The organism is Geopsychrobacter electrodiphilus DSM 16401 (assembly GCF_000384395.1).
In the GTDB taxonomy this organism is placed as follows: domain Bacteria; phylum Desulfobacterota; class Desulfuromonadia; order Desulfuromonadales; family Geopsychrobacteraceae; genus Geopsychrobacter; species Geopsychrobacter electrodiphilus.
Map to the genome: position 1 here is coordinate 4120541 of NZ_ARWE01000001.1, position 57671 is coordinate 4178211.

Genomic DNA, 57671 nt, shown 5'->3' on the forward strand with positions numbered 1-57671 from the left:
CAGCGGGGCGCTTTTCGGTCCGCCGGTCTGCAACATCTGGCTGGCACGCAAGAGCGTACTCTCTAGCGCGAAGGTGTCGATCGCCAGGTCCCCGAGGGCCAGCAGGATCTCCTGCTCTTCGCGTTTGGTTTCAACGGCGCCGAGCAGGAGCAGGAAGAGTCTCTTCAGCTTGGCCAGCAACTCGGCCTCGACGGCAAAAGCCGCGGGGTGGTTACGGTCAACACGCGCCGGGGTCGCATGCCCTTGCTGCGCAACCCGCACCTGGGACCAAAGGTCGAGCTGACCCGAGTCGGCGCGGCGCAACAGCAGGGTCGGGATCAACATCCGGTTGATCTCGTTGGTCCCCTCGAAAATTCGGTTGATCCGCGCGTCGCGATAGAAACGTTCGACCGGGTAGTCCTGTATATAGCCGTAGCCGCCGTGAATCTGCAGCGCCTCGTCGGCCACCATTGCCAGAGTATTGGTGCAGAAGACCTTGGCCATGGCGCACTCGCCGGCGTATTCTTCAATCGCCTTCTGGTAGCGCGCGTAATAATCGTCGCCGCTGCGTTCGAGGGTCGCGATCCGCTCATCCAGCAGCCCGGCGGTTCGGTAGAGGAGTGACTCGGCAGTAAACAGGGCGCAGCTCATATCAGCCAGTTTTTCCTGAATGGCACCGAACTGCTGGAGCTGCTGGCCGAACTGTTTGCGCTCACCGGCATAGGTAGCTGCTTCGCTGAAGGCGGCCTTCGCGGCGCCGACGACGGTTGCGGCCAGTTTCAGACGGCCGATATTAAGTACATTGAAAGCGATTTTGTGCCCCTTCCCCGCTTCTCCCAGCAGGTTCGCGAGCGGCACCCGCACATTCTCCAGGACCACCTGGGCGGTTGAACTCCCCTTGAGCCCCATCTTCTGCTCTTCTTTGCCGATGGAGAGCCCTGCCGTTTCACGCTCTACCAGAAAAGCCGAGAACTGTCGGCCGTCGATCTTGGCGAAGACCGTGAACAGGTCGGCAAAGGCCGCGTTGGTGATGAATTGTTTGACGCCGTTGAGCAAATAGCAGGACCCATCGGTGGAGAGGGTCGCGGTGGTGCGGGCGCTCAGGGGATCACTGCCGCAATCGGGTTCGGTCAGACAGTAGGCCCCGATCCATTCGGCGCTGGTGAGTTTTTCGAGGTAAGCCTGTTTTTGGGAGGGGGTGCCAAAATAGACCAGCGGCAGGGTCGCGATGCCACTCTGGCCGCTGGAGGTGATGGCGAATGAGCCGCTGGGGCCGAGCTTTTCAGCGACCAGCATACTGGTCACCTTATCGAGTTCCAGACCGCCGTATTCCTCGGGGATATCGACCAGGAACAGCCCGAGTTCGGCTGCGCGGCGCAGTTTTGCGACCACCAGCGCGAAGTCCTGTTTTTCCATCACCGCCAGCTCCGGCAGGATCTCGTCGCGCATGAAGCTCTCGGTCGTCGCCGCGATCTGACGCTGCTCCGAACTGAAATCCTCCGGCGTGAAGCTTTTTCTGTCGTGGTTATGTGCCAGCAGAAACTCGCCGCCTTGCAGGGGCCGGGTCAGGTCCATGGATCAGATCCTTTTTAAAAAGAGCGGCAGCAACCGTTGCGGCTCAGATAATCAACACCGGGCATTTTGTCTGATGGACAACGAAATTGGAGACCTGACCAAACAACAGGTCGCGTAATCCGCTGACAGGATTGCGGCCGATGACCAGCAGATCGTACTCGCCACTGTCGGCCAGCGCACAGATGGTTTCGCGTGCGTGACCTTCTTTGACCAAGGTCTCCACGGTGATCCCCGCAGCGCTGAACAGGTCTTTTTGGGCGGCGATAAATTGCGCCGCTTCCTGTCGGACACGCAGTTCGAATTCATCGCGGGTCTTTTCGGGGAATCCGAGAATCGCGAGCATGCTTAGATCCAGAACATGAAGCAGGGTCAAGGGCGGGCTGAGGCGCTTCTTGAAAGCGATCAGACCTTTAACTGTCCGGGCCGAGATCGCTGAGCTATCAAGGGGAACCAGTACTTTTTGAGCTTTCATGTGATCTCCTTATCGAGTGCATAGCAGGGGGTTATTCGTCCATTAATGGATATTACCGTCCCTCTAGCTCTTTGGTTCAAAGAATATCAGGTGGAAGGTCTTGTCGCATTGAGCGGGATTCAACTTATGTTTAAAATATAGCAAAGACGTACCTCAATACCAAATTCTGAGTCAACTAAAATTGTGCAAATTCTGGGGATACATGCAAAGGCGTTTCGCGTGAACTGTCAAATTACCGGATGAAGGGACTTTTTTTAAGAGTAACGCGGGACGTTCTTGACAAAACGACCAACTGGCGGGTCGTTACAGCACTGGCGTTGTCAATGAGTTAATCCTTTTGTCAGGAACGTCCCCGATCTGCACGATCAGGAACAATCTAGGAGATCTTACATTGATCGGTTTTTGCTGAAACCCTGGTCAGACCTGAGTCCGTCCCGCATCCTCCAAAAGGACTCATGGTTCAAGCCTGCGACTGTCAATAGATTAGACATCACTATTATTTTTGGTATCATAAGACAGGCCATGGCGGGGCCTTGATCGAGATTTTTTCTAAGTGAGGAATGGAGAAAATTTATGCCAACCTTTGTTCTCGGGTGGCAGACTTTAAACCTGGCTTTGATAAAGTAACTGAGCTTACACAGTGCATAGTGGCGTACTTTAGTGGTCTGAGAACATTTTAGGGAATAAGAGAATGCCTGGCAGCAAAGGGTGAGGGAAAGGTTGTGAGGGTCATAAGATAAGACCGACTTTTGTTTGATCAGATATCCAGAGTCATTGACAAGGCGAGTAACTATCATCCTCTGCCGGTGAATTCAATAGCAGAAGTCGAGGATGAATCAGCACTGATTGAGCATACTGAAAACAGGATTCCCTCTCCCTGAAAAATCCTCAAATTCAGTCCTCGTTTCAGAAAGTGGGCCACCCTGACTCAATGCGAGTTCACTTTGTGGGGATCAAATCAAAATCTCAAATATATGGGGATCATCAATCCGCAGCGCACCCCTCGGGGAAGTGCAAGTTAATACACTGATTTAGCAGGGCCATACGTTCTGAGAAAAAATCTGCAATTCCAATTTCCTGGAGGCTTCGAAGATGGAGAAAAACGAGCACCTTCCCCACCCGTCAGAGAAACAGACTCTCGAGGATAAGAACAGATTCGAACGAATGGTCAATACCATTCCGGTCATGCTTTACGATTCCGTCCTCGATCCAGCCGGTACCAGCCGTTTTCTCTATGTGGCACCTGGCCCTTGTCGTGAAATTCTTGAATTAGACCCAGGAGAGCTTCTGAATGATATGGGGTTGGTGTGGAATCTGATCCATCCAGAGGATCTTGAGCGCCTTTACCAGGAGGATCTGGCCGCCAACCTTGAGGGAAAAGTATTTAACTCCGAAGTTCGCATCATTACGCCCTCGGGGCGCTTAAAATGGCTTCGGATCAATTCTAAGCCTAACCCGGCGTCACCTGGGGAGCCTGTGATTTGGAGTGGATTCCTTCAGGACATCACAGAGAGTCGGAAGGCCGAAGAGGAAAGAAACCGCCTGGCCAATCTGGTTGATGTTGCTCCTGCGGCCATTACCATCCATGACCCCGATGGGAATTTCCTGTATGCAAACCAGAAATGCCTGGATATGCACGGATATACCCGTGAGGAATTCTTGGCACTCAACCTTCATGAGCTTGATGTTCCTGAGACTGTAGTTTTATTTGAAGAGAGGAAACGTCAAATTGAGCAGCATGGGTCAGCCTCTTTTGAGGTTAGTCATTTCCGGAAGGACGGCTCAATATTTTCTTTACATGTATCGATCAGAGCGACGCAATGGGAAAACAAACCAGCCGTTGAAAGTATCGCTGTAGATATCTCCGAGCAGAAACGGGTAGAGGATGCCCTTCACGAGTCACGAAATTTACTCCACAGTGTTGTGGAGAACATTCCCATCCGCATTTTTTGGAAGGACTCTGAATTAAACTATCTCGGTTGTAATACGGCGTTTGCTGAGGCGGCCGGTTTTTCCTGCCCTGAAGATTTGCTAGGCAAAGATGACTTCCAGATGGGCTGGCAAGAGCAGGCGGAGATGTACCGGGCAGATGACCAGCTGGTTATAGAGTCAGGCGTTCCCAAACTGGGGATCATTGAACCCCAAACGACACCCGCGGGAGAGAGAATCACGGTCTGTACCTCCAAGGTTCCGCTGTTTGATGACGACAATAAGGTTATCGGGTTGCTGGGGATTTATGAAGACATTACCGAACGCCTGAAGGCGGAAGAAGAGTTGAAAGAGAGTGAGTATTTTTTTAAGGAGTCACAACGTTCCGCTTCCATTGGCTCCTATAAGGCAGATTTGGTGGGAGGCTATTGGGAATCCTCTGAGGTTTTGGATTCTATTTTTGGTATTGATGAAAGCTACAACCGAAGTATTCAAGGCTGGATGGACCTGGTTCACCTGGATGATCGAGAGAGGCTAGAGACATATTTGAGCGAAGAGATTATCGGCCAGAAAAAAGCGTTTGCCAAAGAATACCGGATCATTCGTCACAACGATGGCGAAACACGCTGGGTCTATGGATTGGGTGCCCTGACCTTCAATCGCGATGGGCACAAGCTGTCTTTGCTTGGAACAATTCAGGATATTACTGACCAGAAAAATAAAGAAGAGGAGCGCAAGACCCTCGAAAATCAGCTTCAACAAACCCAGAGAATTGAAGCGCTGGGTCGACTCGCCGGCGGGGTGGCCCATGATTTTAATAATATGCTGAGCATCATTCTCGGGCATGTAGAAATCGCGAAAAGAAAAGAGGCAGTATCACCTGCACTACATCAGCACCTGGATCAGATTCACAATGCGGCCAAACGTTCTGCCGATATCGTGCGCCAGCTTCTGGCTTTTGCGCGGAGACAAACAGTTACCCCTAAGATCCTTGACCTGAACGATACGATTCGGGGCATGTTTACCATGCTCAAGCGCCTGATCGGCGAAGAAGTTGAACTGGCCTGGTCATGCGAAAACATGCTGTGGCCGGTTAAGGTGGATCCTGGCCAGATTGACCAAATTCTGGCCAACCTTTGCGTCAACGCGCGGGATGCCATCGAAGGGTTCGGTGAGATCAATATCGAGGTAATAAATAAACATTGTGATGGCATTTTTTGCGCCGAACACAAGGGACTCTCCCGGGGGGATTATGTTCTCCTGTCCGTGACTGATAATGGTAGCGGAATAGAGGAGAAAAACCTCGAAAAGATTTTCGAGCCTTTTTTTACGACCAAAGGAGTAGGTCAAGGAACTGGCCTTGGACTTGCGACGGTTTATGGAATCGTAAAGCAGAATGACGGCTACATCGATGTTCAAAGCAAGCCAGGTGAAGGCACCACATTCCTGATATATTTCCCTCGATTTACGGGGGAAAATGTAGGTTCTCAGGTAGAGCCTGGAGCAAGCCTGGTTGAACGAGGAAAGGAAACGGTTTTGCTGGTGGAGGATGAGCCGGCGATACTTGATATTGGCAGACAACTTCTGGAACTACAGGGGTACCGAGTGTTGACGGCCGAAACACCAGGGGAAGCGATTCGCCTGGCCGAAGAATACACGGGGGATATTCATCTTTTGATGACTGATGTCGTCATGCCAGAAATGAACGGTAGACAACTGGCCAAAAAAATCCTGACCCTTTATCCAGATATCAAGCGTCTTTTTATGTCAGGGTATACAGCTGACGTCATTGCTCATCATGGTGTGCTTGACGACGGAATACATTTCATCCATAAGCCATTTTCTCTTGATGACCTTACGACAAAGTTAAGGGAGGTATTGGATTCGTCTGGGTATTGAATTTACCGGGAAAGGTAGTTGTTTTTATTGGCCATCATTATATGCATTGATTAACGGTGTTCATATTGGACGAAAGGCAAGTTCCCTTAAATCCACGGCAATACGGAGAAATACCACCCAGATCGCCAGAAGAATATTTGCTGACTGAATAGCCGTGGAGAACGGGGGCCTCACGGCTATTCAGGCGTCTGCATAACACCATCAACGCTATTCAGGTAACACCTCACCCGAACCACCGGCTTCGGCCGGAAGATCCTTGAATTTTGGCAAGCCGTCCTTCATGGGATGCACGGTCTCCTGATAGTGCACATGCAAACCGGGAGCGAAGGTGAAGCTCTTAATAATAACGGCAGGGACATCAACGAGATTCAATGTTGGGTGCTCGATGACGACATGGCTGCCACAGGTCTTGCACCACATACGTTGACTTGGACCCTGTTCATTCTTAGTCGCCGCGGTTTTATCAAAACCGGCCAGGTTTCCTGAGCCCTTGGTGATCTTGAAACTCTCCGGATTCCACAGGGTAAAAGCATTGATCTGCCCTGCGGACCAATGCCGACATGAGTCGCAATGGCAATACCCCATGAGTTCCGGTTGACCATTCAAACTGAACTCAACTGCGCCACAAAAACAGCTACCTGTGTACTTTTGCGTGTTGTCCATCATTGGTACTCCTTATCTCTGACGAAAGGTTCATCTCTCATCGGTCCTGATTTTTGAATTCCACGGACGTCTGAGCTCGGGTATCCACCTGCAGTGTGAAAATATCTGGCCGTGAGTAATGTCCAGCCACGTCGAACACCCTGCGTGCAGCGGCTACTTTTCCCAAGTCGATGTCAGCATACAGAATACCAGATTCCTTGCGCATCGGGCCGGCGACAATTTCACCACCGGGGGCAATGACCACGGAGTCACCTGGGTTCACCCACTCCTCGGGATCAGGGTACAATCGCGATTTGTCGGGGAAATCATCCGGAAAATCACTGCCCCGCATCAGGTTGCCAGAGCCCACAACCCAGCAGCGGCCTTCGCGGGCGATGTGTTGCAGACTGCCGAGCCAGCCTTCGCCACTGTCGTAGGTCGGCGCGATATAGATCTCCACCCCCTGTGCATAGAGGGCATACCTTGCCAGCGGCATATAGTTTTCCCAGCAGACCAGGGCACCGATGCGACCTGCCGGGGTATCAACGACCCTCAGCCCGGAAGCATCTCCGAAGCCCCAGACCATCCGTTCTGGGTTGGTCGGCATCAATTTGCGATGTCTGTTCAACAGGCTCCCGTCCGGGCCGATGATGATCAGAGTATTGTAGAGGGTCGTGCGGCTGAGTCGGCTGTCGCACTCTTCAATACCACATACGATGGTGACCTCATGTTCCCGGGCCGCAGCGTAGAGCGGGAGCAGGTCATCCGATTCCATGCAGACGCTGTTGTCGAACAGGCGCTGGTACAGCTGTTCAGACAGATTCCAGTCGCCTCCCGGTCTAAGGCGCCAGACCCAGGTCGGATAGCCCGGGATAAAGGCCTCGGTGAAGATTACGACTGTGGCTTTTTGTGCGGCGGCCTCTTTCACCGAAGTCACCGCCAACTCAATCGATTTTTCCTTATCCAGAAAGACCGAAGCTTTTTGTACGATCGCTAATTTCGGCATCTTCTCCCTCCTATTTTGTACCCACGGCGACCAGCAGCTCGCAGGGCCCTTCAAACTGACCATTGGTCTCAAATGCTGTTAAGGCCTCTTCAACCTCACTCCAGGCATCATCCTGTTCCATATCGGATAGGCCCGATAACATTTGATGCAGGGCGCCAAAAGATTCCTGCTCAAACTGTAAACATTCCGCCGCTGATGAGACACGCACTGGGGCGCTTATGGTTTTAAGCTCTATGTTTTTAAATCCTGCTCGAGCAAAAATATCAACCAGTTTGCCTTCGCCCCCCAGACTGAAAGGACCTGGCTGGCCAGGTAATGGTGGCGGGAGTTTGGCTCGACGTCGGATGATGGAAACCGGAATCGAGAAAAATTGATTTGTCTCAGCGGTGGAATAAACCATGGCCGCGACCTTGCAGCCTGTTTTTACCTGCTGCTTCATCCCCGCCAGGGCCTTTTGCTGATCCGGAAAATAAATTAAAGCCACACGAGAAATGACGGCATCGAATGGTTCTGCATTGAGATCCGCCAGGTTTTCACCATCAATGGACAGGGTTTGCACATTTTTCAGGCCCGCCAACTTTGCGGATGCGGCGGCATATTGCAGAATCTTCGCGGAGAGGTCCGTGGCCAGAACCTGCCCCTGGGGACCAATCCGTTTGGCCACTCTCAGGGTTTGCTCCCCGGCGCCGGCAGCCACATCCAGCACTCGGCAGCCATTTTTAATCCCACACATATCCAGCATGGTTTCGGTGGCCGGGCCTAACCATCTGGACAATAAGGGTCCCCAGCGGTGCCAGGCTTCTGCGGCAGAATCCCATTGTTGCAGGGTCGTTTGCTTGTACTTTACAGCATCAAATTTGGGTGGGTTTTCAGTCATGGCGCTCTCCTTTCTGTTAGGTGTCAGACTATGACTCAATCATAGGACCTGTTTATTGCGGCTTACAATTCGCAAAAAGATGAAACATAATGTGCAAAAATGCACAGACTTGGAGGATGCGATGAACTGGGACGATATGCGGTTTTTTCTGGCAGTTGCGCGCACCGGCTCCATCAGTGGGGGGGCCAAACAGTTGGAAGTGCAGCATTCGACGGTTTCCCGGCGCTTGCGGGCGCTGGAGGAAACCCTGGGGACGCGTCTGATTGAGCGTAAAAAGACCGGCTATGAACTGACCCCGGCCGGCGAACATATCAAGCAGTCGGCCATCCGGGTTGAAAGGGAGATGCTCGGTGTCGATGAAGCACTCCTGGGCAAAGATGCCGCTCTCGCCGGCCCCCTGCATGTGAGTGCTCTAAACAACATGGCCTCATCGATACTTATGCCGATGTTCGCCCGTTTTAGTGAAAAACACCCGCAAGTGGAAGTGCACATCAACGTCTCCAATGTGGATGCCAGCCTGGCACAACGCGAGGCGGATGTTGCGATTCGCCTCACCAATGCACCGATAGATACCCTGATCGGAAAACGGATGCTGACGGTTGCCTCCACCATTTACGGCAACCGTGACTATCTGAATAACATCAAACAACAGGCAGGTGAACCCAAGTGGATCGGGGTCAACTGCTGTCTGTTTCACAAAACCTGGACCAAGCAAACGTGCAGTCATCAGTCGCATAACTTTTATAGCAATGACACCTTGCTGACCCTGGGGGCGATCAGAGAGGGTTTGGGGGTTTCCTATTTACCCTGTTTTATGGGAGACAGCGACCCCTTGTTGCAACGTTACTCTGAGCCAGACCCGCAACATGATCTGGGATTATGGATATTGCTGCATTCGGATTTGAAGCGAACTGCCCGCGTCCTGTCATTTCGCGACCATATGATCAGGAGTATTCAGGAAAAACGGGATTTGTTTGAAGGGAAATTAGCGGATGAAGAGTCCGGCCGCGTCCTAGAGGCCTAGCTGTTTCTTCACCCGGCCGAAGGCCTCAATCGCGAATTCTAGATCCTCTGCCGTTAAGGCGGCCGACATCTGGGTGCGGATGCGGGCCTTACCCTTTGGTACTACCGGGTAGGAAAACGCCACCACGAAGATCCCCTGGGCCAGCATCGCTTCGGCAAATTTCCCCGCGATTGCGGCATCGTGCAGCATCACTGGCACGATCGGGTGTTCACCTGGCAGAAGGTCAAATCCGTGCCGGGTCAGGCCTGCGCGAAAGATTGCTGTATTTTCGCGCAGTTGATCGCGCAGTGCACTCGATTCGCAGATCAGATCGATCGCCTTCAGGGCGCCGGCCACTGCGGGCGGGGCCACTGAATTGGAGAAGAGATAGGGGCGCGAGCGCTGGCGCAGCAGATCGACAACCGCCTGGCGTGCACTGGTAAAGCCACCGCTGGCGCCGCCCAGGGCCTTGCCTAGGGTGCCGGTGATAATATCCACCCGCTCCAGGCAGTTACGATACTCGGCGGAGCCGCGGCCGCCGGCGCCGATAAAACCGGTGGCATGGGAATCATCGACATGCACCAGGGCCTGGTATTTTTCGGCGAGGGCACAGATCTCATCAATCCGCGCGATATAGCCGTCCATGGAGAAAACTCCGTCGGTGGTAATCAGCTTGAAGCGCGCGCCGTTATTGTCGGCGGCCTGCAGCTGAGCCTCCAGATCGGACATGTCGCTGTTGCGGTAGCGATAGCGCGCGGCCTTGCACAGCCGTACCCCGTCGATAATGCTGGCGTGGTTGAGCTCGTCGGAGATGACCGCGTCTTCTTCGCCAATCAGGGATTCGAACAGCCCGCCGTTGGCGTCAAAACAGGAGGGGTAAAGGATCGTATCTTCCGTGCCTAAAAACTGGCTGAGCCGCTCTTCGAGATGTTTATGCAGGGTCTGGGTGCCGCAGATAAAGCGGACCGAGGCCATGCCGAAGCCCCAGTCTTTGAGGGCGGCTTTGGCGGCGGCGTTCACCTGTGGGTGCTGGGCCAGGCCAAGGTAGTTGTTGGCGCACAGATTCAACATCTGACCGCCGGTGCTGACCCCGACACGGGCACTTTGCGGGGTTGTGATCAAACGTTCACGTTTATAGAGACCGGCCGACTCAATCGCAGCCAGTTCGGCACTGATATGCTGCAGAAAATGATGATTCATCGTTTTATACTCCCGGCTAGAAGACCTTTGGGTAAGAGGTTTGGTTACAGCCTCAACAGTCCCAATTCAGAATGACTTTGCAGGCCTCACCGGCATTCATGGCGGCAAAGCCTTCCTCGAATTCCGGATAATCGAAGCGGTGGGTGATAACCGCCGAGATGTCCAGCCCCGACTCGATCATCACCGACATCTTGTACCAGGTTTCGTACATTTCGCGACCGTAAATCCCCTTGAGGGTGAGCATATTGAAGATCACCGTGTTCCAGTCGATCGCCACATCGCCCCCCGGAATCCCGAGGATGGCGACCTTGCCGCCGTGGCACATGTTGGCCAGCAGATCCTTGAACGCTGAAGCGTTGCCGGACATCTCCAGCCCCACATCAAACCCTTCGTTCATTCCCAGTTTTTTCTGCACTTCGGCGATGCTCTCGCGGCCGACATCGACGGTACAGGTTGCACCCAGGGCTCTGGCTAACTCAAGGCGTCCGGGATTGATGTCGGTGATCACGACATGGCGGGCCCCGGCGTGACGACAGACGGCCGCTGCCATGGCGCCGATGGGTCCGGCACCGGTAATCAGCACATCTTCCCCGAGCAGATCGTATTGCAGGGCGGTGTGCACCGCGTTGCCCAACGGATCGAAGAGCGCCGCCACATCCAGATCGATATTCGGGCGATGCTCCCAGACATTGGACATGGGGAGGGCCAGATATTCAGCGAAGGCTCCGGGGCGGTTGACTCCGACGCCGCTGGTGCGGGCACAGAGATGGCGACGTCCGGCCATGCAGTTGCGGCAGCGGCCGCACACCACATGCCCTTCACCCGAGACGATCTGGCCCGCCCTGAAATCGATGACGTTGGAACCGACCGCGACGATCTCGCCGACAAACTCGTGTCCGACGATCATAGGGACGGGGATGGTTTTTTGGGCCCAGGCATCCCAGTTATAGATATGCATATCGGTGCCGCAGATGGCGGTGCGCTTGACCTTGATCAGAACATCGTTGATGCCGATTTTTGGTTCGGGTTGCTCTTCCAGCCACAGGCCGGGGGCAGCTTCTTTTTTTACCAGTGCTTTCATGATGCAATCCTTCGCCGAAAAGTTTAAGATAGTGGAATATTTCCAACATCATGGAATAATATTTTCCATTACGCAAGATTTATTTCCACTATAGTGGATTTACCGAAGGAGAAAGTCGTGAGCTCTATCCCAGACCCTGATAATAACTTGACCGGCACATTGCTCTGCAATCGGGTCACCGCGTTGCGCAAAAAGAAAAAACTGACCCTCGACCAGCTTGCGGCGGCATCGGGTGTCAGCCGCTCGATGCTGAGTCAAATCGAAAGGGGACAGGCGAACCCGACTCTGGCTGTGACCTTTCGTATCGCCCAGGCCTTCGGCGTGACGATCGGCGAACTGGTCGACCAGCCGGGGGTCTTCAACAGTATTGAGGTCGTGTCCGGAGATGATCCCGCCAACCTGTTCCGCAGCGACGACAGATGCCATATCCGCACCCTCTCTCCGCTGCATATGGAGAGAAACATCGAGTTTTACGAGATCCGGATTGCCGTCGCCGCCTGTCTGTCCAGCGCTCCTCACTTTGAAGGCACCAAGGAATTACTGACGATCACCAGAGGGAGTGCCCGGGTTATCTCCGGCGACAATTGTTGTGACCTGGCGCAAGGTGATTCGGCGTCTTATCGCGGCGACCTGGAGCACGCCATCGAAAACTGTGGCCACCAGGAGCTGGTGTGCTATCTGGTCGTGACCAACTCGCAGGCCTGAAAGCAAGGGTGTTGGTCCCGCTTGTTTAGAGCCTTGAATATAACATGGAGGGGAATTAACTGTGTGGCGAGGCCTCGGCCGGGGCAGAAATCAGCTTCAGGTAGGCATTGCGGCTCAGCGTTTCGATCGCCGCGAGATGGGCAAAGGCATCGCGGAAATCCTGGTTGCCGAGGGTGAAGACGCCGTGGCCGTAGACGATGGCGCCGCGGCGGCCGCGCACGGCGGGTGGCAGGGTGTTGCTGAGGCCTCTGGGCCCTGTGCCGACCTCGCCGGGAATCACCGGGATATCGCCGATAAAGCGCGGCTTGTCACAGCGGATATGACATTTGCCGCGATTTTGACAGTCGGGTTCAAAGCAGAGCATCGACATGATGACGCTGAATTTGGGGTGGCCGTGGAGGATCGCGCGGTTGTCGCCACCCAGGTAGATATCGCGGTGCGCCAGCAGCTCGCTGGAGGCGGTGATCCCGGTACAGGCCGAATCATCCAGCGGGCAGGCGTCGATACAGCCTTCAAGCTCGTCGAGTGAAGACCCGGTCTGGCTGATATAGATGCTGTCGTTGGCGAAGTAGGAGATGTTGCCGAAGAATGAATCGACCATCCGTGCGTTAACCGTCGCATGCCCGGCCTGGATCATGGCCCGCACAATTTCATCCTCAGTTGAAAAATCCCCCGCTTCAAGTTCTGCTGTTGGAACCTCAGGTAAAAATCGCTCATAGGCGGCCAGCACCACGGGCAGCATTTTTGCCGTTTCTTCATCCGGGGTTCCTTTGTTGAGCGCATAGGCGTAATCGACAAAGAACTTCACGAAGGCGGAGAAGATGATCGAGCTGAAGACGACAAAGGCCTGCTCCGGGCTGACCGTGCCGAAGCTGATAATCCCCTGTCCCTCGACGACGCAGCCCTTGCGCTTTTGCAGCAGCGGGACGATCTCAGCGGCGGTCAGGGAGCGCGCCACCGGGATCGCATGCAGAAAGGTGCGGGTCTCGGTGTCTTCTGGAATGAACTCGCTGGCGCTGTGGCGACAGTGATAGTTGAGAATGCTGAAGAACGGCTCCGCTGGCCGGGCAAAGATCAGGCTGTTGATGTTGAGGCCGGCGATGACGTTTTCCAGTTCGGGGGTCAGCGGGTCGGCGCGGTTCCAGACCACGGCGTCATTTACCCCGCCGATCAGGGGCGAACCGGCGGAGCATAAGCCATGGGTCACCATTTTCTGAGCATATTTGTTCAGCAGCTTCAGCATGACAGCCCCAGTTCGGCGGCTTTATGGGGTGTCGGCAGACCGTTTTCATCCAGCCCGCGGATGCGGTAATAGGCCGCCCGCTCCTGCAAAAATTCGTCACGGTCGACTGGCAAGACCCGGATCGATTCGCTGCTGCTGCCGCTCTCGGCAAAAAAGCGCGCCGGAATATCATCGTCAGCGGCACTAAAGCCGTTGCGCGCGTTGATGATCCGTTCGCGGTAGTAGATCCGTTCGCCGACCTTGAGCAGTTGCTGGGCGGAGGTCTGCATCCCGGTCACCGCATTTAAGGCGCGGGCGTATTCTTCCAAGGAGGCGGCAAAGAACAGAAACTTGCAGGCGGTCAGGGAATCGACCACCGCATTCAGATCTTCACTGATTTTGATGATGCGCGCCTTGCCGCTCAACGAAAAGCGGTCGGTGGCGACCGGCTTGCGCAAAATTTCATGGGAGATCGGGTAGGCGCGCAAATGACAGCCGCCACGCGTCGAGGTGGCATAGGCCAGCGCCATCCCTAAAGCGCCGCGGGGATCGTAGGCGGGGAACTCCAGCCCTTTTGAGACCATCGCGATCTCCGGTCGGCCCGCCGCTGTGGCGAAGCGCAGGGCGCCCTGACCAAGCGTGGCACCCGCGCCAGTGCCTGCGGCGATTTCTCGAAGCAGCTTCAGAAATGATTCCGGGGTCAGAACCTGTCCGCTGAGCTCTGCAGAGGTCGCCAGGCTGACTGCGGCGGAGATCGTATCCATCCCCGCTTCGTTGCAGATCTGGTTGGCTTCCACCACCGCCTCCAGATCCTGGTTACCGAGCAGGGCGCTGAAGTGCGACATGGTCTCGAATTCGGGGATGATCTCCCCTTTGGCGCCGATCTTTTTACACAGGATATGGCAGCCTGCACAGCCGAATTTTTTCGTGTCGTACTGCTGTTTATAGGCATGGGCGTTCATTGTCGGCGCATGCTCAAACCAGGTCTGGCGAAAATTATGGGTCGGCATCATGCGTCGGCTGCCGATCAGATCGTAGAGCGCCCCGGTGCCGTAGTGGGTGATCCCCAGATCGCCCGTCAAAACCGGTGAGGCGGCAACCAGGCGGTAGATCTCTTCCTGCGCCCCTTTGAGCTCAGCGCGTTCAAAGACCTCGGTCTTGAGGCTGCCGCAGACCGAGATATGTTTCAGTTTTTTTGCGGCCATCACCAGCCCCAGCCCGCCCCGCCCGGCAAAATAATGGCCATCGAAGACAATCGCGGCGTAGCGCACGCCGTTTTCAGCGGCCGGACCGACCATGGCGTGCGCGCCATTCTGCATTGCGGGAACGTCTGATAGACGGGCATGGATCGTCGAAACCGGCAGACCGGTCAGGTGGGTCGCGTTGCTGAATGTAACCCCGGTATCACTGATGTTCAGTCCACACCAGCCTTCGCTCTGTCCCGTAACGACAATCCCGTCGTAGCCGGCGCGCTTGAGAATCGTCCCCATCTTCCCGCCGACCGAAGCGTCACAGATCGCTCCCGTTAAGGGTGAGCGCGACATCACGGTCATGCGGCCCGAGGTCGGCGAAGAGGTGTTGTTGAGCGGTCCGGTCATGAAGGCTAGCGACATCTGCGGGTCGTCCCAGCGGTGGCCGAGATGTTCGAACAGCAGTTCACCGGCCAGCCCCTTGCCGCCGATGTTGTTCAGGTAGGTCTCCGGCGGCAGACGCAGCTCCTCCGTGGTTTTATCGGTCAGGTTGACTTGCAGGATTTTTCCGGTCCAGCCGTGCACATCTCACCTCATGGAAAAGGGGTCTGTCGCTTGCGCAAAGAGACGCCATCTTAGCTGAACCTGACGCAATGTGGAAGGGACCTCGGGATTACCCGGTCTCCAGGCGTCAGCCGGTCTTGAGATCCGCGCCTCAACGCAAACCGTCTGAGACATGCAGCTCCGAGGATAGACATTCATCCCCGAAGCGAGATAATATAACCATATCTGTCCCATATACAGGGAGGGCTCGCTTTAAGGAGTGATAGCGAGGGAAGGTCGGGGCGAACCGATCTTCCCCTGCTCAGATCCATTGATTATCTCAGGAACCGATGAAGGAGTGTCCCATGAAGCTTTTGACCCGTACTATTCAACAATTTTTTCCAGCTGCAAAAACAGTCAGTGCCCACTGTGATGGCCCCTGCGGGGTTTATGATCCTGCCTCGGCCCGTATCGCCGCCGAAGCTGTGCTCTCTATGACTAAAAAAATTCTGGCCATCGATACCAAAGACCACAGCCACGCCACCGCCAACAGCCTGTCGCGGTTTATCAGCATCAAGGAAGAGCAGGCCCATCTGGCCAAGACCGATCTGCTCGTGCTCTGGACCGACTATTTCAAACCGCCGCACCTGGAAAAGTACCCCGATCTGCATGACACCTTCTGGAAGGCGGCCAAGCTCTGCTCGGCGGTTAAGGTCGAGGTCAGTCTGGAAAAAGCCGAGGCATTGATGAAGGCCGTCCACAAGATCCACGACATCTTCTGGGCAACCAAGGGGCGCGAGGTCCCTTATTACACTGCCGGCTGACGGCGCAGCGGATGCTGTGGAATGCAGACAAGCAATGGCAAAGAGATCTTTTTGTGGCTGATCAGGCGGCGGCAGCGCTACCGGGTGACGGGAGCCTCCATGCAGCCCCTGCTCGTATCCGAGGATGAGGTTCTGGTCGATCCGCGTGCCTATCGGCGTCAAGCGCCACGCATCGGAGATATCGTCATTGCCCGGCACCCCAGCCAGGCCGGCCTGAAGATCATCAAGCGGGTTGACGCTGTGCGTGAGCAGGGAGCTTATCTGCTGAAGGGGGACAATCCCGACCCGGCGCAGAACAGCCCCAGCCTGGTCCCCGTCCAATTGATTCTGGGGCGCGTTACCAGCCGTTTTGCTTCTGCATCATAACCAGGAACCCCGGAATCAACGCTTGATTTCGGGGTTTCTCATCTCACACCTTCAACCCTGTTTCAGGCTCAAGCCGCCCTCTTTTGTAACCCCTAATGGACCAGCCCTCGGTACGATAATACAAAAAGCGCGGGATTCAAACGGTAGCGACATTCTTATTGGCGGCTAGTTTAAAATCCCGGCAAAGGAGCGAGGATACAGTCACGTCCCGCAGGTCTTTTCCTTCTGAAGCCACCATCAATCGGAACTCCCCTTAGGTCAACTTTTGCCTGGAGAAGAGTCTGAGAAAAAAGGCTGTTCCGACTCCCCAGGCACCGTTTATCAGAAACGCTGTAGCCAGTAGCGGAAACCCCCATCCTCCACCCATGGGCCGTCCCTTGAGAGGCAGCACTATCACTAACGCCACCAGCGAGGGGAGCAGTGCGCCGAACAGAAACGCCGTGATCCAATACCCGCTTCGGGACGGAAACTTGCGCTCGGCAAAAGCAAACAGAATCCCCCAGATTCCACCCCAAAAAGACAGAGAAAAGACCGCCGGCACCCCGAACGGAGGTACCGCTTTGAGGGGAAAGGGGGCGAAGGGTGCCAGACCTGCATGCCACAAGATCCAGAGTGTTAACTGGTGAAAGATCAGGGTGGCCAGAAAACCTGCGAAGAAAGCGGAAACTATCCTTGGCATAAGCGCGACGTTATTTTTGTTATCAGTCATGATGACACCTCTCCGTAAGACTTTGGACTCCATGTGATGCGACCCTATGTGTGGACTATACATGACCATGGTGGTCATGATTTATGATATCACAGGAATTAATCGTGTTCATCAAATCCTTCAACGATAAATCTCTCGATCCGTCGGTGTCTTCAATCTGGAACCCAAAGGCTGGCCTCGTTGGAGATTCCTTTCAATCAAAACAGACCCATGCCGCCAGGCGCTCGGGGGCTCTTTCGTTTGTCCTGAGAGGCATGATTTTTACGGGTAAATAGCAGGCAGGGCGCAACGCATATGGTGTATATTCATTTGATGGCGACAAAGAAATCGGTGGGGGAACAGGGATGCTTATTATCACCCAGGCTCGCCACCAATTTTTAAGCAAAAATAACCAGGGATTATCGATCAAACCCATCCATCTGTTATTAGATGGAACCCAGTCACCTATAATTGTTCAGGAATTTTCGGCGGTTGTGGTTGATCGGTTGTGGATGATACGGTCTAGTTGATGTAAGACCCTATTGCGGAAATTTTTTTAAGACCGTCCAGCTCTGTTGGCTTCAGGTTGGGCTGCTGAATATCCTAAATCTCGTGACTTGTTGGAAGCGAAGATCCAGTCAAATTGACGGTACAGAACGCCCAGCCTCAGCCAATACTCTTTTGACCACAGTGAAGAGTTGTTCAGCCTCCAAAGGTTTCATACAGAATTCACGCACACCCATGCCCTTAGCGACTTCTTCGGTAGTCGTGGCACTGTATCCGCTACAGAGAATAACGGGGATATCGGGCCTGATTTTTAGCAGTTCTCGGGTTAGTTCTAGTCCTGTCATTTCCGGCATCGCTTGGTCGGTGATGACCAGATCGAACTGGTCAGGGTTGTCCTTAAAAATTTCAAGAGCTTTAATGCTGCTGCTTGTGGTCATAGTTTGATATCCCTGACTTTCCAACAGTTCTTTGCTCAACGATGCAATTTGCGCTTCATCATCAACAAATAGAATCCTCCCTGTACCGTGCGGTAAAGGTTCTGTTGTCTCTGCGTCCGCCACTGAGACGGCCTCCTTGACTGTGCGAAAATAGAGGTGAAAGGTTGTTCCTTGCCCGAGGGTACTGTCGACAATGATAAAACCTCCAAACTGCTCAACGATACCGTGGACCACCGACAGGCCCATACCGGTCCCTTTACCCACCCCCTTGGTCGTAAAGAATGGGTCAAAGATCTTAGCTAAAGTCGCGGCGTCCATTCCGCTACCGCAATCATTGATCGAGAGCCTGGCATAGTGGCCTGCCTGCTGGGCGGGGGTATCAGGTATCTCATGGTCGTCAAGCTCTACTTCTTCTAGGCCGGCTCTTAATCGCCCGTTCCCCCCCATGGCATGCACAGCATTACTACACAGGTTGATAACAACCTGCTGCAATTGCGTCATATTGGCGTTGATGAAAATTGCGGGACAAGCAACAGGGCTTATGATCTCAATCGTGGAAGGAATCGTCGAGCGTAATAAGCCGATCGATTCGGTAACCGCAACTGTGAGGTTGGTCGGTACGATGATGTTATCTTCCTGACGACTGAAGGTCAGAATTTGTTTCACGAGTTCTGCTGCCCGTGTTGTGGCAATTTCTATATGCTCAAGGTTCTTCTCTGATGACTTTCCGGTTTTTTTCTTAAGTTGAATAATATCCAGATTCCCACGGATAATCGCCAATAGATTGTTGAAGTCGTGAGCAATACCACCTGCCAGTGTGCCGATGACTTCCATCTTATGTGTCTGGCGCAGTTGTTTTGCATGCACTTCCCTCTCTTCCTCGGCTTGTTTGATCTTGGTTATATCTCGGAATGAAACCAGCACACGACATAAGCTCTCATCACAGTCGGGCTGTATGACCACGGATAAGTCCAATATCAGTTTCTCACCTTGAGCATTTAAATAGGGGGCCTCGGCCTGGAAACGCTTCTGGCCAGCGATCAAAGCCAACAGTTCCTCCTTGAACACTTGCATGGAGGCCGGCGTGAAATAGCTGGGGAAGTTCTGGGTGATTTGCTCGACACTCTCGACGCCGAACAGTTCCAAACTGCGCTGATTAATTGCCAATATCTGGACCTGTCCCGCCAGCGCGGCGACCTCTTCCGGTTTTTGCTCAAAGTAGGCCCGCAAGTCACTGATCCCTGAACTGCGCAACGCATTAATCCGGGATTTGACAATAGAAAGATCCTCCTCCCAGATAGCCACCGGCGATTCATCAAACAAGGACTTATAGCGCGCTTCGCTCTGTCTTAAAGAGGAGTCGACATCTGCAAGAGAATCGAGCATAAGATTGAAATCCCGCCCCAGTTGTGCGGCTTCATCGGAGCCCGTGACGTCGCAGCGGGCGGTCCGGTTGCCTGACTGCACCGCAGAGGTTGTCGCCTGGACGACGTAAAGACGCCGGGTAAGGCGTAAGCCCATGCGCCAGGCGATAAAGGCCCCGACCAGAATTGCGACGAACGCATAGAAGGTTCCGTTCAGGATAATTGCGGCCAGTTGCTTCAGGCTTGTTTTATTGCCCAGGCCGACGCGCACCCAGCCCACATGTTGACCAGCCAGCATGGCGGGGGCGGCGATATCGACAAGGTCGGGTGTGTCGCTGATAATCTTTTGCCGCGGTGATTGAGGCAGATCGAGCAAAAACTCGCCCTTCCTGGCTTTGTCCGTATGCGCAAAAATCTGACCGTCCCTGCCGGTCAGAATCGCAAATTTGAGATCAGGATTGCGGCGTTGGGTTTCAACCAACTCTTGCAGCCCTGCGGTGTCGTATGCCTCCAGCCACGAAGCCGCCGAGGTGGACAGGGTCAGTGCGATCCCCTTGGCCTCCCGTTGCCGCTGTTCGTGCAGCAGGGTGCGTTGCCGCAGCGACAGATCAAGAATAAACAGGGTCATCATGACTGCGTGAACCAGAGCCACACTCAGGATCAGCTGCCCTCGCAGGGTGCCGAAAAAAAAGTTGCGTAACTTGCTGAGATTCACGGCGTCTCCACCTTGCGTACGTTCCGCTCAAAGCGCGCAATGAAAGGGCGCACTACGTCATAATCCTGATCCACCGCTGGCGTAAACAGAGCGGTCTCCATGCCAGAGAGGATCGCTCGACCCTCTTCTGTCTCATTGAGTCTGATCAGCATTGTTTGTACCTGCGCTTGAATGGCAGCGGGGATATCGTCACGGACCATAACGGAATTGTTGATCAACGGTCCGGTTTCCCACGCAACTTTTAAGGCGGCGGCTTCTACGGGGTGAGACTTCTGATAAGCTCGCCATGGTGGTGGCCAAGTCACGCCAGCGACCGACTTTTTTAGGTAAACATTATCGATGGCGGATTCCTGGGAACCAACATAGGTGTTAGTGATCTCCCGGTTGATATCGATGCCATGCTCGTAAAGAAAATATTGCGGCATGATGCAGGCGGCCAGAGCCGTGGGTGAGGGATAGCTGACGGTCTGACCCTTTAGATCGGCCGGCCGGGTGATCCCGCTGTCCTTGCGGATGATGAAAACCCCCTTGAAGTCCAGGGGGTCTCCGGCCATCGCGATAACGCGGTAGCCAGATTGAATGGCCTGCAGGGACTGCCAGGGGTTCGGCAGCAGAAACGCCGGCTCGCGCGCCTGATACTTTTTTTCGAAATCAGCGTAGTTTCGCGAAGCCTCAAGTTTCAGCTGCCCTCCCTTTAAATTCGCATTTAGATAATCGATAAGAGGTTGGTAGGACTCTATGAGTTTGGCAGGATTATGTAGGGGATGAACGGCGAAACGATAAACGGAAATCTCTGTGGACACGGGATTTGAGCCATATTGGGGACCAGTATTTTGCGGGTCAGATTCGCAGCCAAGTAGTGACAAGAAAAGAAGCAGTGCCGCGACCAGAACCACATGTCTTTGCATGCTGATCTCCCTGGAGAGTAAAATGGTGCCGGCGCTCTTGGTTGATTATTCCAACTTTAAAAAATAAAGCTCCCACATAACTTAAGGTTAACAGTTAATCACAATTTATCGTTAAGACATTGTAGATTGGAGAAGAAAATTTTCTAAGTCAAATATGAAGACACGACATTCTCTGATGAACATGAGAGCCGAGATTTTGAACGGAGCGGATATGTCGAATATGTTGTGCTACTCAAAATGCGGGCATCGCGTCGGGCAATATCTGTAAAATTCCAAAGACCCTGCAAACCGAAACTCTCATCAGCAATCTGATATTGGGTGGATGGGCTTCGGCAAGAAAACCTGGTTGGTTTTGACTGACAACAGGTGGACGGGTTTGCTCAAGAACCCCTGGATGGTATTCATCAGAATAAGCAACAGGTACCCATGAGAGTCCCCCCTTTCAGGAGGGTTCTACATGCAAAGATCAGCACCTGCCGGCTGGAACCTTGAAGGTCGAGAGGGAACAGATCAAGTCATCCGCTTGGCTCAAAATTAAGCCGGCGGTCCCAAATCAGACAGCTGAAATTTATCGTAGCAATGGCAGGCCAGGTCGCGGGGTTAAGCGTCTCAGCAGATTAAATCGGTTTTTGCCGCCATGATAAAGTCATTGTCATGCAGCCCGGCTATTTTGTGCGTCCACCAGGAGACTTTAACTTTTCCCCATTCTGTCAGGATGGCCGGATGATGCTTTTCCTGTTCGGCGATGGCTCCGACCTTGTTGGTAAATTCGAGAGCTTGCTTGAAGTTTTTGAATTTATAGGTTTTTTCCAAATGATTGATGCCTTCAACGCCGAATATTTGCCAGCCTGGAAGCTGGGACATGTAGGTCGCGATATCTTCCCGAGTCGCCAACGGGGCACCCTCTCTGCACGCCTGGCAGATCTTGTCAGCTAACAATGTCATGGGAATCTCCTTCTTCAGGATGAAAAACTCTAGGTCTCAGGTATCAGATAAGGATTCTCGCTCTTTAAGCAGGCGTATCTCTTCATCAATGAGAACTTCAAGGTGTGAAATCAATTCTTTAATTTCTTGTTTATTCGCTGAATCTGAAAAACCCATGCCGATCAAAATTTCGCAAAGATCTCTTAAGCGTACGATATTGTTAATCATATTGCACACCCCCATATGAAAGAGCGATCAACGTTTCACCTGACCTGAAAAAATTTATTTCTTTTTACATATCAGTATTTTAGCGGAAGACTTCCAGCGGTCAACTTTCTCATGCCCTCTGCCACGCTGACTAATTCAACTGCTGAGGATGGCTGAAGATTTCGAAAGTATTGCCGCGCAGGTAGCCGACCAGGGTGATGCCGGCCTGTTCGCAGAGGTCGATGGCTTTGTCGGTGGGGGAGGTGCGTGAGGCGATCAGGCCGATTCCGAGGCGCGCGGCCTTGGCGACCATTTCAGTCGAGACCCGTCCGGAGGTGACCAGCATTCTGCCGTGAAGTTCAATTTTTTTGAACAGAGCTTCGCCGGCCAGGCGGTCAAAGGTGTTATGGCGACCGATATCTTCGGCATAGAGCAACAGGTGGTCACCGTCACCGATGGCGGCAGAATGGATACCGCCGTGGCTGCGATACTGTTCGGCCTGCTCCTGCAACTCTTTCATCAGACGGAACAGCCCCGCGCTCTTGTAGGTGTGCGGCTGTTGCCGGGAAAGATCGAGCAGATTCTGGGGAAGATTGTAGGAGATCCCGGTGCCGCAGCCGGATGTCAGGGTCGGTTGCAACTGTTGCGGCAAGTCGTTGCGGATGCGGAGTTCGGCCAGACCAAACTCGGAGCAGATCCCCATGCTGAGGATATCGTCAAGGCTGTTGATGAACCCCTGCAGCAACAGAAATCCGGCGACCAGAAAATTGAGCTGCTGCGGGGAACAAACCAGGGTCGCCAGATCACGATCATTGATTCTGAGGCGCAGGGGAAATTCCTCGACCACTCCGCGTTCCGCCTCTTCCCTTTGTCCCTTTGCAACCCGGATAATTTTGCGCGCGGCTCGTCCTACCATGCTTCTCACTTCTCTGGCTCTCTGATTAGCGCTCATATTCTGTTGACCCTTCTCCCAGAGGGAGAAGGTGGCCGAAGGCCGGATGAGGGGATGGCTTTTTGAGCGATCCCCCTCACCCCGAACCTCTCCTCCTGGGAGAGGGGAATCGATATTTGGAGGGAAATTGATCCTAGCCCATTCTGTTTTTGATTTTAAGACTTGCCCGAACAGCCTCCTCCGCACGACGGGACAGTTGCATCAGGAGGCGTCAGCAACGATTCAGTTAAAACGTACGCGGCCTGCAGCGCCGAGGTGGGGCAGAGCGGAAAACATTCTTTGCAGTCCCAGCATTCCTGCATGGCGATCTCCGGTAAAAATGCGATCTCGCGTTTGGCGCCGCGGTCGAAAAAGCTGATGGCGTGCTTCTGCTTGACCTCGGCGCAGTATCTCACACATAGACCGCAGAGAATACAGAACGAAGCTTCCTGCTCAAACCGGTTGCGGTCTGCGCCATACTGTCTGGCCAATTCCTGCAGGGGTTCGGAGTCGGGAGCGTGCGAGAGCATCTGCTCCAGCAGCAGCTTGCGGATCTTGTCGAGCTTTTCAGTTTTGGTCCTGATGACCATCCCGTTTTCGACCGGATACTGACAGGCGGCGACCAGATTGGAGCGACCGTTCGCATCCGCCTCAACGGTGCAGACTCGGCAGGCCCCGTAGGGTGCCAGTTGTGCATGATCGCAAACGGTGGGAATCGTGATCCCCAGGCTGCGCGCCGCCACCAGAACGGTCGTCCCTTCTTCGGCAGTTATCTGTTTTCCATCGATCTGCAGGCTGATTTTATTCATTATATGGCCCTTGCTTCTTCAGGAATGGCATCTGGGACGGGGACCCCGGAAATCTTGCTCACTGCGCCGAAGACCGCCGGGCAGGCTTCAAGGCAGCCGCCGCACTTGGTGCACTTCTCTTGCAGGATGACGTGAATCCGCTTTTTACCCCCTTCGATCGCTTCGGCCGGGCATTTCCGGAAACAGGCTCCGCAGCCCTTGCACTTCTCCGGTGCGATATGAAAGGCAATCAACGCCTTGCACGAGAGGGATGGATAGCGCTTCTCGTTAATATGCGCCTCATACTCTTCGCGGAAATGGTTCAGGGTACTCAAGACCGGGTTGGGTGCGGTCTTCCCTAAGGCGCACATGGAAGAACCCTTTGTCGTCTCGGCCAACTCCAGCAATAGTTCGAGATCTCCTGGGCGGCCCAACCCTTTGGTCATATTGGTCAGGATCTTCAGCATCTGCCGGATCCCTTCGCGGCAGGGTGTACATTTGCCGCAGGACTCGTCACTCAAAAAGGCCAGGAAGTAGCGGGCGATATCGACCAGGCAGGTATCCTCATCCATGACGATCATCCCGCCGGAACCCATCATCGCGCCCGCCTTGCTCAGTTCGTCAAAGTCGACCTTGATATCCAGCAGTTTTTCCGGCAGACAACCGCCTGAGGGTCCGCCGGTCTGCACCGCCTTGAACTTTTTGCCGTCGGGCACCCCGCCGCCGATCTTGAAGATGATGTCGCGCATCGAGGCCCCCATCGGCACCTCGACCAGGCCGGTGTTATTGACCTTGCCGACCAGCGAGAAGATCTTGGTCCCCTTGCTGCTCTCCGTACCGATGGCGCTGAAGAAAGCGGCGCCCTTATTGATGATCATCGGGATATTGGCCCAGGTTTCGACATTATTGATATTGGTTGGTTTTCCCCACAAGCCTTTGATCGCCGGGAAGGGTGGTCGTGCATTCGGTTCGCCCGCCTTCCCCTCCAGTGAGTTGAGCAATGAAGTCTCTTCACCACAGATAAAGGCACCGGCGCCGCGATGGACCTTGACCGTGAAATCGAAGCCCGAACCGAGAATATTCTGACCGAGCAGGCCGGCTTCCTCTGCCTTTTTGATCGCGACCGTCAGGTTGGCGACCGCCAGCGGATACTCCTGCCGCACGTAGACGTAGCCTTCATGCGCGCCGATGGCGTAGGCGCCGATCATCAAGCCCTCAAGCACAGCAAAGGGGTTGCCTTCCATCACCGAGCGGTCCATGTAGGCGCCCGGATCCCCTTCATCGCAGTTGACCACCACATACTTCTGTTCGCCGGGGGCATTGCGCGCAAAATCCCATTTGATTCCAGAGGGAAAGCCGGCACCGCCACGGCCGCGCAACTTGGCATCCTTGACTTCACCAACGACCTGTTCGGGCGTCATCTGAAAGAGGACCTTGGCGAGGGCCTGATAACCTTCGACGGCGAGATAATCCTCCAGACTCCTGGGGTCGATCTTGCGGTTGGAGCCGAGCACCAGGCGCTGCTGATTCTTGTAGAATGGGATATCGTCTTCGCGGGTCGCTTTTTCACCGTTGTTGGGATCGACATAGAGCAGCCGTTCGACAATCCGCTTGCCGATGATCGTCTCGCTGATGATTTCGGCGATATCCTCCGGCTGAACCCTGAGGTAGCAGATCCCCTGCGGGTAAATAACCACAATCGGGCCCTGCTCACAAAAGCCGTGGCAACCGGTGCGTCTGGAGACCACTTCGCTTGAAACCCCCTGTTTTTCGATTTCACGCTCAAGGGCGGCGGCAACCTTGCCACTCCCGGTGGCCATACAGGCGCTGCCGGAACAGAGCGTAATACAGGGTTTATCGGGATCTCGCTGGGAGAGGATCTCCTGGCGAAACTCTTCCAATGCGGTAACTGATGCTATCCTCGACATAATTTTCCCTTACTCACAGGCACATTTTTTCAGATCTTCGGCGGCCTCAGGCTCGGCCAATTTCTGCAAAACCTCGGCCGTTTCGTCCTGCTTGACGTTGCCATGGATTTCGCCATCGACGACCATCACCGGGCCTAAGGCACAGCAGCCGAGGCAGCTGACGGTCTCGATGCTGAAGTTCAGGTCGGGGTCGGTTTCGCCGGGGGCGACGCCCGTCACTTCCCTGACCGTGTCGAGAATCCGCTCCGCACCGCGCACATGGCAGGCCGTGCCGACACAGACGTGGACCTCATGCTTCCCCTTGGGACTCAGGCTGAAGTGTTTGTAGAAGGTGGTGATATGCTGGATGCGGCTCATGGGCACCGCCAGCTTCTCGCCGACCCTGGTCAGCGCTTCCTTGGGCAGCCAATGGTTTTCGCTCTGGATGTCGAGCAATATCTGGATCAGCGCGCTGGCTTCGCCCTGATGCTGGTCTATAATCTGATCAATTTTGCCGATATCCATGTCGTAGTCCTTTGTTTAATCCTGGCGGTTTCAACCCGAGGTCAACCCTTCTCCTTTGAAGGGAAGAGTTGACCTCAAGAAGCAGCCAGGGCGTAGCGTTTTAATTCTGCGTCGAAACGGACCAGGCCGAGGCGTGAAGACATGCCGAGATGACGTGATACCTCGGCCGCTTCCAGGCCAAGCTCCCTGGCGATATCCCGTGCAGAAATGGCCTTCTCCTGCAGCAGCAGCATGATCTGGCTGACGATCAGTTTATCCAGCAGCAGCTCATCAAACAGGCGCTTGAACTTGCTGCTGGCGAAATACTCGTCGTACTTCTCCTGAGCGTCGAAGCGCATCCGCAACTTCTCCCGCTCCACCATCTTGATGTAGGGGATCAGCTTGTTTAAGGCCTTCAGTTTGAGCTTGAGGATGTCGGGCTCAAGACCTTCCCCTTTGCCAAGGGGGCCGAACTCTTTGAGCTGCTTGCCGAAACTGTTCATTATTTCGGCATAACGGGTGCCTTCAGAGGTGGCGATCCATTCAAGCCTCAGCCGTTCGGGGGTGATCCCGATTGCCTCGAGCAGTTTACGACAGAGGTGCATATTGAACAGCGCGTCGTAATTGCCCTCGGTGACGTAATGGCATTCACCCAGCCAGCAACCACCGATAAACACGCCATCCGCGCCATTGGAAAATGCGCGCAGGATAAAAGAGATGTCAACCCGGCCGGTGCACATGACCCGGATAATCTTTGTTTCAGTTGTGTATTGTTGTCTGGAAACTCCAGACAGGTCCGCAGCCCCGTATGCTCACCAGGTGCACAAAAATCCGATGACGCTGGGCTTGTATTCAAAACCGGCCATGGTTACCTCCTTTCCAGATCAATCATTTCAGTGAGAGTGAGTTTCTTCATAGTCCGGGATCGCCCCGTCAATCTGGGCGAAAATTTCATCATCAGTGTAGTGCTTCAGATAGATCGCCCCGGTCGGGCACTTGGCGTTGCACAGACCGTCACCCTTGCACAGCACCGGCTCAACCCGCGCCTTTTTGCCTTTTGGGGTGTCGATAAATGTGATCGCGTTATAGCTGCAGCAGCTGATACAGGCTCCGCATGAGATACAGGCCTCTTCATTGACGTCGCAGACCGCGCCCGAGGCGGTGACCGAATCACCGGCGAGGATACCGACTGCGCGGCCTGCCGCACCCAGAGCCTGGCTGATGGTTTCGTCGAGATGTTTCGGATAGTGCGCGGTTCCGCACATGAAAACCCCGTCGGAGGCGAAATCGACCGGCCGCAGCTTGACGTGGGCTTCCTGAAAGAAGCCGTCGGGGTTCATTGAGACCTTGAAGAGTTTGGCCAGCTCGCGGGTACTCTCCGCCGGCACCACCGCCGCCGCCAGGGCGACCAGATCGGCCTCCAGCTCCAGCTTCTGTCCCAGCACCAGATCCGGCACGGTGATCTTCAGCTTGTCGCCGGCCGCTTCGACCACCGGCTTGTTCTCCGGCTCGAAACGGATGAACTTGACGTCGAGCTCGGCCGCTTCGCGGTAGAAATCTTCCTTGAAGCCGTAGGTGCGCATATCACGGAACAGGATGTGGATATCCATGGCCGGGTTCTGCTTTTTGAGTTTCAGGGCGTTCTTGATCGATTGGCCGCAACAGACCCGACTGCAGTAGTTGCGACCTTCTTCACGACAGCCGACGCACTGGATCATCACCAGACTCTCTGCGGCTGCGATCCTGGGGTTCTGCGCGACAATCTCTCCTTCGAGCTCCAACTGGGTCAGCACCCGCTCATCGCTGCCGTAAAGGTATTCGGTGGGGCGGTACTCTTCGGCGCCGGTCGCAATGATGGCGATGCCGTGGGCGATCTGCCTTGCGCGGCCGGCCGTAGTGACTGTGGTCTCGAAATTGCCGATATATCCGGCGACTTCGTTGATGCTCGAATCGGTCAGGACGTGGATCGACTGATGCCGATAAACCTTGCGCACCAAGGCATGCAACTGGGCCTGAACACTCATACCATCGAGGGTGTAATGGATTTTTCTGGCCATCCCGCCCAGATCAGAAGCCTGTTCAATCAGATAAATCTCGAAGCCCTGTTCGGCCATGTTCAAGGCGCTGGTCATGCCCGCCAGGCCGCCGCCGACGACCAGGGCGACCTTGTTGACCGGCAGTTCAAACTCTTGCAAGGGCTGCAGATGCGCGGCACGCGCCACCGACATGCGGATAATATCCTTGGCCTTCTGGGTGGCATTCTCCTTGTCTTTGGAGTGGACCCAGGCACAGTGCTCGCGGATATTGGCGAACTCGAAGAAATATTGATTGATCCCCGCTTCACGGCAGGTATCGCGGAACAGCGGCTCATGGGTGCGCGGTGTACAGGCCGCCAGCACCACGCGGTTGAGACCTTTGGCCACAATCGCATCCGTGATCTGCTGCGCGTTTTCGGTCGAGCAGGCGAACAGATTCTCCCCCGCCCAGGAGACATTCTTCAGGGTCGAGGCGTATTCAATCACCTCTGGAATATTCACTACCCGACCGATGTTGGCACCGCAGTGGCACACCACCACCCCGATCTTGAGCTCCTCCTGTGATACGTCCCGCTCCGGCGGATAGAGGCGTTCACGGCTCAGTTTATCGCGCCGATAGTTCAGCAGCTGACCACAGAGGGCGTCGGCACCGCTGGCGGTGACCACTGACTCGGGGATATCCATCGGCCCCTGAAAGGCGCCGCTGACGAAGATCCCCTTGCGGGTCGTAGCTATGGGATTGGCCGGGTCGATCTTGCAGAACCCCTGGTCATTAAGTTCAATATCGAAGATTTTCGCGAGCTTTAGCGCATCGGCGGGCGGATTCAGTCCGACCGACAACACCACCAGATCAAACTCCTCCTCCTTGACCCCCTCATCAAAGGTCGAGTAGCGGATGGTTACGTTGTTGTTTTCGGGGATCTCGCGGCCGATGGTGACATAGCTGCGGATGAAGCGCACGTCATCAAGCTTTTCGGCGCGTTGGTAGAAGCGCTCGAAATCCTTGCCATAGGCGCGGATATCGTTATGAAAGATGGTGGCATCGAGATCCGGATAATGATCCTTGGAGAGGATCACCTGCTTCTGGGTGTAGGTGCAGCAGACCGCCGAACAGTAAGAGTTGCCGCCGGGAATCACCTGGCGTGAGCCGACGCACTGGATCCAGGCGATCCGATGCGGGTGTTTATGGTCCGAAGGGCGCTGAATCTCCCCTTCGTAGGGGCCGGTGGAGCAGAGAATGCGTTCGAATTCGAGGCTGGTGACGACATTCTGCATGCGTCCGTAGCCGTAATCACCGCGCAGCTTCGGATTGAAGATGTCGAAGCCGGGGGAGAGCAGGATCGCGCCCACCTCCAGTTCGAACTTCTCCGGCTTCTGGTGCAGGTCGATCGCATTGGTCTTGCATACGCCGACGCAGATCTTGCACTTCCCCTCTTTAAGATAGAGACAGGTCTCCGGGTCAACGTAGGTGACCAGCGGCTCTGCCTGCGAAAAATAGATATGCACCGACTTATTTTCCGAGAGCCCCTGATTGAAGGGATCGGGGATCTTGACCGGGCAGTAGTCGACACAGATGTTACAGCCGGTGCACTTGTCTTCGATAATGTAGCGCGGTTTTTTGGTCAGGCTGACCTTGAAATTGCCCGCTTCGCCTGAGACGCTGTCGACCTCGGTGTAGGTGATAATCTCGATATTGGGATGGCGCGAACACTCGATAAATTTCGGTGACTCGATACACATGGAGCAGTCATTGGTGGGGAAGGTCTTGTCCAGCTGCGACATCTTGCCGCCGAGGGAGGGGGACTTATCGACCAGAAACACCCGGAAACCTGAATTCGCCAGGTCAAGCGAGGCCTGGATGCCGCTGATGCCGCCGCCGACGATCAGAACATCGCCGCGGTTTCGGTCGGCGAAATGATCTGCCGCGAGTACTTCGACTGAATTGCTTGCCATGATTCTTCCTTTATCAGAACTATTCAGCACTACGGTGAAGGCATGCGGTCTGCAACTATTGCCTCCGTCCAACGTTAGCACTTAACTTCTCTCCGCCAACAGCCACAGCCCGCCTGCTGTCTGGATTGCGCAGGGCTCTGAATAGTTATCCCTTTATCAGTTTTAAAGCAGAGCCTGAATAATTTCCGTGAGATCTTTGATCTCCAACGCTTCACTCTCGTCCAGGCCCAGACAGCTGTCGGTGAAGTTGGTGATGCAATAGGGGCAGGAGGTCACCAGCACCTCGGCTCCGACGGCCACCGCCTGTCTCACACGCAGATCGGAGAAGCGATCCTCCTTGGGGGTTTCCATCCAGATGTGACCGCCGCCGCCGCCACAACAGAGGCTGCTCTCGCGCGAATCGGCCATCTCATTCAAGGTCAGCCCGGGGATCTGCTGCAGCAGGTCGCGCGGGGCATCGTAGATGCCGTTATGTCGGCCGAGGTAGCAGGGATCGTGATAGGTGACCGTTTTGGGGTACTCGCCGGTCAGCTTGAGGCGGCCGGTTTTTACCAGCTCGGCGATATATTCGGAGATGAAAACCACCTCGAAGTTGACCATGAATTCGGGGTATTCGTTCTTGAAGCTGTGATAGCAGTGGGGTGAGGAGACCAGAACCTTCTTCACACCCTGATCGATAAAGGCCTTGATATTATCCTTGGCCAGGCGTTTGAACAGATCTTCATTGCCGGTCTTGCGGATGCTTTCGCCACAGCAGCTCTCCTTGCTGCCGAGAATGCCGAAATCGACCCCGGCCTTGTTCAGAATGGCGGTGGTGGCGGCGGCGACTTCACGCATACGCGGATCGTAGCTGAGGTAACAGCCGGTGAAATAGAGGATTTCCATCCCCTCGGCATAGGGCTTGACTGAAAGCTCCTTGGCCCAGTCGGCGCGTTTATCACGATCGCCGCCGAGGGAGTTGCCTTCAGAGGTTAGACTGGCGATGATATTCTGGATTGGCGCGATATTGCCCGGATAGACGTCATACTCGGCACCGAGTTTGCGCAGGGCGACCCCGGCTTCGATCTGGTTCACGCCACGCGGGCAGCGCTGAACGCAGGTGCCGCAGGTCGTGCAGCGCCACATCTCTTCCTGGTCAATCTCGGTCAAACCGAAGGTCGCCTGGCGGATGATCTTGCGCATACTGAAATCGCGCACCCGGTTCCAGGGGCAGACCGCATCGCACAAGCCGCACTGGTAGCAGTACTTGAACGAGTCGCCACCATTCTCTTTGATGACCTCGATGATTTCATTTTCGGGGGCTACAGTTTCCACGGTCCCACCTATTCTTGCGAATTAACTTGCTTTAGAAGTTCAGGCTTTCTGCGATTCACTTCTTTTCCTTGGCCAGCTGCGCAACCATGTCGGCGACCTTGTCGAGGCCATGCTTGTCGACCAGGGATTGCAGGCCGGTCTCGATCTCTTCCGGGTTCGGCTCTTCTTCGTCGATCTCTACTTCCCGTTCTTCATAGGTCAGGGCGTCAACCATGCACCACTTGACGCACAGGGGTTCATCCTCTCCTTCGCACATGTCGCATTTCAGCGGCAGTCCGGAATCGGGTTCCTTGAACTCATCGCGCGACGGGCAGGCCGCCCGACAGAAGACACACTCGTCGTATTCTTTGCCGTCGATGGTGTATTTGTCGCGTCCTGCACATTCGGCCGCCGCATACTCGCCGGCGTAGACCGGGACATAGACATCCCTGATCGGTTCACGCGTCACCCGGATACGTGAACGCGCCGGATTATTGCTGCTGTATTTCGGCATCGCGTGAAAGGAGGAGCAGATGACCTCGCAAGCACGGCAGCCGTTGCATTTATCGATATCAATCTTGATGGTTTTGATGGTTTTGGTTTTCTTAGGGCTCGTCACGGTTTTTATCCTTCGACCAGGGTTTCGTTGGAAGACACATCCTCTGCCGGCAGATCATCACCTTCGGTCAAGATCCCGCGGGCGATAAAATCTGCACACACGTAATCCAGGCCCAGGTCGTGGAGGGATTCTTTGGTCGGGATGCCATCTGCATTCCAGCCTTTGAATTTGTAGTAGCCGTCAAGCAGTTGTTCCTCAAGTTCGGGGAAGCGCTTTTTCCAGTGATTCTCCGGTGGCTTTTCATCCTTGCGCCGCATCCCTCTGTTGGTATTAACCGCTCTCACCAGGGTCCGATATCTTTTGGCGGCTTTTTTGAGCTGTTCTTCATTCATCTCGATTCCGGCACCAGCCGAGATAAACTGCGGATAGTTGTGGATGTGATACGGCGGTTTCAAGGGGAAGGATGACAGCCCGGCGCACTGGCCGAGGGCGTCGTCGATATAGTGCATGGTCTCCTGCCAGTCGACAATATTGCACGACATTTCGATGGTCGGGTAATAGGGATTTGAGTTTTCGCCGCGGAACTCCCAGTCGAGTAAATACTGCTTGAACTTTTCATCCGGCACCTGGACCCAGTCGGAAACGAAGGCTTCGCGCTCCTCCATGGTCGCAAACGGTGCCTGGGGGAACTGTCCTTCAATCTGGGTAATGTTCATCTTCTCGCCGGTGGCATACATCAGGAAGTAGACCGGATTCAGCATCGAGAGCTTGAGCGGCAGCTGTTCGGTCTTCTTGATGTTGTTGTGCGCATAGGCTTCGGCACCATTGCCGATCTCTTTGGCCGCCCAATAGGTGCCATTGGCGAGGATGTCGCCAATCCCTTCGCGACGGACAATTTTATCGAGCAGATAGTAGAACCGGCCCTCGGTGTCCTCGGGCATGTCAGGGAAATCAGAGGCAGGCAGAATGTCGTTTTCCAGCAGTTCCAGGGCGAAAGCCATCACCTGCGGGGTGGAGAAGCCATCCACGCCGTACTCGGTGGCTTTCTGCGCAATGCGCAGACCAAAATCCAGGTCCGAAAAGGCGCCCATGGTGTAGGTAAGTTTGGTGAAGCATTTCATCATGTAGGTCGGCAGCCCCGGCATCGAGATCGTCGCGCCGCATTCCATCGGGCAGTTGAAGCAACTCACCAGCCGGGTGCGAGCCTTGTCCAGGGTTTCTGTCCACTCTTTTTCAATCTCCTCGTTCCAGAAGTCCTTGCGCCTGGTCCGGGAATTGCCCCACATGAAATTTTCGGTATGCCATTTTTCATCATGGACCTTCATCTCCTGCGGTGAACCCAGCCCGGCCAGAATCGGCATGACGCCGGGGATGGGGTTCCCTTCGCGGTGCTTGATGTAGGCCAGTACCTCGTGGCACAGCTCCATGTATTTTGCCGGCTCGGCGATGTTGAGATCCTTGGTGCCGCGCACCACGATTGCCTTGACCCCCTTGTCGCCCATGACCGCGCCTATCCCGCCGCGGCTGGCGCTTGAGCGGCCCTGCTCGATCGAGGCGTAGAACACCCGGTTTTCACCGGCCATGCCGATGGCCGCGACCTGGGCCTTGGGCTCTTTCAGTTCGGCCTTGATCAATTCCGCGGTTTCGACCGCGCCCTTGCCGCGCAGATGAGAGGCATCGCGAATCTCGACCTTGTCGTCCTTGATCCACAGATAAACCAGATCGGGCGACTTGCCGCGCAGGACCACTTTGTCATAACCGGCGTATTTCAATTCCGGCGCCCAGAAGCCGCCCATCATTGAAAAGGCCATTAATTTTGTCTGGGGGGAGATGGTGGAGACAATCGTCCGGTTGCAGCCGGTGGCGGGGGTGCCGCACAGCAGCCCGGTGCCGAAGATCAGCAGGTTGTCGGGAGAAAAGGCCTCAACCTCGGGGGCGACGCGATCCCAGATGAGTTTGGTGTTGGTCCCCAGGCCACCAAGATAGAGTTCGGTGTCTTTCGGATCAGTCGCAACCTTCTCGATGTTGCCGCGGGTGAGGTCAATCTCTAAATTGAAGCCGGTCTCTGCGTACCTCATGTGCCACCCCTTTTGTTCGGATCTATTGGTTCAGAAAGTATTATTATGCATAAAGGTACTTCAATACCTATTTAACTGTCAAGCAAATTTAACTCTGTTTTTGGTCATGAGAAAGAGGCCAGGGAAATGACTTGTCTCGCTGCTCGAATTTATGGTACCAAAATACCAGTTTTGTTTATGACCTTTTTTTGAGGCTGGATGATCGAGTGAATACTGCGCTGACCGCCCAAGTCACCATTCGCAATGCCCTGGCCACCGACTTTGACTCCGTGATCGACCTGGATCTGGTCGGGGTTGCGGCAGAAAAGCCCGCATATTGGCGCGGGATCTTTGACCGCTACGTCACCGTTGGCCGGGAAGACCGGATTTTTCTGGTCGCCGAACGGCATGGGGCGGCGGTCGGTTTTATTGTCGGCGAAGTGCGCGCCTGGGAGTTTGGCTCTCCCCCCTGTGGTTGGGTCTTTGCGCTGAGTGTCTCGCCGCAAACTCGCGAGCTGGGGGTTGGGCAGCTGATGTTTGAAGAGATCTGCCGTCGTCTGAAAAAGGCCGGAGTCTCGACCGTGCGGACCATGGTCGACCGGGAGAATAAACTGACCCTGTCGTTCTTCCGCAGTCAGGGCTTGCGCACCGGGCGCTATATCGAACTCGAAAAACCGCTTTAGCCAGGAATCCTGCTATGAAAATGCACAAGGCGAGCTTGTTTGCGCTCTATGCGGTCCTCGAACTGGCCAGTGATCCTGAGCGCCAACTCTCGACCACCGAGATTGCGGACAAATACGGGATCTCCACTCATCATCTGGCCAAGGTGTTACGCACCCTGGTACGCTCCGGTCTGGTTCAGGCGGTGCGCGGCGCGGGCGGCGGCTATCGCTTCACCGGCGTCGTCAACCGTACGACGCTGCTGGATGTCATTGAGCTGTTCGAATCCCTGGAATCAGAGCTCGATGCGCCGAACCCCAAAGGGCAGGATGGTGGCGCGGTAATCGAGGAGCTTCTGAGTATTACCCGCGAGATTGACGATCTCACCAAAGCGGTGCTCGACACCATCACCCTCGAAACCGCCCTCAACAGCGCAAACCTGCGCGCGCTGGTCAAACCGGTTTCCTGAGGGCGGGAGCTCGTCGAAGGTCGGATGTGCCGGGATAGTTTCGAAACAGAGAGGATGCATCATGCGGGATAAGCGCGACAGCGAACATGGGAACAGCCCGAGGATGGGACGGATCGGCAATCGTCCCTACTGGCTGCTTAATCTCTCCCTGCCGATCAGGGCGGCCCATCAGGTCGGCGCGGCGGTTTTTCTTGCGGCCTATCTGCTCAATGTTCTGCCCGGTCCGCCACGACTCTATGTGGGGATTGCCCTGATCAGTGGAGGGTTGCTCATGCTCAGCGAATGGTTGCGTCATCGCCAGATCTTCAGGGAAGTGGCGGGCTTGATTACGCTGACGAAAATTCTGCTGCTGGGCGCGGCCTACCACGGCTACCTGCCCACGACCGAAACCGTACTCCTGGCCTTTGTTATTGCCTCGATCGGCGCACATGCCCCGAAAAATGTCCGTCACCGCCTGTTGTTTTAGGCGGAAGTGTCGGACAGTGGGGCTAGCCTTGGGGCTGGATCAAAAACAAGCAGCAATCTCTAACCGTCGGTTTAAGAATCTATGACAGCTTACAGCTCTATCATGCTTGAGATCCTGCTACCTGTGTTGCTGATACTGGGTGCAGAACGCTTCGCCGTCAGCCGTTTTCTGCGGACGCCCAAACAGATCGCCTGGGTGCGTGCGCACCGCTGGCTTCACCCTAACGCCATCAGCCGGGCCCGCTATCCCATGGGATTTATCTCCGTGGCCTTGCTGTACCTCGGTTTTCCGCGGCTCTGTTTTCTGTTCTTCACCTTCTGGATGATCACCGATATCACCGATGGGGATATTGCTCGCAAGTGTGATCTGCACACAGTCGAGGGGGAGTCCATCGACCCCTTCTCCGACAAGCTCATGTATTCCCCCATGCTGGCATATATGGCTTGGTTGGGCTGGCTCAACCCGGTATTGGTGGGGCTGTTTCTGACCTTCGATGTTATCGGACAGACCTCGCGCCGCTTCAGCAAGGTGAAAGCGGCGAACCTGTTTGGCAAGGCCAAGACCTTTCTGGTGGTGGTGCTGCTGATTGTTGTCGGCCTGGTCATCATCTACGGGAGACTGCCGATACTTAGCCGCGCCATTTACCCGCTCCTCTGGATCTGCACCAGCCTCGCGTTTTGCTCGACGATCTTCAAACTTATTCCCAATTACTGGTATGCCAACATTCTCAGCATCTTGAACCTGGTCTGTGGCCTCGCCGGCTGCTGGGTGATCCTCAGCGGTCACCCGCCGGTCTACGCGCTGGGCCTGGTGTTTTTGGGGCAGTTTCTTGATCTCTTTGATGGGCGCGCTGCCGAGCGCTGGGGCTCTACCCCCAAAGGGGAGTTGTTCGACGATGTGGCCGACGGGACCAGCTTCGGACTGACCGCCGGGCTGATTGTCACGACCTCCTTTGCACAGTTGTGGGTCGGGCTGCTGCTGGGCGGATTGTACGCCGGAGCGACCGTGTACCGGCTGATCCGCTTTGTTGTCGAAAAAAGAAAGCAGGGGATCCAGGGGGGAGTGACGACCTTCGCCGGGATGCCGTCACCCGCCGGAGCCTTGCTGGTGGGAACTACCTGTGTGCTGATTGCCAGCGATCTGGTCAGCGGCATCATCGTTGTCACAGCCGCCTTGCTGATGATCTCGCGCATACCCTACGCCCACTTCGGTCGCGCCATCCTGCCGAAAATCCCCAAAGTCGTGCGGGTTCTGGCCCTCGGCGCGTTTCTGTTTCTGCTGGCTCTGGGGGTCCATCGCGATAACTATCTCGCGCCGCTCCTCATCGCCTTTATTGCGGCCATAAGTTACCTGGTCTCCCCCCTGCTCCGGGGGAAGGGTTCTGCCCAGGAATCTCCGGAGTCTCCATGAGCTGGCTGCAAATCCGACTGTCTGGCGTCACCGTCTGCTGTTCTAAGGATTGAAGGAGAACCTTGACTATGATCGAATCCTGTTATCTGGAACCGGCTGAATTCATCGACAGTGACCATCCGGCGATTCAGGAGTTCGCCCTGAAATCCTTGACCGCCGGCGACACGGCGCTGGATCACGCCGTTGATCTCTACTATCGGGTGCGTGACGGCATCCGTTACACCCCGTATCTTGATTATTCGGACCCTGAAATGTACCGGGCCAGCAGCGTGCTGCGAAACGGTTTTGGTTTCTGCATCTCCAAGGCTTCTTTGCTGGCCGCCTGTGGCCGCGTCCTGCAGATTGAGTCGCGGGTCGGTTTTGGCGACGTCACCAACCATCTCAATTCCTCGCGTCTGCGCGAGATCAACAACGGCGATATCATGCGCTGGCACGCCTTCACCGAGTTTCACCTCGAAGACCGCTGGGTCAAGGCCACTCCAGCCTTCAATCTCGAACTCTGTACCCGGTTCAGGATCAAACCGCTCGAATTTAACGGGCTGGAGGATTCGATTTTTCATCCCTTCGATGCGGATCAGCGTCGGCATATGGAATATTTGAAGATGCGTGGTACTTTTGCCGATATCCCGCTGCCAGAGATTCTCGCCACCTGGAAAAGGCACAGCCCAAAGCTGCTGAAAAGTAATGCCTCCGGCGATTTCGGCGCCGAAGCGGAAATCGTATAAGCGAGCGGTTGTTCGCCCGGCAGGCTCATGTCTCAGTCAGCGCAGTTTCCGATTTGGGAACCAGTTAACCGGTGGGGAGTGACATGGAAGAACTAAGCGCCAGTTCCTGGAAGAAGTTCATCAATAATGGCTACCGGATTTTTATCGGCACCGGGGCTTCCTGCCCGCATCGCCTGATCGAGCTGTTTTTAGAATCGGTCGGGCAGTTCAACGATCTCGAGTTTGTCTACCTGCTGACCCTGGGCAAAACCCCCTGGATCGATCCGCAGTACGAGCAAAACCTGCGGGTCAATACCTTTTTTGTCGATCAGGGCAGCCGCGAAGCGGTCCGCTCCGGGAACGCCGATTATACCCCCTGTTTTCTCTCCGAAATTCCGGCCTTGCTGCGCGACAATATCCTACCGGTCGATATCTCCTTTATCCAGGTGACCCCGCCCGATGCTCAGGGCTATTGTTCCCTGGGCGCCTCGGTCGATATCGTCATGGCCGCCGCCAAGTCGGCGAAGTACATCATCGCTCAGATCAATGACCAGATGCCCCGCACCTTCGGCCAGTGCTACCTGCACCAGGACGAGATTTCAGCCTTCATCAGGGTCTCGGAGCCGCTGCCGGAGGTGGCTCCGTCCGAACTGTGCGAGGCCACTCTGCAGATCGGCAAGTATGTCTCGCTGCTGATCGAGGATGGCTGCACCCTGCAGGTCGGCATCGGTAAGATTCCCGATGCGGTCCTGTACCAGTTGACCGGCCACAATGACCTGGGTGTGCACACCGAGATGTTCAGCGACGGCCTGCTGCAGTTGTACAACCACGGCAATATCACCAACCGCCTGAAGGGCCTGCACGAGGGGAAGACGATCACCTCCTTCTGCTACGGCAGCCGCGAACTCTATGCCTTTATCGATAACAACCCGCATATCGAGTTCCACGGCACCGAATATGTCAACAACCCGGCGGTGATTGCGCGCAACAATAAAATGATCTCGATCACCAGTGCGACCCAGGTCGATCTGACCGGCCAGATCGTCTCCGATTCGGTCGGTGGCCAGTTTTACAGCGGCATCGGCGGGCAGGTGGATTTTATCCGCGGGGCGGGGATGAGCCGCGGTGGACGACCGATCATTGCCCTGCCCTCCACGGCAAAAAACGGCACGTTTTCACGCATCGTCTCGGAGATTAACTCGGGCGCCGGAGTGGTCGCGACGCGCGGCGACGTGCATTATGTGGTCACGGAATACGGTATCGCCACCCTGCGCGGGCGCAGTATCCGCGAACGGGTGATGGAGCTGATTCAGATCGCCCACCCGAAATTTCGTGAACAGCTGCTTGAGGATATGCAGCGTTCCGGCAAGGTGCCCGCCTATCAGCGCCACACCCCGGCGACGGTCAAGGAACTCGGGACCACTGAGGTGCTCAAACTGGAGGGCCAGGAACGGGATTATTTCCTGCGTCCGCTCCACCCCTCTGATCAACTCCGTCTGCAGAGTTTCTTCTATTCCCACGACAAGGTCACCCTGTTTCAACGCTACCGCAATGAGCCGAAAAAGATGGGAACCGTTCAGGCCTATCGCCTGGTCAACACCGATCTCCGCAAGGATATGGCGCTGTGCATTGTCGAACGCCAGGGTCCTCGCGAGGTCATCCTGGCGGTTGGACGCTACTATATCCTTGAGCAGGGGATAAGCGCTGAAGCGGCGTTTGTCGTGCATGAGTCCATGCGCGGCAAAGGTTTCGCCAGCTTGCTGTTGGCGAAACTCATTGATATCGCACGTCGGCGCGGGGTGAAAATCTTGACCGGTAATGTGCGGAAGGATAATCCCGCGATGCGCCGGGTATTCGAAAAGTTTGGCTTCATCAGCGAGCCTGCGGAAGACCCGGTTGAGCTGGAATTTAAGCTGCAACTGGAAGAGCCATGAAGGAGCTGGCGGCCAGATTTCCTTTTCGGAGGGAGTATTTTCAGCTCTTTTCCCACCCGGACTGTCTACTGCATCAGGTCGGGGAAGATCACCCGGAAACAGCGGGGCGCTTGCGTCAGGTCCTGCGCGGTTGCTCAGCTCTTGCCGCCAGCCTGCCGATCTCCGTTCAGATCCCGCCTCTGGCCAGGGTCTTCCAGCTGGAGCAGATTCACGAGAAGGACTATCTGATGCGGCTGAAGATCGCTTGCCTGCGCTCACAGCCCTATTTCATGTCACCCGACAACCATATCAGTCCACAGACGTTTAAGGCCGTGCTCGCCGCCGGAGGTTGCTCCCTGGCGTTGGCCGCGACCCTGCTGGAACAGGGCGCCGGTTTTGCCCTGGTGCGCCCGCCCGGCCATCACGCCGGGCGTAACCGCGCGGAGGGCTTCTGCTTCGTCAACCATGCCGCGCTGGTGATTGAAACCATTCGTCGCCAACAACCGCAGGCTTGTTTTCTGGTGGTTGATTTTGATGTTCATCACGGGAACGGCTTCAATTTTCTCTATTATGACGACCCGCGGATTTTCTATTATTCCCTGCACGGCTCACCCGAGCACATCTTTCCCAACACCGGTCATGGGCATGAGAGCGGATATGGGCCGGGCAGCGGCTGTACCTGCAATATTACCCTGCCGCTCGAATGTTCGGGCGACCAGTGGCTGCAACAGTTCAGTGAAAATCTGCGTAATTTTGAACGGAAGATCCGTCCGGATTATCTGCTGGTGAACGCCGGGTTTGACGCCCACCGCGAAGATCCGTTCGGGGTGATGAACGTTGAGGATCGACATTTTCTTGCCGCCGTAAATCAGCTCCAGATGCTTGCCCGCGAATACTGCGCGGGCAAGATCGGGCTGTTTCTCGAAGGCGGCTATTCGCTGGAGGTGCTTGAACGCCTGGTGCCGCAAATTATCGCGGAATTGGCCCTGGCCCAGCGCCAGTCTTGATCTGCTTTTCTTTCTTACCCGACGACCATAGTGCGCAGTTTGTAGCGCTGAATCTTGCCGGTCGCGGTCTTGGGCAGCTCCTCCACAAAGTGGAACTGGCGCGGATACTTGTAAGGGGCGAGCGCTGTTTTACAATGCTGGCGCAGTTCGTCGCTCAGGGTTTTACCGGCGGCGGCCGGATTCTTCAGCACGATATAGGCTTCGGGCTTGATCAGACCGACCCCGTCAGCCCGGCCGACAACCGCCACCTCCAGCACCTCGGTATGTTCAATCAGCTTGGCCTCGATTTCAAACGGTGAGCACCAGATGCCGCCGACTTTCATCATATCGTCGTTGCGCCCGCAATAGTAGTAGTAGCCGTCATCATCCTGAAAATAGGTATCGCCGGTATCGAGCCAGCCATCAACCATGGCCAGGGCCGTCTTCTCCGGTTGGTTCCAGTAGCAGCGTGCGGTGGACCCACCGCTGATCCATAAGCGCCCCGGGTCTCCGGCTGCGGCTTCCTGTCCGGCATCGTCAATAATTTTCAAGCGGTAACCGGGGACCACCCGCCCGCTCGACCCGGGCATCAGGTCGTCGACCCGGTTGGAAATGAAGATGTGCAGTGCCTCGGTGGAGCCGATGCCGTCCAGAATCACCAGTCCGGTTGCTTCGCGCCAGCGGTTGAAAATATCGGCCGGCAGCGCCTCCCCGGCCGAGACACAGAGCCTGATCGAGGAGAGGTCTGGTTTTTCGCTCGCCAGGGCCTGTAACTGGCCGGCATACAGGGTCGGCACGCCGAAATAGAGGGTCGGCTTGAACTGTTCGATGGTGGCAAAGGTCGACTGCGGCGTCGGGCGACCATCATACAGCACCGCAGTGCCACCGACCCAGAGCGGAAAGCACATGCCGTTGCCGAGGCCGTAGGCAAAGAACAGCTTGGCCGCCGAGAAACAGACATCCTCTTCGCGCATGCCGAGAATCTCCACCCCGTAGCACTGGCTGGTGACGACCATGTCGCGCTGTCGGTGAACCGTCCCCTTGGGGTTGCCGGTCGAGCCCGACGAATAGAGCCAGAAACAGTCGTCTTCAGCGCTGGCGGCTATAGCTTCGAGTTCGACCCTGGCTGTGGGCATCAGGCTTTGCAGGCTGGTCACATCACCTTCAACACAGAGGACCTGTGCCGGGGGCACCTCCAGCAGGGCCAGCGTCTCCTTGACTGCTGCAGTGTATTCGGTAGAAAAGATCAGCACCTTGCACCCGGAGTCGGCGAGAATGTAGGCGTAGTCCTTGGCCCGCAGCAGGGTATTGATCGGCACCGGCACCAGACCGGCCTTGATCGCACCCCAGAAGACGTAAAAAAACTCGGCGCAGTCCTTCATGATCAGCAGGACACGATCTCCGCGTTCAAGACCGAGATCAAGCAGAAGATTGCCGCAGCGATTGACGTTTTCGCTCAACAGCCGGTAACTGACCTCGTCCCCCTGGTTGGTGCGGATGGCGATCTTATCGCCTCGCCCCTCGCCGCAGTGGCGGTCAATGAAGGGGACCGCGACATTGAACACCGGGGCGAATTGCAAGGTTAATGGTGCTGTTGTCCGGTCGATGACTACGCTATGGTCTTTCAGCATCTAGTTCTCCTTGCCGGCGGTCAACCCGAGAAAAGCGCGCGGGTTGCTGGAAAATATGGCGGTTTCCAGCTCTTTCGGCAGTTGCAGCGACCTGACCAGGGCGATGTATTCAAGCACGATCTTTGCCTGGTAGAGCAGCGCATCTGAACCGAAACAGACCCGGTCCGGAAAATGGTTGATAAAGTCGATGTAGCTGCCGGGGTCCTGTTGGATATGCGGCCGCATGAAGGCGATATCGGTGAAGACGTTGGGGTAGCACTCGAGAATTTTGCTGCAAGCTTTGCGGCCGATGCCGAAGTGGGGAAAGTTGATGCGCAGGCGCGGGAAATCATCCAGGATCGCACACATGACATCCCCATATTGGCGTGCGTCCATGTGGTACACAACCGGCAGGCTATGGGCCTCGGCGAAGGCGAAGATTTCCCATTCGCGCTGTTGATATTGTTTCAGGCTGATGCCAAAAATTTCAGGGACGCTGGCAATGTGCAAGTCATTGCGGTCATCGCCCAGATAGAGGCCCTTGATGCCACGGAAGCCGCGGGCGATGGACGCCGTCAGCTGCTCCTCGACATCCCCCGCCAGGCAGCGCGTATCGAGCATGGGGAAGAGCAGACCCTCGCTCTTTTCAGAAAAGGACAGCAGAGCATCGGCTTCGTTGAAGAGCGGATCGCCCAGATTTTCGAAACCTTCCGGGATCAGGCGGATGATTTCATCCCGTTTAAGGCGGGTGTTGGCCAGCCCCATGACCGCCAGATGTTTGAGCCCGGCCCGGCGCAGACGTGCCAGCCCGGCCTCAACCTGTTCGGACTGTTCGAACCCGGCAAAGCAATGACAATGAACGTCAATAATCTCCTGCGCGCCAGAATTTTCCATCCTTACCTGCCTGGGGATTTCCCCCGTTTAAGGTCTGCCCCTTCGCTCGGATTTAACGATGTGTCCAGATGGCCGGACGCTTTTCCAGAAAAGCCGTCAGGCCTTCTACCGCGTCCTGGCTGGCCATCAATTCCTTGAGATAGAGGACTTCGACCCGCTCGAGTTTGGCCAGCACGCGCTGGCGATATTCATCGCGCGCAGCCAGCACTGCGAAGCGCAGGGAACTGGCGCTGTGTGGCGCCAACTGCTGATCGAAATAAGCCAGGGCGGCGGTTTCGGGATCTTCGCTGACCCTGTCGACCAGACCGGTTGCCAGCGCTTCCTCCGCGCCCATGCTGCGGCCGGAAAAGAGCAGATCTTCGGCATGTGCCTGGCCCATTCGTTCCGGGAGCAGGCAGCTGGCCGCCGGGGCGAAGACCGCCAGCTTGATCTCCGGCTGGCCGAGCTTGGCGTCGGGCGCAGCAAACAGCATGCTGCCGGCGGCGGCGACTTCCAGACCGCCCCCCAGGCACTGGCCCTTAATCGAGACCAGCATGGGGAGCGGAAAGGTGAGCATGTTGCGCACCAAACTGTGCAGCGCCTTAAGCATCGCGGCACAGCTGCCGGGAAGATGCTCCTCGACGCTGGCGCCGAAGCTGAAATGCGGGCCTTCATGGTCGAGCAGCACCGCGCGCAATTCTTTGACCTCCCGATACTCCGCCAGTGCATCATTCAGGGCGGCGATCATGACGGCATCGACGATATTGGCCTTGGGTCGCGCCAGGCGCAGGCGCAACAGGGTCCCGTCGCGGTCGAGCCAGACCTTCAGTGGGCTTTCACTCATCTTCAGCCCTCCTGTCCAGGCATCAGACTGTCGATCAGCTCCACTGTCCATGGCACACCTTTGGCCAGGCCCTGACGCAGCTTGACGTAATCGATCTCGCGCCCGGTTTCCTTGTTCCCCTCGTTGAAGGCGCGGAAGCCGGTGCGAGCTTCGTTCATCATGTTGAGGGCCAGCCAGGCGCGGGAATTTTCCTTATTGGCGTTCCAGGCGTTGAGCTTTGGCTTGCGCAACTCTTCGAGACTCTTGGTCATGCATTCGGGGAAGGTCTCGATCAGCTTGGCGCAGAAATCCTCGACCTTCTCATCGAGCATGCTCAGGTCGATCTCACCCGTTTTAAGTAGTTCGCGCCCATCCTTGAAGGCGCTGCCGGTCTTGAAATCACCGTGGACAATTCGGCCGTACTCGTCGAGATACTGATCGGTCACGACGGTCGGATTGGGAACAAACTTGCCGGCGATCTTCAGCGCCGGGACCACCTCGGCGATGATCCCGAGACGCGCCGCCTTGTGGGCCGAGAAGGGTTCGCAGAGGGTGCCGGAAATCATCGCCTGTTCGCAGCCGATCATTACCGGCAGAAAATCTGTCGCGCCGCCGATGGCCGCCGAGCCGTGCTTGGGTCCGGCCTGGCCGAAGTTGGCGAGATCCTGGGCGATAGTGAAGTCGCAGGCCATACCGATCTCCTGGCCGCCACCGATGCGCATGCCGTTGACCCGGCAGACCACCGGCTTGTCGCAACCGAGGATCGCCGAGACCATGTCGTTGAACAGGCGCATGTACTGGCGATATTCCTGCGGATTGCCGGCGTAATATTCGGCGTACTCCTTGGTGTTGCCGCCGGTACAGAACGCCTTGTCGCCGACCGCGGTAAAGACTACGGCGTTGACCTCGCGATCGCAGGAGGCGCGGCCAAAGGCAAGGATCGTTGCCTTGACCATGTCGGTGGTGTAAGAGTTGAACTGTTTCGGGTTGTTGAAGATGATCCAGGCGTTGTACAGCCCTTCGACAACTGTGCCGTCACGGCGCTTGGCGGGGCGTTTCTCGTATTTCACCATGCCGTCGCACAGGCTTTCGACCTCCTTGTCGATCAGGTTGTGGTCGATCAGGTGTGCAGGGGCGGTTGCGGCGATAATCTGGTCGGTATTGGACATTGTGTTTGATCTCCTTTGTTCGGAACCAATGAATAAATATTTACGGAATCAGAATCGCCCGGCGCTGCATTTGCTTGTCATGCACGGCGGCAAAGACGCGGTTGATTTCGGCGAGTGGCTGCTGCTCGGTAAAGGCTTTCAGCTCGATCTTGCCATCCAGCACCAGAGCCAGGGCAGCCGGGTAATGCTCGGGCAGACAGCCCCAGTTGCCGAGGGCGCGGGCATGGAAGGCCATCAGGTTGGAGAGGCGGATGTCGACCGTGTCCATGGTGAAGCCGACCACACTCAGGGTGGCGCCGTGGACCAGCAGACCATAGGCCGCTTCCTGTCCCGGTTTGCTGCCGGAACATTCGAAGATGAACCATTCGGTGGAAGGTAACCCTTGCTCTTTTGCAAAGGCACCGATCGCTTTTTTCAGATCACGACCGCTGATTTCGCGGCTGTTGAAGGTTTTTGCCGCGCCGTGTGCGGTAATGACGTCGAGTTTGGCCTGATCAATATCGATGGCGACCACCGTCGCGCCGAAGGCTTTGGCCATCTGCACGCAATAGCCTCCGACCCCGCCGACGCCGATGACAATCGCCAGACTTCCGGGGGTGACGCCAGCCTGATGGACCGCCTGATAGGGGGTGGTGACCGCGTCGGCGACCACCGAGACGTCGGCCAGCTCCAGCCCGACCGCTTTGAGGCGGGTTTCGTCAACCGGGCAGAGATCACGGGCCGGCACTACAATGTGGCTGGCGAATCCGCCCTGAATGTCGTTCCCCGGCATCTTCTGGCTGCGACAGATGGTCCCCTTGCCGCGTTTGCACAGCTCACATTCGCCGCAGGGCATGACCGCCGGGATGATCACGGCTTTGTCCTGCCACTGCTCAGCACCGCTGCCAGTGGCGATCACCCGACCGCTGATTTCGTGGCCCAGAGTCAACGGCAGCTCGCTGTTGGTGCGTACCCCATCATAAAAGAAGCCGAGGTCGGTGTGACAGACCCCGCAGCCGGCGACGGCCACCACGACTTCGCCAACTCCAGCGCTGGCGACAAAATCAACTTTTTCGAGGGGTTCTTTTACACCCTTCATCATCCATCTATAGGCTTTGATCGACATGGTGCGGTCTCCCGTTGGTTAAATAGAAATCAGGTTGAAAGCGAATCTCTGTGTGGTCCGAGTTCGGGTGAAGTAAAAAACTTTTGTATGTTCTCCGGCAGACTGCAAGGGCGCATCCCCTCACGTTTGACCCACAGATGCTGGGTATGTCCGCTGGTCAGTAACTGGTCTCCGCGCTCGACCCGGTAGCCGAACTGCAGACGACGTTTATTGGTCCAGTCGAGTTGGCAGCTGACCCTGATGGTTTCGCCATAGCGCGCTGCCAGACGGTAGTTCTGCTGCGCCTGGGTGATGATCATCAGATAGCCCAGGGCCTCGATGTCCGGATAGGGTAGGCCGGCCTCCCTGCAGAAGCGCGTGCGCGCCAGTTCGAACCAGATCAGATAGTTGGCGTGGTGCACAATTCCCATCTGATCGGTTTCGGCATAACGCACTTCAAGCTCGATGCTGGAGAGCTGCGGCATCTCCTATAACCTTTCAATCAGGGTCGCCAGGCCCTGGCCATGCCCGATGCAGAGCGAGGCGATGCCGTAACGACCGCCGCTGATCTCAAGTCCGTTGAGCAGGGTGGTGATCAGCCGGGTGCCGGTGCATCCCAGGGGGTGGCCGAGAGCGATCGCGCCACCCCAGGGGTTGACCTTCTGCGCTGGCAACTCAAGTTCGTTGATGCAGGCCAGCGCCTGGCTGGCGAAGGCTTCATTCAGTTCGAACAGATCGATATCGGCGACTGAAAGTTGGTTTTTCTGCAGCAGCTTGCGGATTGCGGGGACCGGCCCCATCCCCATCTGGCAAGGATCAAGTCCGACCACGGCAAAATCGATGACTCTAGCCCGTCGCTGCAGGGTGAAGCGTTCGCAGGCGGCGTCGGAGGCGAGCAGGCACAGGCTGGCGCCATCGTTGAGCGGTGAGCTGTTCCCCGCCGTGACGCTGCCGTCAGCCTTGAAGAGGGTTTTGAGTGCGGCGAGGTCGGCAAGAGAGGTGCCGGGGCGGGGGGACTGATCCAGTTCGGCCAGCGTATCACCTGCCGGAATCGCAATGATCTCGCGGATGAAATGGCCCGCCTGCTGTGCGGCGACTGCTCTGGCATGACTCTCAACTGCAAACTCATCTTGCGCGGTCCGACTGATGCCGTAGACCTGTGCGACCTTCTCCGCGGTCAGGCCCATGTTGTTGAAGGGGAATTCGTAGCTGGCCAGCAAGCCCTGATGATAATCGGTGGCGGCCTGCATCGGCACATGGGTCATATGTTCGACCCCGCCGGCCAGTAGCAGCTCGGCCTGGCCAGCCTTAATCGTCGAGGCGGCAAAGTTGAAGGCCTGCAGGCTGGAGGCGCAGAGGCGATTGATCGTGGTGCCCGGAATTGTGTCGGGCAACCCGGCCAGGAGTGCGGCGAGGCGGGCAATATTTTTCCCCTGCTCCAGGTGCTGACCGACACAGCCGATGTATATATCATCGAGTGCGAAGCTCAACTCTTTCCCTGCCGGCAGCCCGTCCAGCAGGCCGCGCATCAGCGCAGCCAGCATTTCATCGGCCCGGGCCTCGCGGAACAGCCCCTTGTCGGGATGAGCCCTGCCGATGGCGGTGCGTTTTGCTTCGACCAGATAAGCGTTCATACTTTGTCCTAGAGTGACAGCAGGCCGCAGCTTTTGCCGCCGTCGACATGCAGCACCTGGCCGGTGATAAATTCAGCCTCATCCGAGGCCAGAAAAGCGACCGCCGCGGCGATATCCTCAACCTTGCCCATCTTGCCGGTCGGCTGCATGCGGATCAGCCGTTCGCGGGCCTGGTCCGTCAGCCCCTGGGTCATGGGCGAGTCGATGGCACCCGGCGCCACGGCGTTGACATTGATCTGAAAGCGTGCGAATTCAAGCGCCAGCGAGCGGGTCAGGCTGACCAGTCCACCCTTGCTGGAGGTATAGTTGGCCTGACCGATACTGCCGAGCCAGGCGCGCGAGACGATGTTGACGATCTTGCCGGAGCGTTGGCTTTTCAGGGTCGGGAAGACCGCCTGGCAGCAGAGGAATGCCCCCTTGAGGTTAACATCCAGCACCTGATCCCAGTCCTGCTCTGAGATGTTACTGATCAGGTTGTCGCGGATGATCCCGGCGTTATTGACGAGCACATCGATGCGGCCGAACTTTTCAATGACCTGCGCAACCAGCAGTCCGACCTGCTCCTTGTTGGAAACATCGGCGCTGAGGGTTAAAATTTCAGCTCCGCTGAGACTGCTGGTCAATTGCTGCAAGTGCTCCGGATTGACATCCACCAGCGCCAGTTTGGCCCCCAGATCGGCAAAGCGACGGGAGATAGCGGCACCGATCCCCTGACCGGCGCCGGTGATCAGCACCACGCTGTCCGTCATGGCTTGTGTGGCCGCTGGCATCAGCAGGCCTCCACGGCGAGGGCGATCCCCTGGCCGCCGCCGATACAGGCTGAAGCGATCCCCAGTTGTTTCTTGTCGCGGTGCAGGGTTTTCAGACAGGTCAGGGTCAGGCGCACGCCGGTCGCACCCAGGGGGTGGCCGATGGCGATGGCGCCGCCGTTGACGTTGAGCTTCTCCTGATCGAGGTCCAGTGCTCTGGCCACGGCCAGGCATTGCGCCGAGAAGGCCTCGTTGATTTCGTAGCGGTCGATATCGCCGATGTTCAGCCCCATTTGGCCGAGCAGCAGGCGAATCGCCGGCACCGGGCCGATCCCCATGATGTCGGGACGAACTCCGGCTGCGGCAAACCCACGAATTTTGCCTAAAGGCTTCAGCCCGTGGGCGCGGACATAATCACCCGAGGCGACCATCAACGCGGCCGCGCCGTCGACAATCCCCGAAGCACTCCCGGCCGTAGTCGGGCCTTCCTTGCTGAACACATAGGGGAGTTTCGCCAGCTGCTCCAGAGTCGTCTGGCGCGGATGTTCATCATTGCTGATCCCTTCGCGGCCGTTGAGGCGGTACTTGCGCGGCTTATACGCGCCCATCTCCAGTACGCCCTTGGCGGCGACCGGAACAATTTCTCCGGCGAAGAACCCTGCCGCCAGGGCAGCGGCATAGCGTTCCTGGCTGCGCATCGAGAAGGCGTCAACCTCTTCGCGGCTCAGCTTGTATTCTTTTGCCAGATTATCCGCAGTGCAACCCATGGGGACGGCGGCGGTATCGTTCAAGGCCTCCCACAACAGGTCGACAAATTCGGGTCGTCCCAACTGGAAACCCTGGCGGGCCGAATAGGAGGCGAGCGGGAAGCGGCTCATGGTGTCGGTGCCGCAACCGAGGACCAGCTGGGCCTTGCCGAGGGCGATCTGCTCCGCCGCCTGTCCGAGCAGTTCCATCCCCGAACCACAGATGCGTTGGGTCAGGAGCGCGGTGCTTTGCAAGGGCGCCCCGGCGTAGAGGGAGATATGGCGGGGAAGAAAAAAGCTGTCGGCGCTCGCCTGACCGATATTGGCGACGATGGTCTGATCGATATCGTCAGCCGGTACCCCGGAAGCCTCAATCGCGGCGCGACTGGCAAAGATGCCGAGGTCGGTGGGGGAGACAGTGGAGAGACTGCCGGTATATTTACCGAAGGGGGTGCGTTTCCCGTCGATGAGATAGATGTCTTCAAACAACGCACCGCTGCCTGCCTGTTGATCGCGAAAACCCTTTACGCTTGCTTTCATGGCGTGTACTCCCTGGCTATTTATTTGCCGATAAAGTTCGGTTTCTGACCGTTAATAATACTGGAAAGTCCGCTCAGTGCATCCTGGGTGGAGAAGATCGTCTTTAACCCGTCGAGCTCCAGCTGCAGTCCAGCCCGCAGCTCCAGCTTCATCCCTTGATCGATGAGATCCATTGCAGTTTTCAGCGCCAGCGGGGCTTTGCGACTTAAGCCCTTGGCCTGCTTCTCAAACCCTGCACGACTCAGCAGCGGATGTTTGAGGTCGCCGTCGAAGGCTGCAAATGCGGCCTCCTCCGCACTCTCTTCGCTGCGGCCGGCCTGGGCTTTTTCCAGTGACACTTCTGCCAGCTCTCGCCAGTCCAGAACCGGCTCAATGATCGCATCAATCAGGCCGAAGGCATAAGCAATTTTCGCATTAATGAACTGACCGCTGGCGATCAACTGCTTGGCGCGGGCGACCCCGATCAGGCGCGGGGCACGTTGGGTGCCGCCGAGGCCGGGATAGATGCCGATGCCGGTCTCCGGGAAGGACAGAACCGATTTTTTGGTGCCGATGCGGTAATTACAGGCCAGAGCCAACTCCAGTCCACCCCCCAGGGTTAACCCATCCAGGTAGGCACAGGTGGTCTTGTCGGAGGCGCTGATCTTGTTCAGCACCTGTTGGCCGAATTCAGTGAAAGCCTGGATTCGTGGCAGGTCATCTGCGGCCATGGCGTCGAGGAAAAACTTGATGTCGGCGCCGGCGATAAAGGCCTTGCCCTTGCCGTGGATGAAGATTTTGTCGATGTCGGTTCGTGCATTGAGTTCATCAACGCAGGCATTGAGTTGAGTCATCACTTGCTCACCGAGTGGGTTCATCCGGTCGGGCAGGTCGAAAATAATAAATCCGTTTTTGCCGATCACTTCACAGGTCACCCAGTTGAGATTCAGCATGTGTGCCTTATCGGCACTGGCCAGACAGCTCGGAACGGACAGGTTCCAGGGTTTAAAAACGCTCTCGACCATCTCTTTGACTCGGCCGGCACCCAGTTTTTGCAACAGCTCAAAAGGGCCCATCGGCCAGCGCAGACCAGCGCGTGCACCCAGGTCGGTGGCGGTCGCATCGATCACCCCTTCGGCGACCATCTGTGCCGCAACCCCGAGGCTGGCACCGACCAGACGGCGGGTAACGACCTCGGCTTGATCTGAGCCATTATTGAGCAGTTGTGCATCCTCGACGTCCCAGTTTTGCCGGGCTTCGACCTGTCGACAGAGGACCTTGGCCGGGGCGTAGAAAGGATCAAGCTCGCTGGCCAGGCCATCGGCGGCATGCATGGCGATCGGCACTCCGGTGGCGTTCATCAGGGCGAAAGGCCCCATGCCGACACCGAAGACCTCGCAGGCGACCCGGTCGATAAAGGCGATACTGCCGCAGCCTTCTTCATAGAGACGGGCAGCTTCGTTCAGCCAGGGAACGAAGAAGCGGTTGACCGCAAAGCCCGGTGCGTCTTTAACCAGAATCGGGGTCTTGTCGTAATAGGTATAAAAGTTTTCCAGCGCGGTGATTATTTCCGGCGCAGTTTTTTTGCCCGGGATGATCTCGACCAGCTTGTTCTTGGCCGCATGATAGAAGTAGTGCACGCCGACCACCCGTTCGGGGGTCGCAAGCTCAGCCGCAATCTCGCTGATCAAAAAGGAGGAGGTGTTGCTGGCGAGGATGCAGTCCGCACCAACCAGGGTCTCCAGTTCAGCGAACAGTCCCTTCTTGACATCCAAATTCTCGAAGATCGCCTCGACCACCAGATCGACCCCGGAAAGTTCGGCTTTTGCGGTAGTGCAGTGCAGCCGCCCGAGGATCTGGTCAAAAGCGGCCTGATCGATCAGGCCACGGGTTAACGCCTCACCCAGGGATGCGCGGATGTGACCGACCCCCTTTTCGAGGAAGGCGTCCTGCTGGTCGACCAGAATGACCGGCAGACCTTTCATGATGAAATGCTGAGCAATCGCCGAACCCATAGTCCCGGCGCCGACAACCCCTACTTTTGTAATCGGTTTCATTGGCCTGTCCTTTTTGGAAAATCAAAGTCGCTAATTTGTTGTTCCGCACTGCGAAATGTTATTTCATTATTTTAGAATCTTATCCAACAACACGGCGTTTGTAAATATTTTTATTCGCATAACCGAACCCATCGTGATTAAACTCTATAAGGCCTTGTTATTACAGGTAACATATATGGCTGCTTATTTTTTTATAACGCTATAAAGCTAACTTAAGGAAGGTGAAAAAGACAAATTCTTTAAATTTAATTTCGCAATGCGAAACTTACGTTCAGAAAACATTGTTTTATCTCTTGACAGAGGGTCTCCTTTTCTATAGACGTTAAATACAAACACAAGACCTGGCAGCAGTCTCCTGACATTATTTTATCTTACCTCAGGCTGTTGCCGGTCCTGTCATTTCCGGAGAATGAAGTCTATGGACGATAGTGCTGACATCACGGAAGATGGACTGAAAGACAGGGGGATCAAGGACGGGTTTATTTCACCCGACGGCCCTGATCAGCCGGTTGAGAATGTTAAAGATCGGCAATTTGTGACGGCTCTGGCACGCGGGCTGGAGGTCTTGCGCAGCTTTAAACCCAGAGACCGGCATCTTGGGAATCAGGATATAGCCTTACGTACCGGCCTGCCTAAACCGACGGTCTCACGCCTGACCTATACCCTGACCCGCATGGGCTATCTCTATCACGATGAAAAACTGGGGAAGTATCAGCTCGGGACCGGTGTTCTTTCCCTGGGATTTTCCTTACTCACCAATATGGACGTGCTCAAAATTGCCCGGCCGCTGATGCAGGATCTGGCCAACTATTCACACACCGTGGTTTCGGTCGGAACCCGTGACCGACTGGGCATGATTTATCTTGATGGGCGGCATAGCACAGATGCCACGGTCTCATTGCGCCGCGAACCAGGGACCCGGGTCCCCATCGCAACGACGGCCATGGGGCGGGCCTTGCTCTGTGGTTTGCCGGTGGATGAGCGCGAACGGCTAATGAATGACATTCGGCAGCGCGACCCGGAGAATTGGCCGAAGCATAAGACCGGTATCGAGCAGGCTCTGCGTGACTACCGGGAGCGTGGTTTCTGTCTGTCCATCGGCGACTGGCGTAGCGATGTCAACGCCGTTGGTGTACCGATGCTGCCGATTGCCGGCTGTCGGTTGTTGACCTTTAACTGTGCTGCACCCTCGTTTGTTCTGCGGCAGCATATGCTGGAGGACGACATCGGGCCGCGACTCGTCAACCTGGTCAGAACGATTGAGTCGGAAGCGGCGCGTTATTGATTAAGAACAGGGACTTTTCCGACCAGAGGACGTCAAGTCGTCCCGGGTCAGGGGAAACGATGGGACCTATGACAACAGCTGTTTTTGTCGGACTGGATATGGGAGCTTCGCGCACCAAGGTCGTCGTCATCGACGCTCAGGGACAGATGCGCGGACATGCCGTCAAAAAATCGGGGATCGATTTCGCCGCGACTGCTGCCTTCTGTCTCGATACTGCGCTGGCACAAACCGGTGCCGCACGCTGCGATATCCTCGCCGCAGTCGCGACCGGTTATGGACGCAACAACGTGGCCTTTATAACCCAGGAGAGCAAAACCGAAATCGGTTGCCACGCCCGGGGCTGTTATCACAGTTTCCCCGAGGCGATCACCATCCTCGACATCGGCGGGCAGGACAACAAGATCATCAAGCTGGACAGTCGCGGGCGGCGCGACAGCTTCAAAATGAACCGTAAATGTGCCGCCGGTACCGGCGCCTTTCTTGAGGAGATGTCGAGTCGCCTCGATATCCCGCTGGCCGAGATGAACGATCTGGCGCGCCAGGCGACCCAGGTGCTCAAGCTCGGCAGCTACTGCACGGTCTTCTCGGCCACCGAGGTGCTTGAGAATATTCGTCATGGCAAGCCGGTCGCCGACATCGTCAAGGGGATCTTTTATTCCATGATCCAGCGCGTGCTGGAGATGGATGCCTTAAGTGAAAAGGTGGTGTTAAGCGGCGGGGTGGTTGCGCACAACCCCTACCTGGTCGAGATGGCCGCCGAATTGATTGGTCGGCCGGTGCTGCTGCCGGAGTTCCCCCAGCTGACCGGTGCCCTCGGCGCGGCCCTTTATGCGCGGGACGGATTTCAGGAATCACCTTAACCAGGATCTAGCCAAAAAGCCCAAACCCTATTTTTCGGAGGAGTCATGGCGCAGGAGAAGCAACCGCAACGCAAGAAGATCGAGGCGACCGGACAGATGATGCAGATCATGTCCGACTACTTCTACGATCTGAACGCCGCCGCTAAGTCGGCAGAGCGCAAGGTCGCCTGGTGTACCAGCGTCGGACCGGCGGAACTACTGCGGGCGATGGGCTTTGCGGTGCACTTTCCCGAGAACCACGCGGCGATGCTCGGCGCGACGCGTATGGCCACCGAGCTGATCCCCGAAGCAAACACCATCGGATACTCGCCTGAAATCTGCTCGTATCTGACCGCCGACATCGGTGCCTACTTAAAGCACGTCTCCCCGCTGGCCAAGGCCTACCCTGGGATTGAAGCGCCGCCCCGCCCCGACGTGCTGGTGTTTAACACCAACCAGTGTCGCGACGTGCAGGACTGGTTCTCCTGGTACGCCAAGGAGTTAAACGTCCCCTGCATCGGCATCTGTTCCCCCAAAAATCATACCGAGGTCAGTGAGGTTCTGATTGATGACGTCAGCCGCCAGATCGAAGCCCTGATTCCGACGCTGGAAGAGGTCTCCGGACAGCCGCTTGATCTACAAAAGTTGCGCGAAGTCGTGGCCCTTTCGCGCGAATGTACCGAACTCTGGCGTCAGGTTCTGGAGACGGCCGCGGCCGCCCCGGCACCCTTAACCTTCTTCGACGCCACTATCCATATGGGTCCGGCGGTGGTGCTGCGCGGCACCCCGCAGGCGGTCGCTTATTACCGCCGACTGCTGGCCGAACTGCAGGCGCGGATCAACAGTGGCACCGGAGCGGTGGACGATGAGCAATTTCGCATCTACTGGGAAGGAATGCCGGTCTGGGGTCGCTTGCGGCAGCATTCGGAGCTTTTTGCCGGTCTGCAAACCAGCGTGCTGGTCTCGACCTACTGCAGTAGCTGGATCTTCCCCGACTTCGATCCGCTTGATCCGATCCGCAGTATGGCCAAGGCCTATCTCAGCCTGTTCATCGTGCGCTCCGACGCCTACAAGGAAACCTATATCAAGCGGATGCTGGAAAAGTTTCATATCGACGGCATCATCTATCACGACGCCAAGACCTGCCCCTGCAATTCGAACAGCCGCTACGGCATGCCGCAGCGGCTGGAGCAGCAGACCGGTATTCCGAGCCTGGTGATCTCCGGCGACCTTAACGACCTGCGCTGTGTGTCGGACGAACAGACCATCACTAATGTTGAAGCCTTTATTGAGCAGCTTGAGGAGAGAAAACACCATGCTTGACGCACTGTTTAAGCCCAAAGCGGTGGCGCTGGTTGGCGCCTCGACCAAAGAGCTTTCCATCGGCAACGTGATTATTCGTAATCTGCTGAAGTACGGCTATACGGGCAAAATTTACCCGATCAATCCGACGGCGGCCGAGGTCTGCGGACTCAAGGCCTATCCGACGCTGGCGGATGTGCCGGGTGAGATCGATCTGGCCCACGTCATCGTCCCGAGTCAGTTTGTGCCCCAGACCATCGAGGAGTGTGGCAAAAAAGGGATCAAGGCGGTGATCATCAATTCCGCCGGCTTCAGCGAGATGGGCGATGAGGGTGCGCGCCTGCAGGCTGAATTTCTGGCCAACGCCAAAAAATACGGCATCCGTGTCTTTGGTCCCAACTGTCAGGGGATTATCAATTCTGATCCGGGCTTAAACGCCTACTGCAACTTCACCTTTACCTTTCCCAAGCCGGGGAACATCTCGGTGGTCGCCCTGTCGGGCGGAGTCGGTGCACTGATCATGCAAGTGCTGGACGATCTGGATATCGGTCAGCGACTCTATGCAAGTAACGGCAACGCCTGCGATGTCTCGATCCCGGAGATTATTGAATATTACGGTGAGGATGAGGGAACCAAGGCGATCATTCTCTATACCGAAGGATTCGATAAACCGCGCGAGTTCCTCGAAGTGACGCGCAAGGTCACGGCCAGAAAACCTGTGCTGGCGATGAAGGCCGGGCGTACCGAACAGGGCGCCAAGGCGGCCTCGTCACATACCGGATCCCTGGCCGGGGTCGATATCGCCACCGAACTGATCTTTGAGAAGATCGGCGTGCTCCCCTTTCACGATGAGGGGGAGATCGTGCGCGCGGCGATGGCCTTTGCAAGTCAGCCGATCCCAAAAGGGAACCGCGTCGGGATTATCACCAATACAGGTGGTCCGGCGGTGATCGCCACCGATGTGCTGGTCGGCTTCGGTATTGAAGTGCCCAAACTCAGCGAGGCCTCAATCGCGCGCCTGCGTGAGACCCAGTTTCCCCAGGCGGCGCTCGAAAACCCGGTCGACGTGGTCGCCACCGCCGGCGGGCCGCAGTTTCGCGCCGCCCTCGAGGTGATGATGGATGATGCGCAGATCGACTGCGTCTATATCAACTTTGTCACTGCTCCCTTCACCGACACCGATGAGGTCGCACGCGAAATCGTCGCCATCAACCGTCAGCGGAGCAAGCCGCTGGTGTGCAATTTCATGACGAATCTCAAGCTGGAGCGTTATCAGAAGACCCAGGCGATTCTGAAAGCGGGGGAGGTCCCCTTCTACGCCAATCCGGGCGATGCGGCCCGGGCCTTGGGAGCACTAGTCAAATACGGCCAGATCCTGAAGCGCGATATCGGTCAGCCGCAGATCTTCGGCGGGGTCGATGCCGCGCGGGCCAAGGCGATCATCGCCAAGGCGCAAGCTGATGGGCGTGCGGTGCTTTCGGCGCTGGAGGTCTACGGCATCTTTGAAGCCTACGGGATTCCGGTTGCTCCCTGGCAGGTGGCGGAGAATGCCGCCCGGGCAGTCGCGGCCGCTGATGGCATCGGCTATCCGGTGGTACTCAAGGTCGACTGCGATGCCATCGATCACAAGAGCGATATGGGTGGTGTCGCGATCAATTTAAAGGATGCCGCGGCCGTGCGTTCCGCCGCTGAAGAGATGCAGAACCGCCTCGGGCATTACGGCAAACTCGGGTTTTTTGTACAGAAATTTCTGCCCGGTGGGCGTGAACTGATCATCGGCGCCAGCGCCGAGCGTGAGCTGGGGCACCTGGTGATGTTCGGTCTCGGCGGCATCTATGTCGAGGTGCTCAAGGACGTGATCTTCAAGATCGCCCCGGTCACCCGGGTTGAAGCCGAAGAGATGTTGGCCGCACTTAAGACCGCCGCGTTGCTCGATGGCGTGCGCGGCGAAGCGGGGATCGACAAGGCGGCGGTGATCGAACTGATTCAGCGCGTCTCGCAACTGCTGGGTGATCTGCCGATGATCGAAGAGATGGATCTGAACCCGATCATGGCTTTTAGCAATGGCGCCTTCGCCGTGGA

Annotated in this window: 49 protein-coding genes (2 of these 49 running past the window's edge); 16 read left to right on the top strand and 33 right to left on the bottom strand. The window is 56.3% G+C overall.

The features are described from left to right. Positions 1–1554, bottom strand: the 5' portion of a protein-coding gene (locus D888_RS0119590) for an acyl-CoA dehydrogenase family protein (RefSeq protein WP_020678275.1). 210 nt of this gene lie to the left of the window's left edge; the window shows 1554 of its 1764 coding nt (coding positions 1–1554); it begins with the start codon at positions 1552–1554; its stop codon lies beyond the left edge, outside the window. A gap of 43 nt (positions 1555–1597) precedes the next feature. After that, on the bottom strand, positions 1598–2026 hold the full coding sequence (locus D888_RS0119595; RefSeq protein ID WP_020678276.1) for a universal stress protein: 429 nt from the start codon (positions 2024–2026) through the stop codon (positions 1598–1600). Between the two features lie 1092 nt (positions 2027–3118). Between D888_RS0119595 and D888_RS23490 the strand changes: the two genes are divergently transcribed. Further along, positions 3119–5854 carry a PAS domain S-box protein gene (locus tag D888_RS23490; RefSeq protein ID WP_020678277.1) on the top strand — a complete coding sequence of 912 codons (2736 nt, stop codon included), beginning with the start codon at positions 3119–3121 and terminating at the stop codon, positions 5852–5854. Positions 5855–6061: 207 nt separating this feature from the next. Here the strand turns inward: D888_RS23490 and D888_RS0119605 are convergent, their stop codons facing one another. The 3 genes from D888_RS0119605 to D888_RS0119615 are packed head-to-tail and all read right to left on the bottom strand — an operon-like array spanning position 6062 to position 8379. Further along, positions 6062–6517 carry a GFA family protein gene (locus D888_RS0119605; RefSeq protein ID WP_020678278.1) on the bottom strand — a complete coding sequence of 152 codons (456 nt, stop codon included), beginning with the start codon at positions 6515–6517 and terminating at the stop codon, positions 6062–6064. A 37-nt stretch (positions 6518–6554) separates the two neighbouring features. After that, positions 6555–7502: a carbon-nitrogen hydrolase family protein gene (locus tag D888_RS0119610; protein ID WP_020678279.1), complete on the bottom strand. Its 948-nt coding sequence runs from the start codon at positions 7500–7502 to the stop codon at positions 6555–6557. Positions 7503–7512: 10 nt separating this feature from the next. Continuing rightward, entirely contained in the window at positions 7513–8379 is an 867-nt protein-coding gene (locus tag D888_RS0119615; protein ID WP_020678280.1) for a class I SAM-dependent methyltransferase, read from the bottom strand. A gap of 121 nt (positions 8380–8500) precedes the next feature. Here D888_RS0119615 and D888_RS0119620 point away from each other — a divergent pair, with 121 nt between their 5' ends. Then, entirely contained in the window at positions 8501–9403 is a 903-nt protein-coding gene (locus D888_RS0119620; RefSeq protein WP_020678281.1) for a LysR family transcriptional regulator, read from the top strand. On the opposite strand, the gene kbl is transcribed toward D888_RS0119620, so the two are convergent. Then, on the bottom strand, positions 9392–10582 hold the full coding sequence (gene kbl / locus D888_RS0119625; protein WP_020678282.1) for a glycine C-acetyltransferase: 1191 nt from the start codon (positions 10580–10582) through the stop codon (positions 9392–9394). The genes D888_RS0119620 and kbl overlap by 12 nt on opposite strands. A 52-nt stretch (positions 10583–10634) precedes the next feature. After that, positions 10635–11663: an L-threonine 3-dehydrogenase gene (gene tdh, locus D888_RS0119630; protein WP_020678283.1), complete on the bottom strand. Its 1029-nt coding sequence runs from the start codon at positions 11661–11663 to the stop codon at positions 10635–10637. Positions 11664–11780: 117 nt separating this feature from the next. On the opposite strand from tdh, the gene D888_RS0119635 reads away from it, so the two are divergent. Beyond that, entirely contained in the window at positions 11781–12368 is a 588-nt protein-coding gene (locus tag D888_RS0119635; RefSeq protein ID WP_020678284.1) for a helix-turn-helix domain-containing protein, read from the top strand. Between the two features lie 55 nt (positions 12369–12423). On the opposite strand, the gene D888_RS0119640 is transcribed toward D888_RS0119635, so the two are convergent. Together D888_RS0119640 and D888_RS0119645 are read right to left on the bottom strand one after the other, a co-directional pair. Continuing rightward, positions 12424–13611: a class II aldolase/adducin family protein gene (locus D888_RS0119640; RefSeq protein WP_020678285.1), complete on the bottom strand. Its 1188-nt coding sequence runs from the start codon at positions 13609–13611 to the stop codon at positions 12424–12426. Next, positions 13605–15365, bottom strand: a complete 1761-nt coding sequence (locus D888_RS0119645) for an aldehyde ferredoxin oxidoreductase family protein (protein WP_020678286.1) — start codon at positions 15363–15365, stop codon at positions 13605–13607. Before D888_RS0119645 ends, D888_RS0119640 begins: the two co-directional genes overlap by 7 nt. 323 nt (positions 15366–15688) lie before the next feature. Here D888_RS0119645 and sodN point away from each other — a divergent pair, with 323 nt between their 5' ends. Together sodN and sodX are read left to right on the top strand one after the other, a co-directional pair. Then, on the top strand, positions 15689–16147 hold the full coding sequence (sodN, locus tag D888_RS0119650; RefSeq protein ID WP_020678287.1) for a superoxide dismutase, Ni: 459 nt from the start codon (positions 15689–15691) through the stop codon (positions 16145–16147). 21 nt (positions 16148–16168) lie between these two features. After that, positions 16169–16513 (top strand): nickel-type superoxide dismutase maturation protease, encoded by a 345-nt coding sequence (sodX, locus tag D888_RS0119655; RefSeq protein ID WP_020678288.1) that lies wholly within the window; start codon positions 16169–16171, stop codon positions 16511–16513. Positions 16514–16766: 253 nt separating this feature from the next. On the opposite strand, the gene D888_RS0119660 is transcribed toward sodX, so the two are convergent. From D888_RS0119660 to D888_RS0119730, 14 genes are all read right to left on the bottom strand, one after another. Continuing rightward, positions 16767–17222 (bottom strand): hypothetical protein, encoded by a 456-nt coding sequence (locus D888_RS0119660; protein WP_020678289.1) that lies wholly within the window; start codon positions 17220–17222, stop codon positions 16767–16769. A 617-nt stretch (positions 17223–17839) separates the two neighbouring features. Continuing rightward, a complete protein-coding gene (locus D888_RS23495; protein WP_020678291.1) occupies positions 17840–20224 on the bottom strand; it encodes a response regulator in 2385 nt (794 codons plus the stop codon). Continuing rightward, positions 20221–21132 (bottom strand): PhnD/SsuA/transferrin family substrate-binding protein, encoded by a 912-nt coding sequence (locus D888_RS0119675; protein WP_020678292.1) that lies wholly within the window; start codon positions 21130–21132, stop codon positions 20221–20223. The genes D888_RS23495 and D888_RS0119675 overlap by 4 nt, the downstream gene beginning before the upstream one ends. 609 nt (positions 21133–21741) lie before the next feature. Further along, positions 21742–22077, bottom strand: a complete 336-nt coding sequence (locus D888_RS0119680; protein ID WP_020678293.1) for a 4a-hydroxytetrahydrobiopterin dehydratase — start codon at positions 22075–22077, stop codon at positions 21742–21744. Positions 22078–22113: 36 nt separating this feature from the next. Beyond that, complete coding sequence (locus D888_RS24305) at positions 22114–22284, bottom strand: hypothetical protein (protein ID WP_020678294.1); 171 nt, start codon at positions 22282–22284, stop codon at positions 22114–22116. A gap of 130 nt (positions 22285–22414) precedes the next feature. Next, on the bottom strand, positions 22415–23179 hold the full coding sequence (gene fdhD, locus D888_RS0119690) for a formate dehydrogenase accessory sulfurtransferase FdhD (RefSeq protein WP_020678295.1): 765 nt from the start codon (positions 23177–23179) through the stop codon (positions 22415–22417). Between the two features lie 191 nt (positions 23180–23370). Continuing rightward, positions 23371–24003, bottom strand: coding sequence for a 2Fe-2S iron-sulfur cluster-binding protein (locus D888_RS0119695; RefSeq protein ID WP_020678296.1), 633 nt, complete (start codon positions 24001–24003; stop codon positions 23371–23373). Continuing rightward, on the bottom strand, positions 24003–25910 hold the full coding sequence (nuoF, locus tag D888_RS0119700; protein WP_026362516.1) for an NADH-quinone oxidoreductase subunit NuoF: 1908 nt from the start codon (positions 25908–25910) through the stop codon (positions 24003–24005). Before nuoF ends, D888_RS0119695 begins: the two co-directional genes overlap by 1 nt. 9 nt (positions 25911–25919) lie before the next feature. After that, positions 25920–26414: a complex I 24 kDa subunit family protein gene (locus tag D888_RS0119705; protein ID WP_020678298.1), complete on the bottom strand. Its 495-nt coding sequence runs from the start codon at positions 26412–26414 to the stop codon at positions 25920–25922. Positions 26415–26488: 74 nt separating this feature from the next. Then, positions 26489–27259 (bottom strand): hydrogenase iron-sulfur subunit, encoded by a 771-nt coding sequence (locus D888_RS0119710; RefSeq protein WP_083928930.1) that lies wholly within the window; start codon positions 27257–27259, stop codon positions 26489–26491. Positions 27260–27286: 27 nt separating this feature from the next. After that, a complete protein-coding gene (locus tag D888_RS0119715) occupies positions 27287–30382 on the bottom strand; it encodes an FAD-dependent oxidoreductase (RefSeq protein WP_020678300.1) in 3096 nt (1031 codons plus the stop codon). 162 nt (positions 30383–30544) lie between these two features. Then, positions 30545–31696 carry a (Fe-S)-binding protein gene (locus tag D888_RS0119720; protein ID WP_020678301.1) on the bottom strand — a complete coding sequence of 384 codons (1152 nt, stop codon included), beginning with the start codon at positions 31694–31696 and terminating at the stop codon, positions 30545–30547. A gap of 55 nt (positions 31697–31751) precedes the next feature. Continuing rightward, positions 31752–32294, bottom strand: coding sequence for a 4Fe-4S dicluster domain-containing protein (locus D888_RS0119725; protein ID WP_020678302.1), 543 nt, complete (start codon positions 32292–32294; stop codon positions 31752–31754). Positions 32295–32299: 5 nt separating this feature from the next. Further along, complete coding sequence (locus tag D888_RS0119730) at positions 32300–34312, bottom strand: aldehyde ferredoxin oxidoreductase N-terminal domain-containing protein (protein WP_020678303.1); 2013 nt, start codon at positions 34310–34312, stop codon at positions 32300–32302. A gap of 206 nt (positions 34313–34518) precedes the next feature. Here D888_RS0119730 and D888_RS0119735 point away from each other — a divergent pair, with 206 nt between their 5' ends. The 7 genes from D888_RS0119735 (at position 34519) to D888_RS0119765 (ending at position 40920) form a co-directional block, all read left to right on the top strand. Then, positions 34519–34974: a GNAT family N-acetyltransferase gene (locus D888_RS0119735; protein WP_020678304.1), complete on the top strand. Its 456-nt coding sequence runs from the start codon at positions 34519–34521 to the stop codon at positions 34972–34974. 14 nt (positions 34975–34988) lie between these two features. Next, positions 34989–35420, top strand: coding sequence for an Rrf2 family transcriptional regulator (locus D888_RS0119740; protein WP_020678305.1), 432 nt, complete (start codon positions 34989–34991; stop codon positions 35418–35420). 61 nt (positions 35421–35481) lie between these two features. Then, positions 35482–35886: a hypothetical protein gene (locus D888_RS0119745; RefSeq protein WP_020678306.1), complete on the top strand. Its 405-nt coding sequence runs from the start codon at positions 35482–35484 to the stop codon at positions 35884–35886. An 81-nt stretch (positions 35887–35967) separates the two neighbouring features. Continuing rightward, a complete protein-coding gene (locus D888_RS0119750) occupies positions 35968–37296 on the top strand; it encodes a CDP-alcohol phosphatidyltransferase family protein (RefSeq protein WP_020678307.1) in 1329 nt (442 codons plus the stop codon). Positions 37297–37364: 68 nt separating this feature from the next. Next, positions 37365–38021, top strand: coding sequence for a transglutaminase-like domain-containing protein (locus tag D888_RS0119755; RefSeq protein ID WP_020678308.1), 657 nt, complete (start codon positions 37365–37367; stop codon positions 38019–38021). A gap of 83 nt (positions 38022–38104) precedes the next feature. Further along, positions 38105–39934 carry a bifunctional acetyl-CoA hydrolase/transferase family protein/GNAT family N-acetyltransferase gene (locus D888_RS0119760; protein WP_020678309.1) on the top strand — a complete coding sequence of 610 codons (1830 nt, stop codon included), beginning with the start codon at positions 38105–38107 and terminating at the stop codon, positions 39932–39934. After that, on the top strand, positions 39931–40920 hold the full coding sequence (locus D888_RS0119765) for a histone deacetylase family protein (RefSeq protein WP_020678310.1): 990 nt from the start codon (positions 39931–39933) through the stop codon (positions 40918–40920). The genes D888_RS0119760 and D888_RS0119765 overlap by 4 nt, the downstream gene beginning before the upstream one ends. Positions 40921–40934: 14 nt before the next feature. Here D888_RS0119765 and D888_RS0119770 read toward each other — a convergent pair whose 3' ends face one another. The 10 genes from D888_RS0119770 to D888_RS0119815 are packed head-to-tail and all read right to left on the bottom strand — an operon-like array spanning position 40935 to position 52163. Beyond that, complete coding sequence (locus D888_RS0119770; RefSeq protein WP_020678311.1) at positions 40935–42530, bottom strand: benzoate-CoA ligase family protein; 1596 nt, start codon at positions 42528–42530, stop codon at positions 40935–40937. Beyond that, positions 42531–43403: an amidohydrolase family protein gene (locus D888_RS0119775; protein ID WP_020678312.1), complete on the bottom strand. Its 873-nt coding sequence runs from the start codon at positions 43401–43403 to the stop codon at positions 42531–42533. It abuts the gene before it with no gap. Positions 43404–43455: 52 nt separating this feature from the next. Beyond that, positions 43456–44226 (bottom strand): cyclohexa-1,5-dienecarbonyl-CoA hydratase, encoded by a 771-nt coding sequence (locus D888_RS0119780; RefSeq protein ID WP_020678313.1) that lies wholly within the window; start codon positions 44224–44226, stop codon positions 43456–43458. 2 nt (positions 44227–44228) lie between these two features. Further along, entirely contained in the window at positions 44229–45374 is a 1146-nt protein-coding gene (gene oah, locus D888_RS0119785) for a 6-oxocyclohex-1-ene-1-carbonyl-CoA hydratase (RefSeq protein ID WP_020678314.1), read from the bottom strand. 40 nt (positions 45375–45414) lie between these two features. After that, positions 45415–46479 (bottom strand): 6-hydroxycyclohex-1-ene-1-carbonyl-CoA dehydrogenase, encoded by a 1065-nt coding sequence (gene had / locus D888_RS0119790; protein WP_020678315.1) that lies wholly within the window; start codon positions 46477–46479, stop codon positions 45415–45417. Positions 46480–46508: 29 nt separating this feature from the next. After that, complete coding sequence (locus tag D888_RS22590; RefSeq protein WP_020678316.1) at positions 46509–46943, bottom strand: acyl-CoA thioesterase; 435 nt, start codon at positions 46941–46943, stop codon at positions 46509–46511. A gap of 3 nt (positions 46944–46946) precedes the next feature. Then, positions 46947–48092 carry a thiolase family protein gene (locus tag D888_RS0119800; RefSeq protein WP_020678317.1) on the bottom strand — a complete coding sequence of 382 codons (1146 nt, stop codon included), beginning with the start codon at positions 48090–48092 and terminating at the stop codon, positions 46947–46949. Positions 48093–48100: 8 nt separating this feature from the next. Next, complete coding sequence (locus D888_RS0119805; RefSeq protein ID WP_020678318.1) at positions 48101–48862, bottom strand: SDR family NAD(P)-dependent oxidoreductase; 762 nt, start codon at positions 48860–48862, stop codon at positions 48101–48103. Then, positions 48862–50127, bottom strand: a complete 1266-nt coding sequence (locus tag D888_RS0119810) for a thiolase family protein (protein ID WP_020678319.1) — start codon at positions 50125–50127, stop codon at positions 48862–48864. The genes D888_RS0119805 and D888_RS0119810 overlap by 1 nt, the downstream gene beginning before the upstream one ends. A 20-nt stretch (positions 50128–50147) precedes the next feature. Beyond that, a complete protein-coding gene (locus tag D888_RS0119815) occupies positions 50148–52163 on the bottom strand; it encodes a 3-hydroxyacyl-CoA dehydrogenase/enoyl-CoA hydratase family protein (RefSeq protein ID WP_020678320.1) in 2016 nt (671 codons plus the stop codon). 418 nt (positions 52164–52581) lie between these two features. Between D888_RS0119815 and D888_RS0119820 the strand changes: the two genes are divergently transcribed. The 4 genes from D888_RS0119820 to D888_RS0119835 form a co-directional block, all read left to right on the top strand. Next, the gene (locus tag D888_RS0119820; protein ID WP_020678321.1) at positions 52582–53448 is read left to right on the top strand and encodes an IclR family transcriptional regulator; all 867 of its coding nucleotides are present in this window, start codon (positions 52582–52584) and stop codon (positions 53446–53448) included. 68 nt (positions 53449–53516) lie between these two features. Then, a complete protein-coding gene (locus tag D888_RS0119825; RefSeq protein ID WP_026362518.1) occupies positions 53517–54308 on the top strand; it encodes an acyl-CoA dehydratase activase in 792 nt (263 codons plus the stop codon). Between the two features lie 45 nt (positions 54309–54353). After that, positions 54354–55610 (top strand): 2-hydroxyacyl-CoA dehydratase subunit D, encoded by a 1257-nt coding sequence (locus D888_RS0119830; RefSeq protein WP_020678323.1) that lies wholly within the window; start codon positions 54354–54356, stop codon positions 55608–55610. Further along, positions 55603–57671: the 5' portion of an acetate--CoA ligase family protein gene (locus D888_RS0119835; protein WP_020678324.1), read on the top strand. Its footprint extends 19 nt past the window's final position; the window shows 2069 of its 2088 coding nt (coding positions 1–2069); the start codon lies at positions 55603–55605; its stop codon lies beyond the right edge, outside the window. The genes D888_RS0119830 and D888_RS0119835 overlap by 8 nt, the downstream gene beginning before the upstream one ends.

Coding starts and splice junctions, on each gene's coding strand:
- D888_RS0119595 (WP_020678276.1), bottom strand. CDS start 2,026: ATGAAAGCTCAAAAAGTACTGGTTCCCCTTGATAGCTCAGCGATCTCG.
- D888_RS23490 (WP_020678277.1), top strand. CDS start 3,119: ATGGAGAAAAACGAGCACCTTCCCCACCCGTCAGAGAAACAGACTCTC.
- D888_RS0119605 (WP_020678278.1), bottom strand. CDS start 6,517: ATGGACAACACGCAAAAGTACACAGGTAGCTGTTTTTGTGGCGCAGTT.
- D888_RS0119610 (WP_020678279.1), bottom strand. CDS start 7,502: ATGCCGAAATTAGCGATCGTACAAAAAGCTTCGGTCTTTCTGGATAAG.
- D888_RS0119615 (WP_020678280.1), bottom strand. CDS start 8,379: ATGACTGAAAACCCACCCAAATTTGATGCTGTAAAGTACAAGCAAACG.
- D888_RS0119620 (WP_020678281.1), top strand. CDS start 8,501: ATGAACTGGGACGATATGCGGTTTTTTCTGGCAGTTGCGCGCACCGGC.
- kbl (WP_020678282.1), bottom strand. CDS start 10,582: ATGAATCATCATTTTCTGCAGCATATCAGTGCCGAACTGGCTGCGATT.
- tdh (WP_020678283.1), bottom strand. CDS start 11,663: ATGAAAGCACTGGTAAAAAAAGAAGCTGCCCCCGGCCTGTGGCTGGAA.
- D888_RS0119640 (WP_020678285.1), bottom strand. CDS start 13,611: ATGCTGAAGCTGCTGAACAAATATGCTCAGAAAATGGTGACCCATGGC.
- sodN (WP_020678287.1), top strand. CDS start 15,689: ATGAAGCTTTTGACCCGTACTATTCAACAATTTTTTCCAGCTGCAAAA.
- sodX (WP_020678288.1), top strand. CDS start 16,169: ATGCAGACAAGCAATGGCAAAGAGATCTTTTTGTGGCTGATCAGGCGG.
- D888_RS0119660 (WP_020678289.1), bottom strand. CDS start 17,222: ATGACTGATAACAAAAATAACGTCGCGCTTATGCCAAGGATAGTTTCC.
- D888_RS0119675 (WP_020678292.1), bottom strand. CDS start 21,132: ATGCAAAGACATGTGGTTCTGGTCGCGGCACTGCTTCTTTTCTTGTCA.
- D888_RS0119680 (WP_020678293.1), bottom strand. CDS start 22,077: ATGACATTGTTAGCTGACAAGATCTGCCAGGCGTGCAGAGAGGGTGCC.
- D888_RS24305 (WP_020678294.1), bottom strand. CDS start 22,284: ATGATTAACAATATCGTACGCTTAAGAGATCTTTGCGAAATTTTGATC.
- fdhD (WP_020678295.1), bottom strand. CDS start 23,179: ATGGTAGGACGAGCCGCGCGCAAAATTATCCGGGTTGCAAAGGGACAA.
- D888_RS0119695 (WP_020678296.1), bottom strand. CDS start 24,003: ATGAATAAAATCAGCCTGCAGATCGATGGAAAACAGATAACTGCCGAA.
- nuoF (WP_026362516.1), bottom strand. CDS start 25,910: ATGTCGAGGATAGCATCAGTTACCGCATTGGAAGAGTTTCGCCAGGAG.
- D888_RS0119705 (WP_020678298.1), bottom strand. CDS start 26,414: ATGGATATCGGCAAAATTGATCAGATTATAGACCAGCATCAGGGCGAA.
- D888_RS0119715 (WP_020678300.1), bottom strand. CDS start 30,382: ATGGCAAGCAATTCAGTCGAAGTACTCGCGGCAGATCATTTCGCCGAC.
- D888_RS0119730 (WP_020678303.1), bottom strand. CDS start 34,312: ATGAGGTACGCAGAGACCGGCTTCAATTTAGAGATTGACCTCACCCGC.
- D888_RS0119740 (WP_020678305.1), top strand. CDS start 34,989: ATGAAAATGCACAAGGCGAGCTTGTTTGCGCTCTATGCGGTCCTCGAA.
- D888_RS0119745 (WP_020678306.1), top strand. CDS start 35,482: ATGCGGGATAAGCGCGACAGCGAACATGGGAACAGCCCGAGGATGGGA.
- D888_RS0119750 (WP_020678307.1), top strand. CDS start 35,968: ATGACAGCTTACAGCTCTATCATGCTTGAGATCCTGCTACCTGTGTTG.
- D888_RS0119755 (WP_020678308.1), top strand. CDS start 37,365: ATGATCGAATCCTGTTATCTGGAACCGGCTGAATTCATCGACAGTGAC.
- D888_RS0119760 (WP_020678309.1), top strand. CDS start 38,105: ATGGAAGAACTAAGCGCCAGTTCCTGGAAGAAGTTCATCAATAATGGC.
- D888_RS0119765 (WP_020678310.1), top strand. CDS start 39,931: ATGAAGGAGCTGGCGGCCAGATTTCCTTTTCGGAGGGAGTATTTTCAG.
- D888_RS0119770 (WP_020678311.1), bottom strand. CDS start 42,530: ATGCTGAAAGACCATAGCGTAGTCATCGACCGGACAACAGCACCATTA.
- D888_RS0119775 (WP_020678312.1), bottom strand. CDS start 43,403: ATGGAAAATTCTGGCGCGCAGGAGATTATTGACGTTCATTGTCATTGC.
- D888_RS0119780 (WP_020678313.1), bottom strand. CDS start 44,226: ATGAGTGAAAGCCCACTGAAGGTCTGGCTCGACCGCGACGGGACCCTG.
- oah (WP_020678314.1), bottom strand. CDS start 45,374: ATGTCCAATACCGACCAGATTATCGCCGCAACCGCCCCTGCACACCTG.
- had (WP_020678315.1), bottom strand. CDS start 46,479: ATGTCGATCAAAGCCTATAGATGGATGATGAAGGGTGTAAAAGAACCC.
- D888_RS22590 (WP_020678316.1), bottom strand. CDS start 46,943: ATGCCGCAGCTCTCCAGCATCGAGCTTGAAGTGCGTTATGCCGAAACC.
- D888_RS0119800 (WP_020678317.1), bottom strand. CDS start 48,092: ATGAACGCTTATCTGGTCGAAGCAAAACGCACCGCCATCGGCAGGGCT.
- D888_RS0119805 (WP_020678318.1), bottom strand. CDS start 48,862: ATGCCAGCGGCCACACAAGCCATGACGGACAGCGTGGTGCTGATCACC.
- D888_RS0119810 (WP_020678319.1), bottom strand. CDS start 50,127: ATGAAAGCAAGCGTAAAGGGTTTTCGCGATCAACAGGCAGGCAGCGGT.
- D888_RS0119815 (WP_020678320.1), bottom strand. CDS start 52,163: ATGAAACCGATTACAAAAGTAGGGGTTGTCGGCGCCGGGACTATGGGT.
- D888_RS0119820 (WP_020678321.1), top strand. CDS start 52,582: ATGGACGATAGTGCTGACATCACGGAAGATGGACTGAAAGACAGGGGG.
- D888_RS0119825 (WP_026362518.1), top strand. CDS start 53,517: ATGACAACAGCTGTTTTTGTCGGACTGGATATGGGAGCTTCGCGCACC.
- D888_RS0119830 (WP_020678323.1), top strand. CDS start 54,354: ATGGCGCAGGAGAAGCAACCGCAACGCAAGAAGATCGAGGCGACCGGA.